Here is a 57,068-nt window from a genome sequence, read left to right as displayed (position 1 = left end):
TGGGGTTGGGCATGATCTACACCGCGATGCCGGTCACCAACGCCGTGCCCGCGGTGGTCGCCGCGGCCCCGGGGATCGCCACCCTCAAGGATCTGCCGCCGGTCACCGGCCGCTTCGCCGGCTGATCACTCGGCCAGACTGACGCACGCCCCCACCGCACCGGCGCCGACGTGCACGGCGAGCACCGCCCCCATGTCGCGGACCGTCAGCGACTCCAACTGAGGCAGTCGGTCGGTCAGGGCTGCACCCAATTCCGCTGCGGCGTCGTGATTGTCGACGTGATGCACGGTCACCGAGGCGGACCGCTCCCCGACCAGGTCGACGATCGAGTCCAGCATGGCGGCGTGTGCTTTGGATGTGGTGCGCACGCGCTGAGCCAGCACCAGCCGGCCGTCGAGGTCCAAGCGCAACAACGGCTTCAGCGACAACGCGGTACCCAGCCAGGACGCCGCGGTCCCGATCCGCCCGCTGCGGCGCAGGTTGTCCAGCCGGTGCACGACGATGAACACATGTCCGCGGGGCACCGCCGCGCGGGCCGCGGCCTCGACCGCGTCGAGTTCGGCGCCGGTTTCGGCGGCGCGCGCGGCGGCCAGTGCGACGCACCCGACACCCATCGCGGCCGACCGCGAGTTCACGACACGTACCGCCGAACCGAATTCCCGGGCGGCCGCCGCGGCGGAGGAGAACGTGCTGGACAATGCGGCCGAAAGGTGCACCGCGACAACGCCGTCCCCGTCGCTGGCGGCCAGTGCCTCCCGGTAGGTCCGGGCGAGGTCACCCGGCGAGGCTCCTGAGGTGGTCACCTGACTGCGATCGAAGATGTCCTTCGGGATCTCGTCGATTCCGTCGCGCAGGTCCGTGTCCTCGAACAGGACGTGCAGCGGCACCTGGCGGATCGACCACCGCCCGAGCTCGTCGGCATCCAACCGTGCCGACGAGTCCGTCACCACCTGAACGGTCATGACCGTTCAGATGTGTCCGGTTGGTACGCACCAGCTTCGGCGAGACCCTTGAGCATCAGATCGGCGACCGCCGCGTGTGCCTCGAAATTCCAGTGGATTCCGTCCGGGTTGCCCTGCCCGCTCATCACGTACTCGCCGACAGCCGCCTTGAGGTCCACCACCGGAACCTGGTGCTCATCGGCCCAGCCGGTGATCGCCTTGACGATGGGGTCGCGCCAGCGATGCGACTTGCCGTAGGTCTCGGCGATATGAACGGACGGGACGGTGGCCACCACCGGAATGCCGGGCCGGTTGAAGTCCAGTGCCGCCCTGGTCATTTCCAGATACTCGACGGTCAGGTGCGGAGGCAGCGCCGGCCGGGCCACCCGGGACAGCCGTGGCTGCAGCCAGCCGTAACCGTCGCGCACCCAGCGCCGCAGAAACGGCGGGCGGACGTAGCGGATCAGCTCCCGCAGCGCGGTCGGCAGGGGCGAGGGCAGCGAATCCATACCGCAGGTCGCGAAGATCACCGCGCCCGCGCGCGGCAGAGCCGCCCAGGATCGCGGGTCCTGGGTCGCGGCCCACCACACATCCCGGCACGTCCAGCCGATCCGGCCGATCAGCTCGACATCCCAACCCAGTTGTTCGGCAACGATATTGGGCCAGATCCGGGGGTCGTCGGCGGGCAGTCCGCCGGTCGGCCCGTAGTAGGACAGCGAGTCGCAGAAGACCAGCAAGGTCTGCCTCGCGGGGCTAGAGGACATCGTTGGCCACCTGCGCAGAAGCGTTCCACACGTCCAGGCGCCACTTGACGGCGTCGCCGACGTCGTGCCCGGACAGTTGCGCCCAGCTCGCGTTGCCCATCCCGCCGAGCGTCGGCCAGTTGTCCACCGGCAGCCCCAGCAGGGCGGCCGCCAGGGCCGCGATCAACCCGCCGTGCGCCACCAGCACGACCGGACGGTCCGGCGCGTCGACACCCCAACCAGCCTGCGAGGCAAGCAATTCGGTGACCAAGGGCACGGCGCGCTCGGCGACGTCGACCCGGCTCTCCCCGCCGTGCGGTGCCCACCGGGCGTCGTCGCGCCAGGCCAGCCGGGCACCGGGGGCGATGTCATCGACCTCGATGTGGGTCAAGCCCTGCCAATCCCCCAGATGGGTCTCGCGCAGCCGCTGATCGACCGACACCTGCACGCCCGAGCGCTCACCGAGCGCGGTGGCGGTGTCCAGGGCCCGGCGCAGGTCCGAGGACACAATGGCCAGTGGCTGCCGCTTGGCCAGCACCTCGGCCGCGGCCTTGGCCTGCTCCCGGCCCAGGTCGGTCAGATCGGTGTCGAGCTGTCCCTGCATGCGACTGCCGGCATTCCACTCGGTCTGCCCGTGCCGCAGCAGCACCAGTCGGCGCACACTCACCGCTGGTCCTGCGTGTCGGTGTCCAGGTTGTCCAGGTCGACGGGGATGACCGGGCAGTCCCGCCACAGCCGCTCCAGCGCGTAGAACTCGCGTTCTTCGGTGTGCTGGACGTGCACCACGATGTCGACGTAGTCGAGCAGGGTCCAGCGTCCCTCCCGGGTGCCTTCCCGCCGGGCCGGCTTGTGCCCGGCCGCGCGCATCTTGTCCTCGATCTCGTCGACGATGGCGTTGACCTGACGTTCGTTGGACGCCGAGGCGATCACGAAGCAGTCGGTGATGACCAGTTGCTCGGATACGTCGATGACCAGGACGTCGTTGCCGAGCTTGGCCGCGGCCGCGCGGGCCGCGACGGTCGCCATCTCGACCGCTTCCGGTGCGGCAGTCATGAACGGGCCTCCGATGTGTACAGGTTGCGTTTGGACACGTACTGGACGACGCCGTCGGGCACCAGGTACCAGATGGGTCGGGACTGCTGGGCACGCTGCCGGCAGTCACTCGACGAGATCGCCAATGCGGGTACCTCCACCAGGGTAAGGGCGTCTTCGGGCAGTTCTTCCATGGCCGCGGCGATGTGTTCACCGTCGAGTTCGTAGCCGGGCCTGCTCACCCCGATGAAGCGGGCGAGAGAGAACAGTTCCTCCCAGTTCTGCCAGGACAGGATCGAGGCCAGCGCGTCGGCGCCGGTGATGAAGTACAGGTCGGTGTCCGGGTTCTGCGCGGCCAGGTCACGCAGGGTGTCCTTGGTGTAGGTGGCCCCGCCGCGGTCGATGTCGACCCGGCTCACCGAGAACCGGGGATTGGCCGCGGTCGCGATGACCGTCATCAGATAGCGGTCCTCGGCGGCGGTGACCTGGCGTTCCCGCTTCTGCCAGGGCTGCCCGGTCGGCACGAAGACGACCTCGTCGAGCTGGAACTGATCGGCGACCTCGCTGGCGGCCACCAGGTGGCCGTGGTGGATCGGGTCGAACGTCCCGCCCATCACCCCGAGCCTGCGTCTGGTCACGAAGAGCCAGCTTACGGCAGCGACCGGGTGGGTCTTTACCTGGCGAGCGTGCGCGAACTCCCTCACGAGCACGGCGTGTCGGGCGCAGACACGCACTCTCGCCAGAAAAGGGTCAGACAGGAAGGAGAGCGTCGATCACCGCGGCCAGTTGCTTGGCCGACCGGCACTCGTGCATCGGGATCAGGTCTTTGTAGCGCGGCACCGCCGAGTCTCCACTGCCCCACAGGTGCTTGGGCTCGGGGTTGAGCCAGTGCGCGTGCCGGCTGGCATTCACCATCCGGGTCAGCAGTTCGGTCTCCGGGTTGCGGTAATTGTTGCGGCCGTCGCCGAGGATGAGCAGCGAGGACCGCGGCGAGAGCACGTTGGGGAAGTTCTGGTCGAACGACACGAAGGCGTGCCCGTAGTCGGAGTGCCCGTCGCGGGTGTAGACGCCGGCTTCCCGGGTGATGCGCTGCACCGCCACCGCCAGATCGGCTTCCGGGCCGAACATGTGGGTCACCTCGTCGGTGGTGTCGATGAAGGCGAACACGCGCACCCGGGAGAACTGCTGACGCAGCGCGGACACCAGCATCAGGGTGAAGTGGCTGAAGCCGGCCACCGAGCCGGACACATCGCACAGCACCACCAGTTCGGGCCGGGCCGGGCGCGGCTTCTTGAGCACCACGTCGATCGGCACGCCGCCGGTGGACATCGACTTGCGAAGCGTCTTGCGCATGTCGATCTGGCCGTTCTGGGCGCGGCGCCGCTTGGCCGCCAGCCGGGTGGCCAGCGTGCGGGCCAACGGCTGCACGGTCTTGCGCATCTGGCGCAGCTGCTCGCCGGAGGCCCGCAGGAACTCGACGTTCTCGGACAACTGGGGCACCCCGTACATCTGCACGTGGTCGCGGCCGAGCTGTTCGGCGGTGCGACGCTTGGTCTCCGCCTCCACCATCTGGCGTAGCTGCGAAACACGCTGCGCCGCCATCGCTTTGGCGATCTCTTCTTGGGTGGGGGTGGGCTCTTCGCCGTACGGGGCGAGCAGCCCGGCCAGCAGCCGGCCCTCCAGTTCGTCCAGGGCCATCGCCTTGAGCGCCTGATAGGACGAGTACGACGGACCCCGGCTGGAGTTGTACCTGCCGTAGGCCTCCACGATCCGGGCGATCATGGCCGTCAGACGGTCGTCGAAGTTCTCCAGATCGGCGTCCGGGCCCAGCATGTCGAGCAGGGCCGCGCGCATCGCCTCGATGTCCTCGGGCGGCATCGCCTCCGGGTCGGCCTCCGGATCCGGCTCATCCTCGATGACCGTCCGCGCCCCGTGCGCGGCCGGCCACCACAGGTCGAACATCGCATCGTAGGTGTCGCGGTGATCGGGCCGGCGCAACACCGCACAGGCCAGCCCCTCCCGCAGCGCGCCGCGGTCGCCCAGGCCCAGCACCGTCATCACCCGGCCGGCGTCCACCGTCTCCGACGGGCCCACCGCGATGCCGACACCGCGCAGTGCTTCGACGAATTCCACCAGGTGCCCGGGAATTCCGTGGGGGGCCAGCGGCTGCGGTGGCCGGGTGCGACGGGAGGCCATCAGTTCAACCTCAGCTCCCCGGCGGCCTTGATCTGATCGGACTGGTGCTTGAGCACCACACCGAGCGTCGCGGCGATGGTCACGTCGTCGATGGTGTCCATACCCAGCGCCAGGACGGTGCGACCCCAGTCGATGGTCTCGGCCACCGACGGCACCTTCTTGAGTTGCATCCCGCGCAGCACCCCGATGATCCGCACCAGTTCGGCGGCGATCCGGTCGGGCAGCTCGGGAACCCGCGAGAGCAGGATGCGCCGCTCCAGGTCCGGGTCGGGGAAGCCGATGTGCAGGAACAGGCAGCGCCGTTTGAGCGCCTCGGACAGCTCCCGGGTGGCATTCGAGGTGAGCAGCACGAACGGCGGGCGTTCGGCCTTGATGGTGCCGAGTTCGGGCACCGTCACCGCGAAGTCGGACAGTACCTCCAGCAGCAGCCCCTCGATCTCGATGTCGGCCTTGTCGGTCTCGTCGATGAGCAGCACGGTCGGGTCGGTGCGCCGGATCGCGGTCAGCAGCGGGCGGCTCAGCAGGAACTCCTCGCTGAACACGTCGGTCTTGGTCTGGTCCCAGTCGCCCGTCCCCGCCGTGCCGGCCTGGATCCGCAGGATCTGCTTGGCGTGGTTCCACTCATAGAGGGCACGCGCCTCGTCGACACCCTCGTAGCATTGCAGCCGCACCAGCTCGGACCCGGTGGTCTGGGCGACGGCACGGGCCAACTCGGTCTTGCCGACGCCGGCCGGTCCCTCGACCAGCAGCGGCTTGCCCAGCCGGTCGGCGAGGAAAACCGCTGTGGCGGTGGCCTTGTCGGGCAGGTATCCGGTCTCGGCGAGCCGCTTGGCGACGTCATCGATATCGGTGAACAACGGTGCGGGACGGGCGGGAAGGCTCATGAGTCGGGTGTACTCCTGTCAGGCGGGACGGGTCTGGCCGTCGCCCCACACAATCCATTTTGTCGAGGTCAGTTCGGGCAGGCCCATCGGGCCTCGGGCATGCAACTTCTGGGTGGAGATGCCGATCTCGGCGCCGAAACCGAACTGTTCCCCGTCGGTGAAGGCGGTCGACGCGTTCACCATGACCGCGGCCGCATCCACCTGCTCGGTGAACCGTTGGGCCGCAGCCAGTTCGGTGGTGACGATGGCCTCGGTGTGACCGGTGCCGTACTCGTTGATGTGCGCGATGGCGCCGTCGACACCGTCGACCACCTGTACGGCGATGTCCATCGACAGGAACTCGGCGCGCAGCTCCTCGTCAGTGGGGTCGGTGTGCACCGTCACGCCCGCGTCCTGCAGCGCGTTGAGCAGCCGCGGCAGGGCCGTCTCGGCGGCGGCCGCATCGACCAGCAGCGTCTCGGCCGCATTGCAGACGCTGGGCCGGCGGGTCTTGGCGTTCAACAGGATCCGTTCGGCCACATCGAGATCGGCTGCCGCGTGCACGAAGACGTGACAGTTTCCGACGCCGGTCTCGATGGTCGGGACGGTGGCGTCGCGCACCACCGCGTCGATCAGACCGGCACCGCCGCGCGGGATCACCACGTCGACCAGGCCGCGGGCCTGGATCAGGTGGGTGACGCTGGAACGGTCCGTGCTGGGCAGCAACTGCACGGCGTCGGCGGGCAGCCCCTCGGCGACCAGCGCCTCCCGCAGCGCCCGCACCAACGCGGCGTTCGAGCGGGCCGCCGATGAACTGCCGCGCAGCAGCACCGCGTTACCCGATTTCAGGGTGAGGCCGAAGGCGTCGACGGTGACGTTGGGCCTGCCCTCGTAGACGATGCCGACCACGCCCAGCGGCACCCGCTGCTGGCGCAGTTGCAGACCGTTGGGCAGGGTGCTGCCGCGCAGCACCTCCCCTACCGGGTCGGGCAGGCCGGCGACCTGCCGCAGTCCGGCCGCGATGCCGTCGATGCGCTGCGGGTTGAGTGCCAGCCGGTCGAGCATGGCCTCGGCGGTGCCCGCGGCGCGCGCGGTCTCCAGGTCTTCGGTGTTCGCGGCCAGGATGTCGTGCGCATGGGCCAGCACGGCGTCGGCGGCGGCATGCAGTGCGCGGTTCTTCACGACGGTGCTCAAGCTGACCAGCGCGCGGGATGCAACCCGGGCCGCGGCCGCGGCGTCGTGGACCTGGCTGCGCAGATCTAATTCGACAGAAGCGCTCATCAAGCCAGGGTATCGGGCATCCCCAGGTCAGGCCCGGTGGGGGCTACCGTAAGGCGATGGCGCGGGTATGTGTGGTCGGCAGCGTGAACATGGACCTCGTTTTCACGGTGGACACCCTCCCGCCGCCGGGTGCGACGGTGCTGGCCTCGCAGCTGACCCGCGCCCCCGGCGGCAAGGGTGGCAACCAGGCGGTCGCTGCGGCCCGGGCTGGCGCCGAGGTGGTGGTCGTGGCCGCCGTCGGCGACGACGACACCGGCACGGCGTTGCGGGCCCACCTGCAGGAGAACGGTGTCGACACCGCCGGGCTGGTCGCGCTGCCGGTGCCGAGCGGGACGGCGAGCATCGTGGTGGACGCGCACGCCGAGAACGTCATCGTGGTGGCGCCGGGTGCCAACGCGCACCTGTCGCTGACCTCGGCGCGGCTGCGTGAGCTGGTCGCCGGCGCCGACGTGCTGTTGATGCAGCTGGAGATCCCCACCGAGACCGCGCTGGCCGCGGCCCGCATCGCGCGCGCGGCCGGCGCGGCGGTACTGCTGAACGCCTCCCCGGCGGGCGCCGATGCCGGTGCGCTGGCGCAGCTGGCCGAGGTCACCGATGTGGTGATCGTCAACGAGGACGAGGCCCGGAGCTGGGTGTGGCCGGTTCCGCACCTGGTCACCACGCTCGGCGCGCGCGGCGCCAGCCACCGCACCGAGGCCGGTGAGGTGCAGGTGCCCGCCCCCGAGGTCGAACCCGTGGACACCACTGGCGCCGGGGATGTGTTCGCCGGCGTGCTGGCCGCCGGGTGGCCGTCCGGTCCGGAATACGCGCTGCGCCGGGCCGCCGCGGCGGGCGCGCTGGCCACCCTCGTCCCAGGCGCCGGTGACTGCGCGCCGCACGACGAGGCCATCGAGGACGCGTTGAGCTGACGATCAGGTGCGGCGGTCGACAAGAATGGCGTTGGCCATGAACGTGATTCGCTGCCGATATTGTGCGAGCGTCCATCCGCGGTCGGTGATGAGCTGATCCCACAACGGCACCGACAACACCGCCCACAACATCTCCGCTGCCACCGCAGAATCGAGGCCGTCGGACAGCAGACCGTCCGCCTCGCATCGATGGACGACCTTTCGACACACGTCGAGCAGTTGGTTCATCCGGTCGTCCCAGGCCGCGGCCAGTTCCGGGTCGGAGCGTCGGCCCGCCAGCACGCTGCGCGCGATGCCGATGAACCCGGCCACATAGTCGGTCCACCACCCGACCAGGGCGTCCACCGCGCCGGCGCCATCGGCGGCTTCGAGTATCCGCTCGACGGCCGCCTGCGCACCGGCCCGCTCGTCGATATCAGCGAGCGCCGCCTGCAATACGCCCGCACGGGTGCCGAAATGACGGTAAACAGTTTGCCGCGAGTACCCGGCATGGTCGGCGATTGCGCCGAGGCCGACCTCGGCCGAACCCATCCGTTCGATCAACACGCGGGTGGATTCCAGAATTGCCCGGCGGGCTCCGCCTGCCGATCCAGCCTCCTCAATCATGTTACGCAGTGTAACGTTACAGCTTGTAACATTGCATCGATGAGGAGGCGATATGAATGGCACGCGGCGTCCGGCCGATGTGGCGCGCGCGGCGATGGAGGCCGTGCAGGAAAGTCGACGCGACGACTGGTTGGCCTTGTTCAGCGCTGACGCACGCGTCGAGGATCCGGTGGGTCATCTGGCACCGATCGTCGGGCGGGAGCGGCTCGCCGAGTTCTGGGACCTTGCCATCGACCCGCTGGCATCGACGTGCTTCACCATCACCCGGGTGTGGGAGGCCGGTACCGAAGCCATGGTGCTGGCGACCGTGACCGCCTCGACGCCCGACACGATCAGCGTCGATTATGACGGAACGTTCAACTATCGGGTGGGCGCCGACGGACTGATCGTGGAGATGCGTGCGTTCTGGGATCTGCCTGATGTCGTCGACGCCTTGACTGGTTGAGGATTCGAGCCTGCGTGCCGACCAGTGGTGTACTGCCGGATCAGCCCGCCGGGATGTCCCGCTCGATGGCGTCCAGCCAGATCCGCGCCGACATGTCCGACGGTGCCCGCCAGTCACCGCGCGGCGACAGCGCCCCACCGGCGGAGACCTTGGGCCCGTTGGGCAGTGCGGAGCGTTTGAACTGGGAGAACGAGTAGAACCGCTGCGCGAAGACGGTCAGCCATCCCCGGATCTCCTTGAGCGAGTACTGCGGTCGCTTGTCCAGCGGGTAACCCAGCGGCCAGTGGCCGCGCTCGGCGTCGCGCCAGGCATGCCAGGCCAGGAACGCCACCTTCGCCGGCCCGAATCCGTAGCGCAGCACCTGGAACAGTGAGAAGTCCTGCAGCACATAGGGACCCACCTTGTCCTCGCTGCTCTGGATCTCCTCGTCCTCCCCGGTGGGCACCAACTCCGGGCTGATCTCGGTGTCGAGCACCGACTGCAGGACGTCGTCGACGGACTGGTCGAACTCACCGGAGGAGATGACCCACCGGATCAGGTGCTGGATCAGTGTCTTGGGCACCCCGCCGTTGACGTTGTAGTGCGACATCTGGTCGCCCACACCGTAAGTCGACCAGCCCAGCGCCAACTCGGAGAGATCCCCGGTGCCCAGCACGATCCCGCCGCGCTGGTTGGCCAGCCGGAACAGGTAATCGGTGCGCAGCCCGGCCTGCACGTTCTCGAACGTGACGTCGTAGACCTTCTCGCCACGGCCGAACGGATGGTCCATCTCGGTGAGCATCAGTTTCGCGGTGTCGCGGATGTCGATCTCGGCGAACGTGACGCCGAGCGCCTCACTCAGCGCGATGGCATTGCCCTTGGTGCGGTCACCGGTGGCGAACCCGGGCATGGTGAAGGCCAGGATATCGCTGCGCGGGCGGCCCTCCCGGTCCATCGCGCGCGCGGCGACGATCAGGGCGTGGGTGGAGTCCAGCCCGCCGGACACCCCGATGACGACCTTCGGGTAGTTGAGCGCACGCAGCCGCTGTTCCAGTCCGGAGACCTGGATGTTGTAGGCCTCGTAGCAGTCCTGTTGCAGCCGGGCCGGATCCGACGGCACGAAGGGGAAACGCTCGACCCGGCGCAGCAGACCGATGTCGCCGGCCGGCGGGTCCAGGGTGAACTCGATGCGACGGAACGCGTCCACGGTGTCGCTGTGGTGGCGGGCGTTGTCGTCGAAGGTGCCCATCCGGAGTCGCTCGGCGCGCAGCAGCGACACGTCCACGTCGGCGACGCTGCGCCGCACGCCCTTCGGGAAGCGCTCGGATTCGGCCAGCAGCACCCCGTTTTCGTAGATCATGGTCTGCCCGTCCCAGGCCAGGTCGGTGGTCGACTCCCCCTCCCCGGCGGCGGCGTACACGTAGGCGGCCAGGCAGCGCGAGGACGCCGACTTGGCCATCAGCTTGCGATCATCGGCCCGACCGATGGTGATAGGGCTGCCGGACAGGTTGGCCAATACCGTCGCGCCGGCCAGGGCGGCCGGCGCGCTCGGGGGCACCGGGACCCACATGTCCTCACAGATCTCGACGTGCAGTACGAAGTCCGGGAGGTCGGCCGCGGCGAACAGCAGGTCGGCACCGAACGGCACCTCCTGGTCCCCGAGCCGGATGCTGCCGGTGACGCCGTTGCCGGGGGCGAGCTGGCGGCGTTCGTAGAACTCGCGGTAGGTGGGCAGGAAGGATTTGGGCACCACCCCGAGCACCGCGCCGCGGTGGATCACCACGGCGGTGTTGTAGACCCGGTTGCGGTGCCGCAGCGGGGCGCCGATCACCAGGACCGGCAGCAGGTCCTTGGATCCTGCGACCATCGCCGCCACCGCGTCTTCGACCGCGTCGAGCAGGGTGTCCTGCAGCAGGATGTCCTCGATCGAGTATCCGCACAGCGTCAGCTCGGGGAAGACCGCCAGCCCGACGCCGTCGTCGTGGCACTCCCGGGCCATCCGCAACGCCGATTCGGCATTGGCCGCCGGATCGGCGAGGGTGGTGTGGTGGGTACAGGCGGCCACCCGCACGAAGCCGTGGCGGTAGGCGGAGTAGAAGTCCACCCGGCCATTCTGGCATTGACGGCAAACAGCCGGCCGCCACCAGCCCGAGGGCTTCGTTATTCGGCGCTCGCGCCCGCTCGCCAGCTGTCGATGACCTGCGCGAGCCCCTCGGCCAGTACCGGAAGTTGCGGCACCAGCGTGACGCAACTGATGAACTGCAGCGTGCGCGCGGTGTCCATGAGTCGTTGCACGCTCGGGTCGGTGCGCCGCAGACCGTACCGCTGCGCGGCCTCGTCGTACTCGGCGACCGCCTCCGGCCCGAGCATCGCCAGATCCCATTCCACCGGCCCCAGCGACACGTCCTCGAAGTCGGAGAATCGGATCCCGCCGGTGGTGCGGATGACGTTGTGCGACGGGCCATCTCCCTGCACCGCCTGCAGCCCGACGCCCGGGTGCCGCGCGGCGAACACACCTGGGTCGGCCAGCACACTGCGCAGGGCCGCGTACTCGTCGCGGGCCCGTTCGACCTCGGCGGCGCCGAGCAGGTCACCGGGTTCGAGGCCGGCGAACATGCCGGGGGCCGCCTCGTTGAACGGGGCCAGGAACGGCAACGGGCCCAGATACCCGGCCAGACCGGCGTGCAGTCGGGCGCTCTCGGCGATCGCCACCGGCGAATAGGGCTCGTGGTCGGGCGCGACGTCGGCCAGTTCCCAGAACGTGATCGGGAATCCGGCGCGGCGCACCGGGGTGCGCGGCACCAGTGGGCTGGGCGGCACGACGGGGACCCCGTGGCCGTCCAGCCAGGCCGCGACGTCGAGTTCACGCTGTTGGCGGGCGTGCTGGAGCTGCGGTGTGTAACCCGGCGGCAGCACCACCGGGATGCGGGCCACCACGGGGGTCGGTTCCAGGTGCACGACCACGGAGAACACGTCGTGCAGGACGGTGGCCCGGTCGGCGTCCAGTCCGGCGGCGCGACCGGCCTGCAGCGCGGCCGACGCGGCCCGCTCCCGGCGATCGGCCAGCTGATCGGGTGAGTGCCACACCATGGGCCCACCATGCCATGAGACCCGCCTATCCTCGATGAGGTGGATGCTCCCGAACTGGTCGAGGCGCTGGCCGGGCGCCGGCTGGCGGTGCTCACCGGCGCCGGGATGTCGACCGATTCGGGGATCCCGGACTACCGCGGGCCGGACTCCCGGCCCAGCAACCCGATGACGATCGGCCAGTTCCGCTCCGATCCGGTGTTCCGGCAGCGTTATTGGGCCCGCAATCATCTCGGCTGGCGGCACATGGACCAGACCGCACCCAATGCCGGGCACCGGGCGTTGGCCCATCTGGAGGACGCGGGCGTGGTGGGCGGGTTGATCACCCAGAACGTCGACCTGCTGCATACCAAGGCCGGCAGCAGGCAGGTGGTCGATCTGCACGGCACCTACGCCCAGGTGATCTGCCTGTCCTGCGGGTACACCATGAGCCGGCAAGCGCTCGCCGACGAGTTGGAGGCCCTCAATCCCGGATTCGCCGAGCGCGCCGAGCAGGTCGGCGGGATCGCGGTCGCCCCCGACGCGGACGCCGTCGTCGAGGACACCAGCAGCTTCCGCTACCTGGACTGTCCGCGCTGCGCGGGCATGCTCAAGCCCGACATCGTGTACTTCGGGGAGAGTGTGCCCAAGGAGCGTGTGCAGCAAGCCTTTTCGATCGTCGACGGCGCGGACGCGTTATTGGTGGCGGGTTCGTCGTTGACGGTGTTCTCCGGCTATCGGTTCGTCCGGCACGCGGCGGCGGCGGGCAAACCGGTCGCCATCATCAACCGGGGCCCGACCCGCGGTGACGCCTTGGCAGACGTCAAGGTCGAGGCCGGGTGCTCGGAGATGCTGACCCTGCTGGCCGGCGAACTGCCCACCGCGGTGCCGGCGCGCTAGAAGGTGCACGGCATCGCGCGGATGCCGTGGATGAAGTTGCCCGGCACCAGGGACGGTTCACCGGCCTGGATCTGCGGGATCTGGCCCAGTAGTTCTGCGAGGATCGCCCGCAACTGCGCCCGCGCGACGTGCGCACCGAGGCAGAAATGCCGTCCACCCCCACCGAATCCGACGTGCGGGTTGGGATCGCGGCCGAGGTCGAGGCGCTGCGGGCCGTCGAACACGGTGTCGTCCCGGTTGGCCGACGAGTAGAACATCACCACCTTCTCCCCCGCGCTGATCTGCGCCCCGCCCAGTTCGTAGTCGGTGGCCGCGGTGCGTCGGAACGTCATCACCGGGGTGGCCCAGCGGATGAATTCCTCCACCGCGGTGCCGATCCGGTTGTCGAAATCGTCCTGCAGCCACGCGCGTTGGTCGGGGTTGTCGGTCAGCGCCTTGAGCGCGTGGCTGGTGGTCTGGCGGGTGGTGTCGTTGCCCGCGACCGCGAGCAGGACGAAGAACGCCGCCACCTCCGGGTCGGTCAGGCGGGCCCCCTCGACCTCGGCATGTACCAGGGCGCTGAACAGATCATCACCCGGATTCTCCCGCCGGTCGGCGGCCAGCGCCAACGCGACCTGGTGCAGGTACATCTGGTTGGCGACCAGTACCTCCAACGGATTTCGTCCGTTCAGATACACCGCGTCACCCCAGGACACCAACGCGTCCGCGGCCTCTGCCACCTGATGGCGTTCGGACTCCGGGATCCCGACCATGTCCGAGAGCGTGCGGATGGGCAATTCCTTGGCACACAGGTCGACGAAGTCGGCACCGCTTCCCGCGGCACGCAGTTCGGAGACGATGCCGGCGGCATTGGCCTTGATCGAATCTTCGATCCGGCGGACCTGGCGCGGGGTGAACGCCGAGTGCACCACCTTCCGGATGGTGGTGTGCCGGGGCGGATCCATGGCCAGGAACGACTGGGACGCCTCCAGCAATTCGGCCGGGATGTTCTCGAACAGCACCCCTTGGCCGGACAGGAACACCTCGCTGTTGCGGCTGACCTCGACCACATCGGCGTGCCGGGTCACCGCCCAATAGCCGCGGTCGGCCGGGTCGGGCATCAACGAGTCCTCGACCGGCGGATGCCAGCTGACCGGGCGCTCGGCCCGCAGTTCGGCGAACGCGGCCTCACGGTCCTCGGCCGTGGTCGCCCAGAAGGCCCGCGACGACAGGTCGATCGGATCGTAGGCGCGCTCGGCAGGTGTGATCGCAGACACAGTCATGCCGGTGACAATAAGCCTAGACACTATGTCTAAGCAAGATGCCCAGATAACCGATAGGCTCGCCTCATGGGATCGGTGACACGGGCGACCCGCAGGTCACCGACAAACCGCCAGGAACGCCGTGAACAGATCGAACGCGCGCTGCTGGACGCAACCGACCGACTGATGGCCGACGGCACCAGCTTCACCGAGCTCAGCGTCGACCGGTTGGCCACCGAGGCCGGGATCTCCCGCGCCAGCTTCTACATATATTTCGAGGACAAGGGCGACCTGCTGCGCCGGCTGGCCGGTCAGGTCTTCGGAGATCTGACCGCGGACGCCGCCACCTGGTGGGCGGTGGCCGGGCGCCGTGATCCCGCCGACGTGCTGGCCGCGATGACCGCGATCGTGGCCAGCTACCGCCGTCATCAGCCGGTCCTGCTGGCGCTCAACGAGATGGCCGGCTACGACGCGCACGTCGGCGAAACCTACCGGGAACTATTGACCGGAATTTCCGAGCAGTTCACCCGCGTCATCGAAGCCGGCCAGGCCGACGGCTCGATCCGTCCCGGGCTACCCGCCGCCACCACCGCCAGCAGCCTGGTCTGGATGGTGGAGCGGTCCTGTCAGCAGAATCTGCCCACCCGGCCGAGCTCCTATGACGCCGAACTTGCCACGACCCTAACCCAGATCATCAGGGGCGCACTGTATCTGGCAGAGGACTGAGACCCCGGGTCAGAACCGCTCCGGGTACCAGTACACGTCCTCCGGCGCGCCGGACAGCGCATTGTCCACCGCCTGACGGCCCTGGACATAGCCGTAGTCCTGGTTCGAGGATTCGTAGCGCCAGCCACCGAACCGGCCCCGGCTGTAGATACCGTGCGCACGCAGCCGCTCATCCGCCTCGCGCAGTAGCCGGTCCCGGCCCAGGGTCGGCACCGGGTAGCCGAAGTCGAGGGTGTCGGAGAAGCGGCTGACGACCTGCGCCGGGTCGGCACCGAGCCGCTGCAGGGAGCGCTGCACACCGTCGACGGCATCCGCCGCCGATATCGGGTTCTCGGCGAAGACCGGCACCTCGCACAGGATGTTCCAGCGCCCGGGCCCGGCGTTGGCGGCGTCGTAGTTGCTGAGCATCGTCGCGCGGTACCACGGCACCGATTCAGCCGGGCAGTACAGCCAGGTCTTGTCCGCCAGGGCCGGCGGCGGTTCACCCCGGTAGCCGAGGCCGACCGCGTGCAACCTGCTGGCCCGCAAGGTGTTCGCGCGCTCGGACCAGCCGATCCAGCCCAGCGCGGTGGTCACCGGGGCGGTGCTGATGCAGTACCGGTAGGGCACCGCACTGCCGTCGTCGAGGTGGGCCACCCGCGCGGCTGGGTCGATGTCGAGCACCCGGGTGCGCAGCCGCACCGAGTCCGGCGTCATCAGTTTGTCGTGCACCGCTTGCCACAGCGCGCCGGTTCCGCCGACCGGGTACGGGAAGGTCGACGCCGGTGCCGGTGCTCCCCCGGCCAGCCCCAGCACCGGCACGTTGCGCGCGGCGCTCCCGCTACGCAGCGACGTCCACTCGTGATCGATGTCGTGCAGCGGCAGCGTCCACATCTTGCGGTTGTAGGGCTCGAAGAACTCGTCGTAGAGATCACGGCCGAAGTTGTTGCGGTAGTAGTCGGCCAGATGCTGCACCGGTGCGTCCGGGTACAGGTCGGTGGGCAGCTCGGTGAGCTGCTGTTGGATCGGGGTGGGCAGTAGGCTCTGCGGCCCGTCGCCGCGCAGCCACACCCAGCCGTTGCGGGCGACATGGTTGAGCCGGATACCGCTGGCCTCGACCGCGCGGTCGAATTCCTCGAAATGACTGTGCAGCACGTGGCCGCCCAGATCCCAGGTGAAGCCCGCCCGGTCAGTGACCGAGGCGGACATGCCGCCCAACCGGTCGCCGGCATCCACGACGAGATGATCGATACCCAGTTCGGTGAGACGGACGGCCGCGCCGATGCCGGTGGTGCCGGCGCCCACCACGAGAAATGTTGGCACAGCTCAGAAATCGACGACCTGGCGGACGGGTTCGAAGCCCTCGGCGAACGGCCGCCGGCACAGGAAACCGTAGTGCTCGGCAGCGCTGCGCACCCACGAGGCGCTGACCTTCTCACTGGCCTCGGCCTGCGATACGTGGCACATCAGCGCCTCGATCTTCTTGTCCAGGGAGTCCGAGATGTCGATGAACGAGGTCGGGTTGAAGCTCATCGCGGACGGGCCGCCGTAGGCCATGATCGTCGACACCCAGCGCGCGGCACCCATCGTGCACCGGGACACCACCCGGTGGTCCTGGTGGCTGTCATTGGCCACATGGGTGTAGACGACGGTCGCCGCGACCTTCTCGATCGCATCCTCGATCAGGTGCACGAGTTCGAACTCCTGCAGGGACACCCGGCAGTCCAGAAAGCCCTCGCCCCACAGCAAGGTGTCCACCCCGAGCACCTCGACGGCGCGCAGCTGCTCAGAAACGCGTTGCGCGGAGCGGCCGGGGCCCTCCTCACCACGCGTCACGACCAGCATCGCCACCTTGTCACCGGCCGCCACGTGCTTAGCCAGGGCTCCCCCGCAGCCAAGCTCGATGTCGTCGGGATGCGCACCGACCGCGAGCACCGAACGTCGTGTCATGCCCTGCTTCCCCTTTGCTGACACCAGATCAGATCGGAGCATACCTGGAGAATCAGTGGTCCGTGAGCATTAGCTCGTGACCGCGGCACGCTGGCACGTTGCCACCACCGCCACTTTCCGGGCCCCTCGAACCGAAATCGGCAGGCAACGCCCGGTATCCATGATGGAATTTGCCACTCGCGGTCGTTGAGAATTTCTCAGCGGGCCACGGAATCCGTTGCCGACGGCCCGCTTCAGGTGGCGACGAGGTCGTCGGCGTGTACCGCGGGCCGGCGCAACTCGGGGGGCAGATCCCGGGTGGACCGCCCCAGCATCGCCGTCAGTTCGACCGCGTCGTAGGCGACGACACCGCGCGCCACCGACGCGCCGTCGGGCCCGCGCAGTTCGACCACGTCGTCGCCGTGGAAGTTGCCCGACACCGCAGTGATGCCGGCCGGAAGCAGCGAGCGCCGGCCCTGGACCACGGCGCGCACGGCACCCTCGTCGAGGGTCAGCACGCCGTTGGTCTCGGCCGCGTAGCGCACCCAGAAGCGGCGGGCGGTCATCCGCTCCGGGCGGGCGGCGAACACCGTGCCCACCGAGGCATCGTCGAGTGCGGCGGCGGCGTCGGCCGCGGCGGCCAGCAGCACCGGCACCCCCGCGTCGGCGGCCAGCAGGGCCGAGGACAGTTTCGAGGCCATCCCGCCGGTACCCAGGCTGCTGCCGCGCCCGGCGATCACGCCGTCGAGGTCACCGTCGGCGGCCACTTCCGGGATGAACCGGGCGGGCTTGTCCGGGGTGGCCTTGCGGGGGTCCCCGTCGTAGAGACCGTCGATGTCGGACAACAGCACCAGCGCATCGGCACCGACCAGATGGGCGACCAGCGCCGAAAGCCGGTCGTTGTCACCGAACCGGATCTCGTTGGTGGCCACCGTGTCGTTCTCGTTGACGATCGCCACCGCGTGCAGCGCCCGCAACCGGTCCAGCGTGCGCTGCGCATTGTTGTGCTGTGCGCGCATCGCGATGTCATGGGCGGTCAGCAGCACCTGGCCCACGGTGCGCTGATAGTGGCCGAATGCCGCGCTCCAGGCGTTGACCAGCGCGACCTGCCCGACGCTCGCGGCAGCCTGCTTGGTGGCCAGGTCGGTGGGGCGTCTGCTCAACCCCAGCGGTTCGATGCCGGCCGCGATGGCGCCGGAGGAGACGATGACGACGTCCGAACCGGCCTTCATCCGGCCCTCGATGGCCTCGACGAGGCTGGCCAGCCGGCCCGCGTCGAAGACACCGGTGGGCGTGGTCAGTGCCGTGGTACCGATCTTGACGACGACGCTGCGGGCGGTCCGGATGGCTTCCCGATGCACCGAGGGCACTGCGGGCGCGGTCATTCGCCGCGCTCCCGGCGAGCCTTCCTCGCGGCCTTACGTTCGTCGGCCGACACCCGGTCGGTCTGCTCCAGCCGCATATCGGTTCCGCGACCGGACATCTGGGCGTCCACCCCGGCGAGTGTCTGCGGCTCCCAGTCGAAGGTCACATCACCGATGGTGACGGCGCAGCCGGGAGTGGCGCCGAGCTTGAGCAGTTTGTCCTCGACGCCGAGTCGGGCCAGTCGGTCGCCGAGGTATCCGACGGCTTCGTCGTTGTCGAACGCGGTCTGGGCGATCCAGCGTTCCGGCCGGGTGCCGCGCACCACGAATCCGCCCTGGCCGTCGGGGGTGACGGTGAACCCGGTCTCGTCCACCGGGATCGGGCGGATGACGGGCCGGCGCGGGGCCACTTCGGGCTGCGCGGCGCGATAGGCCGCGACCATCTCCCAGAGCGCGAAAATCAACGGCCGCAATCCATCACGGGTCACCGTCGAGATCTCCAGAACCGGCCACCCGTACTTCTCGGCGACCTCCTCACGGACGAACTCGGCGAGTTCGCGGGCATCGGGGACGTCGATCTTGTTGAGCACCACCGCGCGGGGCCGGTCCGCGAGATCCCCCAGGGTCGAATCACCTTGCAGGGTGGGCTGATACGCGGCCAGCTCCGCTTCGAGCGCGTCGATGTCCGAGATCGGGTCGCGGCCGGGTTCCATCGTCGCGCAGTCCACGACGTGCACCAGGACGGCACAGCGTTCGATGTGGCGCAGGAACTCCAACCCCAGCCCGCGGCCCTCGGACGCGCCGGGAATCAGACCGGGCACGTCGGCGACGGTATAGGTGTGATCCCCCGCCGAGACCACGCCCAGGTTGGGCGCCAGCGTGGTGAAGGGGTAATCGGCGATCTTGGGCTTGGCGGCCGAGATGGTGGATACCAGCGAGGACTTGCCCGCCGACGGGAAACCGACCAGGCCGACGTCGGCGACGGTCTTGAGTTCCAGGGTCAGATCGCGGACCTGGCCCTTCTCACCGAGCAGCGCGAAACCGGGGGCCTTGCGGGCCCGCGACGCCAGTGCGGCGTTCCCCAGCCCGCCGCGACCGCCCGCGGCGGCCTCGAAACGGGTGCCCGCACCGACCAGGTCGGCGATCAGGTTGCCGTGTTCATCGAGCACCACGGTGCCGTCGGGCACCTTGACCTCGAGGTCAGCGCCGATCGCGCCGTCCCGGTTGCTGCCGGCGCCGGGCTTGCCGGACGGGGCGACGACGTGCGGGTGAAAGTGAAAGTCCAGCAGCGTGTGCACCTGCGGGTCCACCACAAGTACGACGGACCCGCCGCGGCCACCGTTGCCGCCATCGGGCCCGCCGAGCGGCTTGAACTTCTCGCGGTGCACCGAGGCGCATCCGTTGCCGCCGTTGCCCGCCTGCGCGTGGATGACGACGCGGTCGACGAAACGGGGCATATCAGGTCCTTCCCACAGGCCTTCCAAAAAACGGAAGCTGCTGCGAGTCTTCTCTAGAGAACTCGCAGCAGCTTCGCGTTCGCAGAAAGTCCTCGGGTTATCAGGCTTCCGAGCGCACGAGACGGACGATGTTGACCGTCCGACGGCCGCGCTTGGCGCCGAACTCCACCACGCCGGGTGCCGTGGCGAACAGGGTGTCGTCGCCACCACGGCCGACGTTCACACCCGGATGGAAGTGGGTTCCGCGCTGGCGGACCAGGATCTCGCCGGCCTTGACGACCTGACCGCCGAACCGCTTGACGCCGAGCCGCTGGGCAGCTGAATCGCGACCGTTGCGCGAGCTGGAAGCGCCCTTCTTATGTGCCATGTCTGTCGCTCCCGTTCTTTACTTGATGCCGGTGACCTTGAGCACCGTCAGCTGCTGACGGTGACCCTGGCGCTTGTGATAGCCGGTCTTGTTCTTGAACTTGTGGATACGGATCTTGGGGCCCTTGGTGTGCTCCAGAACCTCGCCGGTGACGGCGACCTTGGCCAGATCGTCGGCCGAGGTGGTCACCTTGGCGCCGTTGACGACCAGAGCGACGGGCAGCGAGACGGAAGCCCCGGGCTCGGACTCCAGCTTCTCAACCTTGACAATGTCCCCGACGGCGACCTTGTACTGCTTGCCGCCAGTCTTGACGATTGCGTACGTGGCGTTCTCGGCTGCCATCGTGGATCTACCTCTGCTTCGTTCGTCTGGGCGCGCGCAATATGGAACATGCACGTGCGGGTCTTGGGTGCGGGCCGAGCCAGCAGTTGCGGCTGCAAGCCCCGCGACAACTGGTCAAGGGTACGTGACCAGCGCCTAGAGGGTCAAACCGCCTGTTCCGGTCCTCGTCAGGTGGTCGGCGGGCCCGCCGGGCGGGCCGCGGCCCGCCTGCGAACCCGGCCTCTGGGTGCCGTCACCGGCGGCGGGGAAACGGCGACCTCGTCGTCGGCGTCGTCCTCGTCCGAGTCGTCCTCGTCGGGGTCGGAGTCGTCGGCGTCGTCGTCTTCCTCGTCGTCGGAGTCGTCCTCGTCCGACTCGTCGTCATCCTCGTCGGAGTCGTCGTCTTCGGAGTCGTCGTCTTCGGAGTCGTCGTCCAGGACCTCGATGTCATCGTCGTCGGCCTCGTCGTCGTCATCATCGATGTCGACGAGTTCGTCCTCGTCCGAATCGTCATCCGAGTCGTCCTCGTCCGAATCGTCCTCGTCCGAGTCGTCCAGGGTGTCGGGCTCCTCGTAGTCCTCGGCGACCGCGGTCTCGGCCGGCGCGGCCGCGGTGGTTTCGTCCTCGGTCTCCTCTGCGTCCTCGGCGTCACCGTTGCCGTGCAGGCCCGCTGCCATCGCCTTGAACATCGGGTGTTCACCGGCGGCGTGCGCCGGCACCTTCGCGACCTGCACGCTGTCCTGCGCGTCATCGGTCTTGGCGGCCTTCTTGCCCCGCTTGCTGCGCCGGCTCCCGCCGCCACCCGACTCGGACTTGCGGTTGTTGCCACCCGACGGCGCGGCGGTGTCCACCGGATCCGCGTGCAGGTGGATCCCCCGGCCCGCACAGTGCGTGCAGGTGGTGGAGAACGCCTCGATCAGTCCGGTACCCAGCTTCTTACGGGTCAGCTGAACCAACCCGAGCGAGGTCACCTCCGAGACCTGATGGCGCGTCCGGTCCCGGGCCAGCGCCTCGGTCAGCCGGCGCAGCACCAGGTCGCGATTGGACTCCAGCACCATGTCGATGAAGTCGATGACGATGATGCCGCCGATATCGCGCAGCCGGAGCTGACGGACGGTCTCCTCGGCGGCTTCGAGGTTGTTCTTGGTCACCGTCTGCTCGAGGTTGCCGCCCGAACCGGTGAACTTGCCGGTGTTGACGTCGACGACGGTCATCGCCTCGGTCCGGTCGATGACCAAGGTGCCACCCGACGGCAGCCACACCTTACGGTCCATCGCCTTGGCCAGTTGCTCGTCGATACGGTGCACGGCGAACACGTCCGGCCCGTCCGGGGTTGCGGGTTCGTACTTGGTCATCCGCGGAACCAGCTCCGGCGCAACGGACGTGACGTAGTCGTTGATCGTCTTCCAGGCATCCTCGCCGGAGACGATGAGGTTGGAGAAGTCCTCGTTGAACAGATCGCGGATGACCTTCACGAGCACGTCGGGCTCTTCGTACAGCGCGATGGCCGCACCGGCCTTCTTCGCGGTGACCTCGGCGGCGTTCGCCTCGATCTGCGTCCAGCGTTCCTGCAGCCGGTTCACGTCGGCGCGGATGTCGTCTTCCTTGACGCCTTCGGACGCGGTCCGGATGATCACCCCGGCACCGGCCGGGACGACCTCGCGCAGGATCTCCTTGAGCCGCTGGCGCTCGGTGTCGGGCAGCTTGCGGCTGATACCGGTCGAGGAGGCACCCGGCACGTAGACCAGGTACCGGCCGGCCAGCGACACCTGGGTGGTGAGCCGGGCGCCCTTGTGGCCGACGGGGTCCTTGCTGACCTGGACGACGACGTAGTCACCGGGCTTGAGGGCCTGCTCGATCTTGCGCTGAGCCCCTCCGAGACCGGCGGCCTCCCAGTTCACCTCGCCGGCGTACAGCACACCGTTGCGGCCGCGGCCGATGTCGACGAACGCCGCTTCCATCGAAGGCAGCACGTTCTGCACGATGCCCAGGTAGATGTTGCCGACCAGGGATGCCGAGGCGGCTGAAGTGACAAAGTGTTCGACCACGACGCCGTCTTCGAGGACGGCGATCTGGGTGTAGCGCGCGCCCTCGTGCGGGGGTTCGGTGCGGATCTTGTCACGCACGATCATGGTGCGCTCGACGGCCTCCCGACGGGCCAGGAACTCGGCCTCGCTCAGGATGGGCGGGCGCCGGCGACCGGCATCGCGGCCGTCGCGGCGGCGCTGGCGCTTGGCCTCCAGCCGGGTGGATCCGGAGATGCCCTGGATCTCGTCTGGGTCTTTTCCGTCGCGCCCCGAGCTCGACTTGGCCCGGGGCGCACGCTCGTGCACGACCGTGTTGGGCGGATCATCCGGCGACCCGGAGTCGTCGGAATCACCCGATCCGGACTTGCGGCGGCGGCGGCGACGCCGGCGGCGGCTGCCGGCCTCGGCGCCCGCGCCCTCGTCACCGGCGTCCTCGTCCGTGTCGGAGTCCTCGTCGGCGTCGGTGTCGGTGTCCTCGGAGTCGTCGGCGCCGGCCGAGTCGGTGGTCTCGGCGTCGGCGTCCTCGTCCTCGCTGCCGTCCTCGGCGCTCTGCTCCCCGCGTCCACGTCCCCGGCCGCGGCGCCCGCGGCGGCGGCGCCGGGCGGCGGGCCGCTCGGACTGGTCGTCGTCGCCGGTGTCGTCACCGTCGGCGACGTCCTCGGCCTCGGTGTCCTCGGCGTCGTCACCGTGGTCGTCGTCGGCGGGTGCCGGGCGCGGCGCGTACTGGACGGGTTGCGGGGCCACGAACAGCGGCAGGTACGGCGCGGGCTCGTGCACCTCGGGTGTCGCTGGCGTCTCGGTGACCGGGGGTGCCTCCAGCAGCAGCCGGGATTCCGGCTCCTCGATGACGGGAACAGCGGCCTCGGCCTCGGCGGCCGCTGCCTCGGGCGCCTCGGCGGGCGCTTCGGGCGCGACGTCCTGGGCAGGTTCGGCGGCAGCCTCCGGAGCTTGCGGGGCGACTTCCGGCGGGGTGTCTTCGGTGACGGCTGCTGCGGCGGGGACCTCGACCGCGGATGCGGCGGCCTCGGCATTGAGCACCTCGCGGACCTGCTCGGCCTGCTCACGGGCCACCGTCGAGTGCGGGCTGCGGGCCCGGCCGTCCAGCTCGGCGAGCGCATCCACGATGCGCCTGCTGGTGGTGCCCAGCACACGCGCCAGCGAGTGAACTCTCAGCTTCGCCGGCAGTTCCTCGCTGTGCTGGCTGTTTTCGACTTGGTCTTGGGTAGGGGCATCTTCGGCCACAAATTCTCCTCAAGCCCCCGGGCGCGTCATGACGACGCGGCCACGCGAGGGCTTCCGCTATGGGTCCGGGGAGCTTCTCCCGAACTTGTTATGGTCTCGCCCCGAGCAGCTCGCATTGAACCCACTCGGCGCCTGGCTGAATGATGGCTAGACGCTTTGGCGCCGCACCGCTGACGCGATGGTCGCACTCGTCGAAGTCTTCATCCGGGTGACCGGCCCCACTGTGGTGCCGGTCTCCCAGGGTAAGTATCCCATACCGCGCGCCAGAATCTGACGAAGCGGTTGAAGGCGAAGGTTAAGCGCTGGTCAGTTCGGGGAACCAGAGCGCGATTTCCCGGGCAGCGGACTCGGGCGAGTCGGACCCGTGCACCAGGTTCTCCTGGGTCACGAGCGCGAAGTCACCACGGATGGTGCCGGGCGTCGCCTTCTCCACCGGATCGGTGCCGCCGGCGATCTGGCGGAACGCGGCGATGGCGCGTTCGCCCTCGACGACCGCCGCCACGACGGGTCCGGAGGTGATGAATTCCAGCAGCGAACCGAAGAACGGCTTGCCGTCGTGCTCGGCGTAATGCTGGCGGGCCAGATCCTCGCTCACGGTCTTGAGCTCCAGCGCAGCGAAGGTCAACCCCTTGCGCTCGATCCGGCCGAGAACCTCGCCGATCAGGTTCCGCTGCACGCCGTCGGGCTTGATCAACACGAGAGTCCGCTCAGTCACGGCGCACAGCGTACCGGTCAGTAATGAGCGGCCCGCGCACTAGCCCCCTTGCGGCGGCGGACCGGGCTGCTGGTAGGGCAGCTGTCCCCGGGCCTGACGCCGTTTGACCTCGGCCCGCAGGTAGATCATCAACACCCAGACGCCCGCGAAGATCACACCGATGAACCCGATCCCGCCGTGGATCAGGGCGCCCGCGATGAACACGGCCTGGATGCCGAGGTTCACCCAGATGATGCCCGGCCGGCCCTGCATGCCGGACAGCAGGATCAGCACGACCGCCATGCCGATCAGGAAACTGCCGGCGGCCACGGTCAGGCCGTCCTCTCCCGCCGAGACGACGGGCAGGGCCAGCAGCACGACGATGGCCTCCAGGATGTGGATGCCGGCCATGATGCCCCGGAAGCTGCGCCACGGGTCGCCGGTGGGGGCTGCGCCGCTCACTGCGGGTCCCGCCCGAACAGCGTGCGCGCTGCGCCCGCGGTGACAACCGAACCAGTGATGACCATGCCGCTCCCCGAGTATCCCTCGCCGTCATTGCCCGACTCTTCGACGAGCGCCGTCGCCGTCTCGATCGCGTCCGGGAGCGTGGCCGCGACCGCGACCCGCTCCGGACCGAACCGCTCTTCGGCGCGCGCCGCCAACGCCTCGACGTCCATCGCCCGTGGCGACCCGTTGTGGGTGACCACGATCATGTCGAAGGCCGGCTCCAGCGCCTCCAGGATGCCGTCGACATCCTTGTCGGCCATCACCGAGAGCACACCCACCAGATGGCGGAAATCGAACTCGTCGGCCAGTGCCTGCGTCAGCGCCGCCGCGCCCGCCGGATTGTGCGCGGCGTCGATGAACACCGTCGGGGCACTGCGCACCCGCTCCAACCGGCCCGGGCTGGTGGCCGCGGCGAAACCGGCCCGCACGGCGTCGATGTCGAGTTGGCGTTCCGACCCGGCGCCGAAGAACGCCTCCACCGCGGCCAGCGCGAGGAGAGCGTTGTGCGCCTGATGCTCGCCGTGCAGCGGCAGGAAGATCTCCGGATACACCCCGCCCAGGCCCTGCAGGGTCAGCAGCTGACCGCCGATGGCGACCTGACGGTCCAGGATCGTGAACTCCGAATCCTCACGGGCCACCGCGGCATCGGCGCGCACCGTCTCAGCCAGCAGCACCTCCATCGCCTCGGGCGCCTGACGGCCGATGATCGCGACCGTGTCGGTGGGCACCAGGTCGGACTCCTGCCGGGTGATGATGCCGGCCTTCTCCCCCGCGATCTCGGCGAGCGTGTCACCCAGATAATCGGTGTGGTCCATCCCGATCGGGGTGATCACCGCGACCGGGGCATTGATCACATTGGTGGCGTCCCAGCGGCCACCCAGACCGGTCTCCACCACCGCGACGTCGACCGGTGCATCCGCGAACGCCGCGAACGCCATCGCGGTGAGCACCTCGAACTTGCTCATCCGGGGGCCTCCCGCGGCCTCGGACTGCTGGTCCACCAGTTCGATGAACGGTTCGAGCTCGCGGTAGGTCTCGACGTACTGCGCCGGGCTGATGGGCTTGCCGTCGATGGAGATGCGTTCGACGGCGGATTGCAGATGCGGGCTGATGGTCCGCCCGGTGCGCCGGTGCAGCGCGGTGAGCAGGGCGTCGATCAGCCGGGCGACCGACGTCTTGCCGTTGGTCCCGGCGATATGGATCGACGGGTAACTCCGCTGCGGCGACCCGAGCAGCTCCAGCAGGGCGGAGATGCGCGCGGTGCTGGGCTCGATCTTGGTCTCCGGCCACCGCTGGTCGAGCAGATGCTCGACCTGCAGCAGCGCCGCGATCTCGTCCGGCATGGGTTGATTCATGCGCAGGCGCTCATTGCAGATCCCCGAGACGGGCGGTGATCCGCTCGACCTCTTCGGCCGCCAACTGCCGGCGGGCCTTGATCTTCTCCACGACGGCTTCCGGCGCCTTGGCCAGGAACGCGTCGTTGCCGAGTTTGCCTGTGGTCTGGGCGAGTTCCTTCTGCGCGGCCGCCAGATCCTTCTCCAGCCGTTTGCGTTCGGCGGCGACGTCCACGGTGCCCGAGGTGTCGAGTTCGACGACGACGGTGCCGCCGGTCAGACGCACCTCGACGGCCGCGGACGGGGTGAATCCGTCGGCGGGTTCGGTCAGCCAGGCCAGCGAGGTGATCGCGGGCAGCTGGGCCGCCAGATCGGCCTCACCGATACCGACCAGCTTGGCCGGGACCCGCTGCCGGTCGTTGAGCCCCTGATCGCTGCGGAACCTGCGCACCTCGGTGATCAGTTTCTGCATGTCCGCGATGCGCTGGGTGGCAACGGAATCCAGGTCGATGCCGGATGCGGCCGGCCAGTCGGCGATCACCAGGGACTCACCGCCGGTCAACGTCTTCCACAGCGTCTCGGTGACGAACGGCATCACCGGGTGCAGCAGTTTGAGCAGGCTGTCCAGCACTGTGGCCAGCACCGCCGGCGTGTGGACCGCATGCTCGGGCCGGCCGAGCTGCACCTTGGCGAGCTCGACGTACCAGTCACAGAACTCGTCCCAGGCGAAGTGGTAGATCGACTCGCAGGCGCGGCTGAACTCGTAGCTCTCCATCGCCGAATCCGCTTCGGCGCGAACCTCTTCCAGCCGACCCAGGATCCACCGGTCGGCGTCGGTGAGCTCGCCGAGGTCGGGCAGCGGCGCGAGCGCGGCACCGTTCATCAGCGCGAACTTGGTGGCGTTGAAGATCTTGGTGGCGAAGTTGCGTGAGGCGCGGGCATGGTCCTCACCGATGGACAGGTCACCGCCCGGGCTGGCGCCGCGGGCCAGGGTGAAGCGCAGCGCGTCGGCGCCGAACTTCTCCACCCAGTCCAGCGGATCGATGCCGTTGCCCTTGGACTTGCTCATCTTGCGGCCGAACTCGTCACGGATCAGCCCATGCAGGAAGACATTCCGGAACGGGACGGCACCCTCGCCGATCGCGTCGTCGCCGGCCACGAAGGTGCCGAACATCATCATCCGGGCCACCCAGAAGAACAGGATGTCGTAGCCGGTGACGAGAACGCTTGTCGGATAGAACTTCTCCATCTCGGGGGTGCGGTCCGGCCAGCCCATGGTGGAGAACGGCCACAGCGCCGAGGAGAACCAGGTGTCCAGCACGTCGGGGTCCTGCTCCCAGCCCTCGGGCGGGGTCTCGTCCGGGCCCAGGCACACCTGCTGGCCGTCGGGACCGTGCCAGATCGGGATCCGGTGCCCCCACCACAGCTGGCGCGAGATGCACCAGTCGTGCATGTTGTCCACCCAGCCGAACCAGCGCGGTTCCAGGCTGGCCGGGTGGATCACGGTGTCGCCGTTGCGCACCGCGTCGCCGGCGGCCTTGGCCATCGATTCGACATTGACCCACCACTGCAGACTCAGCCGCGGTTCGATCGGCTCGCCACTGCGCTCGGAGTGCCCGACGCTGTGCAGGTAGGGACGCTTCTCGGCGACGATGCGGCCCTCGGCCGCCAGCGCTTCGCGCACCGCCACCCGGGCCGCGAAGCGGTCCATCCCGTCGAACTTGGTTCCGGTACCGGTGATGGCGCCGGTGGTGTCCAGGATCGACGGCATCGGCAGGCTGTGCCGCAGCCCGATCTCGAAGTCGTTGGGGTCGTGCGCCGGGGTGACCTTGACTGCGCCGGTACCGAATTCGGGGTCGACGTGGGTGTCGGCCACCACGATGATCTGCCGATCCAGGAAGGGGTGCGGCAGCGTCTGGCCGACCAGCGCGCGGTAGCGGTCGTCGTCGGGGTGCACCGCGATGGCGGTGTCGCCGAGCATCGTCTCCAACCGGGTGGTGGCGACCACCAGGTGCGGTTCATCGTCGTTCATCGAGCCGTACCGGAACGACACCAGCTCACCCTCGACGTCCTCGTACTTGACCTCGAGATCGCTGATGGCGGTCTGCAGCACCGGGGACCAGTTGACCAGGCGCTCGGCCTGGTAGATCAGCCCGGCATCGTAGAGCCGCTTGAAGATGGTGCGGACCGCGCGCGACAGCCCTTCGTCCATGGTGAACCGGTCGCGCCTCCAGTCGACACCGTCGCCGAGCCGGCGCATCTGCCCGCCGATGGTGCCGCCGGATTCACGCTTCCAGTCCCACACCTTCTCGACGAACGCCTCGCGGCCGAGGTCCTCCTTGGTCTTGCCGTCGGCGGTGAGCTGCTTTTCCACCACGGACTGGGTGGCGATGCCGGCGTGGTCCATGCCGGGCAGCCACAGCACCTCGTAGCCCTGCATCCGCCGACGCCGGGTCAGCGCATCCATCAGGGTGTGGTCCAGCGCATGGCCCATGTGCAGGCTGCCGGTCACATTCGGCGGCGGCAGCACGATCGAGTAGGCCGGCTTGTCGCTGCTCGGGTCGGCGGTGAAGTATCCGGCGTCCACCCAGCCCTGATACAGGTCGCTTTCTACCACACTGGGCTCCCAGGACTTGGGAAGGGCGTCGGCACGGTCACGGGGGCTGGCGGTCACCCATCGATTCTAGGGAAACCGCTCTGCGTAACTTGCCGCCACCCGGGCGGGCTACTTCTCCATGCCCGGCGGGCCGCCTACTTCTTCCCGCCCAGCAGCCCGCCCAGGATGTCGCCGATCACATTTCCCTGGTTGCCGCCCTGGCCACCCGAGCCACCGCCGAGCACGCTGCCCAGGATGCTGCCGAGCGGATTGTTACCCCCGCCGCCGGCGCCGCCGAGAATGCTGCCCAGCACATCGCCGAGACCGCCGCCCGATGGTGCGGACTGCGGCTGCGCGGCCGCGCCTCCGCCGAACTGCTTGCCGATGTAGGCCAGCACGATCGGCGCCAGGATCGGCAACAGCTGCTTGATCAGATCGCCACTGCCGGCACCGGTGCCGGCCAGCGCGGAGGCCACCGAATTGCTGTCGTTGCCGCCGAAGATGGTGGCAACGATCTTGTCGCCCTGGCCGGGGTCGACATCGTCGACCTTGACCCCTCCGTCGAGCAGTCCGCTGGCCGCCTGCGAGCCGACCTCGGCCTCCAGATCGGTCGAGTCGATGTCGTCGGCCTGCACGTTGGCCTGCAGCCCACCCACCAGGGCGGGAACCAACGTCCGGACGGCGTTGTTCACCTCGCCCTCGTCCGCCCCCAGCTTGGTCGCGATCTCCTGAACAGGAATCTGCGCGAAAAGTTCATCCAGCCCGGCCATTTCTCACCCATTTCCGTTGATGTGAGGTCCCCCCGAGGTGGACCCTAGCCGAGTCCGATCATGGTCCACAGGGGTTCGGCGCGGGCCGAATCAATCGAGCCGGGCGGTCTCCAGCGTGACTCCCGCGGCGGGCAGCCGGGTCAGCAGCGCATCACCCATGGCCGCGGCCGGGGTGAGCACGCCGCGCAGGTCGGAGAGCCGGTCGCGGTCGAGTGCGAGCGCCAGACCGCACTCCGCGAGCAGCACGGCGGTGGCCTTGTATCCGGGGTCGCCCTGCTGGGCCATGGTGGCCCGGTAGCGGGCTCCGGTCGTCGTCGTGGTGTACGTCTCGGCGCGGTAGTAGCCCTTTTCCCGGGTGCGTTCGCTCGGTCCGGTGCCCGGCTTGGGGAGCACCCGGTCGAGCAGGCCCCGGGGCACCTTGTTGATGTAACGGGTGCCCAGACCGAACGTCGCGACGCTGGCCGCGGTCTCCAGTGCCGCGGCCACCGGCGCGACGACCGAGGAGCCCACGCTCATCTGCTCGGCGTACCGGAACGTCCGGCCGTACGACCAGTCCAGCAGGGCGTTGCTGCGGCGCACGATGCGCGAGTTGGGTGCGGCCATGGCGAATGCGCCGGTCCAGATGCCGTCGAGTTCGGGCGCGATCTCACGCCCGCGCCGCCACGGGTTGTCCGATTGCGGCCCCAACTCGGGCTCGGCACCCCGGTCGGTGCTCAGCGTGTACGGGTCCTGCAGGTCGTCGCGCGACTGCGGGTTCTCCGCGGCGGTCCGCATGAACTCGATCATCGAGGCCACGGTGCCGCCGGAAACGCCGCCGGCGAAGGAGCGCAGCACGAAATTGGTTTCGCCGAGCTCCCCGGTGCCGTCCGTCCGGGCCCGGTCGTACAGCGCGTAGACGGTGATATCCGATGGCACGGAGTCGAATCCGCACGAATGCACGATCCGCGATCCGGTGTCGGCGGCCTGCTTGTGGAACTGTTCGGCGCTGTCCCGGATGAACAGCGTCTCGCCGGTGAGATCGGCGTAGTCGGTGCCCGCAGCCACGCAGGCTCCGACCAGCGGCATGCCGTAGTGCGTGTAGGGCCCGACAGTGGTGACGACGACCCGGGTGCGGGCCGCCATGTCGGCCAACGTGGACGGCTTGGACGTGTCCGCTTCGATCAGCGGCCAGGACTGCGCCTCGGGACCCAGCGAGTCCCGCACGGCGCGGACCTTGACGAGCGACCGGCCGGCCAGGGCGACGCGGGCACCGCTACCTGACCGGGCGAGGTACTGAGCGGTGAGTTTCCCGGCGAACCCGGTCGCGCCATAAAGGACGATGTCGAATTCCCGGTCCGAATCCTGCTGCGCGGAGGTCATGAGACCCGAAGCTACCCGAGGAGTTCCGGTAGGCACACGTCGCGACCGAACAGATTCCGGGCCAGGAACGCAGTGACCACCTGGTACCAGAGTTTGGCGTGCTGCGGCGCCCCCACCCAGTGCCCCTCGGAGGGGTAATACAGGAACTGGTGCACGCTGGTCCCGTCATCGGCCGCGGGCAGTCGGGACTGGCTGAGCAGCTCGTACCACAACCGCAGCGCCTCCCCGATGGGGACCCGATAGTCCTTGTCGCCGTGGATGACCAGCATCGGGGTGCGGATGTTGCCGACGTGATGGTGCGGGGAGTTGCGCTGGGTCATCTGCTCGGTCATCTCGCGCACCCACCAGTACGCGCCGTCGGTGGTGTGCCCGAACTGGTCCAGCGCCCACAGGCTGGCGTGGGTGACGATGGCGTCGAAACGGTCGGTGTGCCCGGCGATCCAGTTGGCCATGTATCCGCCGAAGGAGCCACCCATCGCCGCGGTGCGTGATGCGTCGACGAGTGGGTGCGCGCATGCCGCGTCGGTGGCGGCCATCAGATCGGTGTAGGGCGCCGCACCCCAAGCCCCCCACCCGCGCTGGATGAAGTCCTGCCCGTATCCGGTGGACAGCGCCGGGTCCGGGAGCAGCACCGCGAACCCCTGGGCGGCCAGCACCCATGGGTTCCACCGCCAGTGCCAGGCATTCCAGCTGGCCAGTGGCCCTCCGTGAATCCACAGCAGCAGCGGTGCCGGTGCGGCGTCGCGCTCCGGCAGGATCAGCCAGGACCGCACCGCCGTACCGTCGTCGGTGGTGGCGGTGAGTTCCTCCAGAGATCCTGGCAATTCCGGCAATTCGGCGCACGGCAGGACCGTGACCGTGCCGTCGGCGGTATCGATGCGCACCGGGTGCGGCGGGGTGTGGTAGGAACTGCGCAGGGCGTAGATCAGCCCGCCGGGCGCGGTCCGCACATCGGTGTAGGAGAAGTCGTCGTGGGTCAGCCGGGTCACCGCGGATGTCTGCGGGTCCACCGCGAACACCGGACCGCGGCCACCGTCGTCGGCGGTGACGATCAGGGCGGTGGCGTCGGTCGACCAGGTCACCGAGGTGGGCCAGCGGTCCCAGTCACCGAGCTCCACCCGCTCGCCACCGAAGGTTTGCCAGCACAACGTGATCCGCGGCGCCCGATCCGGTGTGGAGATCGTCTCGCGCAGGAAGGCCAGGCGGGTGCCGTCCGGGGATATCGCGGGCCGGCCCAGGTCGGCCGTGGGATCGTCGGCGACGACGGTGTGTTGGCCGGTGCCGATGTCGATGCGCACGATCCGGGACCGCAATGCCACCCCGGGTGCGGCCGCCTGCCATCCGGTGACCAGGAAGCTGCCGTCGGTGCTGACATCCTGCCCGGCCTCGCGCAGTGCGCCGCCGGGTGCGGGCGTGAGGTCGCGCAGACCGTCACCGTCAAAAAGGTGTGGGTGACCGGGACCCAGATCGTGATCCCAGTACCGCACCGGGTAGCCGGTGTGCAGGATCGCCGACACCTTGTTGTCCTTGCGCAGCTTCCGCAGCCGTCGGTCATCGTCGAGGTCGGTCGCGGCGGGCAGCACCGGCGCCGTGATCACGGTGGTCGCGGCGTGCCGCGCGGTGTGCACCGCCGCCACTCCGCCCGGCAGCGACAACTCCTCGATTGCCTCCCCGCCGTGCCGGGGCAACCGCCATAGTGCTGCCGGCGGCTCGTCGTCACCGGGCTTGGGCCGGGTCGCCACGAACAACAGATCGCCGTCGGAGGTGAACACCGGCGCGGACTCCCCGCTGAGGCCCTGGGTCAGCCGCCGGGCCGGCCGCACCCCGTCGGGATCCAACTCCCATATCGCCGTGACGTATTCGGTGCGGTCGGGGTTGAGCTCGCTGACCGTGGTGACGACTCGGGCACCGTCCGAGGACACGGCCAGGCCGGCCGTCCTCGGCAGCGCGAAGTAGGTGTCCAGATCGTGGAACGGCGTCATGCCCTCACCGTAGCGCCGGGGTGGGACAGCTCTTCACGCGGAATTTACTCGCAGTGACCGTCGGGACACATTCCCGCAGTTAGTTTCAATCCGGTACACCGTCAGTACCTCAAGGCCACTGCGGTTAAACGCAGGGCTTTTCCACCCCATCCCCCGAACAGAGCGGCGGAGGTTTCCCTTGACCCCTGAAGTCGAGGACGCCATTGCGTCCATGACCGCAGTGAACAACGAGTTCTTCTACTGGATGTCCATTGCGTTGATGATGCTGATCCACGCGGGCTTCCTGGCCTACGAGATCGGCGCCTCCCGGTCCAAGAACGTGCTGGCGACCGCGATGAAGAATCTGCTCGCGCTGGCGACGATCATCGCGTCGTTCTTCTTCGTGGGCTGGTTCCTCTACAACGCGATGCCGAGCGGGTTCATCGAAATGACCGATGCGGCCAAGGCTGCGCTGCCGTGGGGCGACAACATGGGTCCGAACGTCTCGGACCCCGCCAGCGGCATCTTCTGGGGTGCGTTCGCGTTGTTCGCCGCCACCACCGGCTCGATCATGTCCGGCGCTGTGCTGGAACGGATCCGGACCAGCGGATTCCTGGTGTTGACGGTCTTCGTCGGCTCGGTGACCTGGATCATCGGTGCGGCCTGGGGCTGGCACGGTGCCGGGTGGATGCTGGTCAAGCTCGGCTTCCACGACGTCGGCGCGGCCGGGTGCGTGCACATGATCGCCGGTTTCGGGGCGCTCGGCATCCTGATCAACCTGGGACCGCGGATCGGACGGTTCCTCCCGGACGGCACGGCGGTCACCATCCGCCCGCACAACCTGCCGCTGACCATGCTGGGCCTGATGCTGATCTTCACCGGCTTCTTCGGCTTCTTGATGGGCTGTGTCATCTACGGCGCCAACGGCTTTTCGACCATCTATGCCAGCCCGACCACCCTGTCGGCGTTCGCGTTCAACACCCTGATGGGCCTGGCCGGTGGCATCATCGGCGCCTACATGACCTCGCGTGGTGAACCGTTCTGGACCATCTCCGGCGGACTGGCCGGCATCATCGGGGTGGCATCGGGCATGGACCTCTATCACCCGGCGCTCGGGTTCATCATCGCTCTCGGCGCCGGTGCGCTCATCCCCTACATCGGAAAGCTACTGGAGCGCTTCAAGATCGATGACGTGGTGGGCGCGGTGGCCGTGCACGGCGGCATCGGGCTGTACTCGGTGTTGATGGTGGGCATCTTCCTGGCCGGCTACCCCAATACCGGTGGCAATCCTTCGATCTCGCTGTGGGGCCAGGTGACGGGCATCGTGGTGTTCGCCGCGCTGGGCTTCATCCCCACCTATCTGCTGTCCTTGGGGCTCAAGAAGGTCGGGCTGTTGCGGATTCCGGAAGCCGTGGAGCTTCAGGGCCTCGACCTGAGCGAGGTGCCTGCCACCCCGTACCCGGAGGGCCAACCGATCACGGTGATGGCAACGACCAACGGCAAGGTACTCGTCGTCGAGGAGGCGAAGTAGATGTTCAGTCCTATCGACAGCTATGAGGATGCCGGTGTGGTCTTCACCTTCGGCGGCTACTCCGTCGGTGTGTGGATCGTGTTCCTGCTCGCCGTCGCCCTGTTCATCGGCTTCTTCGTCAAGATGATCCAGCACGAGAACAGCGCCTACAAGTCGATCATCGAACACAAGCCGGTGGAGCCCGGCCCGGCGGCCGAAGGAGAGCCGACGGCCTACTGACCGCAGAACACCGAAATCGCCCGAATCCAGCAGGGTTCGGGCGATTTCCGTGTCATCCACAACCCGCCGAGGGTCAGCCGGCAGCCTGCAGCCACTGCACCGCACGGTCGCGGTAGCCGATGATGCCCTTGTAGTCGGCGATGTCCTCGGGCAGCCCGGCCAGCACCGCGGCGGTCCGCGCACGCCAGGCGTCGACGGCGGCGATATCGGCCAGCGGCAGCAGATAGCTGCGGATGAGGAAACAGATCGAGCCGGACTCGGGCAGCCGGATCAGGTGTTGTACCTCGACGCGAAGGTGCACCGCGCGCCCGAACTCCTCGTCCGAGACCTGGTGGATGGCCGTTCGATCTGGCCCCCACTCGTGGTACAGCTCGGTGGAGACGTCGAGGCGCCGGCCGATGGTCAGCGTCCAGTTGGTGCGCCGGTAGGTTTCACCGGGTTGCAGTCGCATCAGAAATTCCCTGGCGCGGGTGATGACCCCGGTCTCCCGGAGCCGCGGCACCGGGCCGTGGATCTCCAGGAAGGTCATCCCGACATCGAAGCCGAACGACCAGTCGGCGGCGAAGGTCACCACTCCGGCATCGCCGAAGAGATCACCTTCGCGCTGGTCGAGCAGCACGATGTCCTCCTGCACCTGGCCGGCGATGTAGGCCAGTGGCTCGGCCGGCAGCGTGGACTCGTCGCCGACCACAAAGACCTGATCGATCCCCAATCTGTCATTGCGCCAACGCCAGCCGTCACCCTCCCGACGCAGCGACATGCTGTCCGGGTAACCGGCGGCAAGTTCACGCATCAATGTCAGCAGGGTGTCCCAGCACGCCGGACGCATGTGTGGCAGCACCGCGCTACGGGTGGGATCGGCGGTGAGAATGGCCGCCCGCTGGGCCAGTTCGTGTTCGTACTCACTGTCGACGTCGACGATCCGATCGCCCCACCGCCCCACCGGGGTCTGCACCGCGGAGCCGGCGGGTTCGACATTGGTGCTGTACCGGTAGATGTCGGCGACAAACGGGAAGGGAAAGGTGCGGATCAGGTCGGGGGTACTGATCACAGTGCTACCTCCAGGGTTTCGGGACCGCCGCGGGACACACAGGCCATCAGTACCTCGCCGGCCTGTTTCTCGGCGTCACTCAGATACAGGTCGCGATGGGTGATCGCGCCGGCCGAAACCGGCACCCGACACTCACCACACACTCCGCGGCGGCACAGGTTCGGCACCTGCACCCCGCGGCGTTCCAACGCCTCCAGCAGTGACACGCCGGCGTCGACCATGAACGTCTCACCGGTGGAGGCGATCCGGGCGGGGAACGGTTCGCCCGGGTCTAGCGCATCGGCGCCGAAGTGTTCGAAATGGATCCGGCTCGGGGGCCAGCCCAGTCTGCTCGCCGTGCTCGTCACATCGTCGATGAACGCGGCCGGCCCGCAGACATAGAGGTGCGTTCCGAAGGGTTGATCGCCCAGCGCCGCAATCAGGTTCGCGGTGAATGCGGCGCGGTCGGTGTGGATCGAGATATGTTCGCCCAGCTGGGACACCGTGTCGACGTAGGCGCCGCGGCCGGCCCGGTGCACGTAGATCAGCCGGGCGTCCCGTCCCCACCGGCGGGCGCCGCGCAGGTGCGATACCATCGGTGTGATGCCGATTCCGGCGGCGACCAACAGATGGCGTCGGGCCCGCAGCACCGGCGCGAACGCGCTGCGCGGCGGGGTGGCGGCCACGGTGTCGCCGAGCGCGAGTTCGTCGTGGAATAATCGGGATCCGCCCGTCCCCCCTTCGGTCGGGTCCCGACGCAGCACCGAGATGACGTAGGTCTCGGGCGCGGTCCCCTCGCCGGTCAGGGAGTAGGCGTTGACCCGCCCGGCGCACTCCAACACGATGTGACTGCCCGGGGTGAACGACGGCAGCGGCGCGCCGTCCGGGTCGCGCAGGGTGAGGGTACGGATGCCGTCGACCGTGTCGTCGATGGCGACGACGGCCAGCTTGAGGGTGTTCACGCCGGCCGCTCCGCATCGACCATGTACCCGAGGTGGGTGCCCGCGCGACGCGAGACATGGTAGTGGACAAGAAGTTTCCGGCCACATGACCGGCATTGCAGTGTTTCTTCCAGGTTCACCCGGGCCCTGGTGACGGCGCCGCAGTGCACGCAGTGCACCGCGCGTGAGTTCACCGCCGTGGAGGCCACCGTCATCTCGTCGTCGGCGACCCCCAGCGCCACCGCCGTTCCACGCAGTGCCAGGCACGCGTCGGCGGGTCCGGCCATCATCAACCGCCAGCCGACGCGGGCCGAATCCACATCGGCCCGCAACACCGCGGCCGCCCGCTCCGCCGGTTCACCGTCGGCAAACCGGTGCAGCCGCACGGCGGATTCACCTCCCGCCTGGTCGATCTGGGCAAGCCAACGCATCGCGATGTCGGTGCCGCGGGATCCGAACGCCATGACGGTCCACCACCGCCCCGACAGGTCGGCATTCGGTGTGACGGGGGTCAGGGACCAGCCGGGCACGCTGGTCAATTCGAGGTCAGGTCGCATGAGCCCTTTCCCTGGACACCGAGAGTTGACTAGGTTCCTCTTCAGGAAACCAAGGGTGCGTTTCGGTGATGTGACCTGACTGTCTCGTCTGGTTGACACCTGGCCAGCTAGCGTCGGCGTCATGACCGAACGCATCATGGTGGTCGGCGCCGGTATCGCCGGTCTGGCCACCGCGGTGGCACTGTGCCGCGCCGGGTATGACGTGTCCGTCGTCGAGCAACGCCCGACCGCCGACGATGTGGGCGCCGGGATCAGCATCTGGCCCAACGCGCTGGCCGCCCTCGACACCATGGGCCTCGGGGATCAGGTCCGAGGGGCCGGCGGACGGGTCAGCGCGGGCGCCGTGCGCTGGCGCGATGGGCGTTGGCTACGCCGCCCGGACACCGACCGGATCGTGCGCGCACTGGGCGAACCGCTTGTCGTCATCCATCGCGCGCGACTCACCGAGATCCTGGCCGGCGCGCTACCACCGGGCACCGTGACCCATGGCCGCACCGCCACCGCGTTCGACGTCTCGCGGACGGGCGCCCGAATCACCTTCTCGGACGGCGCCGTCGCCGAGGTCGACGCCGTGGTGGGCGCCGACGGTGTGGATTCGATGCTCGCGCGCCACCTGAACGGGGATCTCCCCCGCCGGTACGTCGGCTACCCGGCGTGGCGCGGTATCGCCTCGTACGCAATGGATCCCGATCTGGCCGGGGAGACCCTGGGACCGGGCATGGAGGTCGGACACGTGCCGATGGGTCGGGATCACACCTACTGGTTCGCCACCCAGCGGGCACCGCAGGGGCGCACCGCGCGCAACGGTGAACACGCTCACCTGAGCGCCATTTTCGGTGCGTGGCCGGAACCGATCCCCGAGCTGCTGGCGGCCACCGACCCGGCGGCGGTGCTGCGCAACGATCTCTACGACCGGGCGCCGGCCGATTGTTGGGCGCGCGACCGTGCGGTGCTCGTCGGGGACGCGGCGCACCCGATGCGGCCGCATCTGGGTCAGGGTGGATGCCAGGGCGTGGAGGACGCGGCGATCCTGGCCGCGCTGACGGCGTGTGAGCCGGATCTGTCCGCCGCGTTCGCCCGGTTCGAGAAGTTCCGGCAACGGCGGGTGCGCGGCCTGGTTGCCGAGTCCCGGACCATCGGCCGGATCGTCAACCTGCGTCCGGCCGTACTCAGCGCCGCGGCGAGCAGGGCGTCCGCGCTGGTTCCGGAGACCGTGCTGGCCCGGCACCTGGCGTCGGTGGCCGGCCGCTCGGCGTTCGTGTTGCCGAGGTCGTGATGGTCAGCGCGGCTGGAACGCCGTGACCGCGGTCTGCACGGCCTGGCACATCTTGCGGAAGTCGAACACCCCGAGCACCGCGCCGCCGCGGATGGCCTGGCACCCGACCGCGGCGGGGGCCGGAGCGGTCGGCACACCGGGGGTGCTGAAGACCGCCGGTGACGCGCCGCGCGGGCCGCACTTGGGCCACGCGCCCAGGCCCTGGGTGCGCAGCACGTTCTCGGCGACGCGGATCTGCTCCGCGCGCGAGGCCCGGGCCGGCGAGCCGACGCCGCCGTGGGCGGTCCAGGTGGCCTGCTTGAACTGCAACCCGCCGTAGTGGCCGTTGCCGGTGTTGATGCCCCAGTTGCCACCCGACTCGCACTGGGCGATGGCGTCCCAGTTGACACTGTCGGCGGCCGCGGTGGCCGACATGGCCATCGGGGCGACCGAGAGCGCGCCGGTGGCGGCGGCGACCCAGAGGCTCTTCGTCAGCAGATTCTTCGCGCTGTACTTCGTCATTGTGCGGTCCTTCCCCGACCGGTGACACGAGGGCCGCGAGGCGAAGGCGTTCTTGCGACGCGGTTATCCGGTGTGTCGGGTGACGGAGATCACCCGTTACGGGGGAGGCTGGAGTTTTATTAGTTTCTTATGTGGCTGGTGCTGTTAGCGGGGTTTATGAGAAAACAATGGCGCCGGGCGTAAAGCCCGGCGCCATTGCGAAACGTTTGATATCGCGGAAACTAGCCACGCCCGCCACAGGTCGGCCAGGCGCCGATGCCCTGGCTGCGCAGAACGTTCTCCGCAACGCGGATCTGCTCTTCCCGGCTGGCCGCGTGCGGCGAACCCGAACCACCGTTGGAGTGCCACGTGCCCATGGAGAACTGCAGGCCACCGTAGTAGCCGTTACCGGTGTTGATCGCCCAGTTGCCGCCCGACTCGCACGCCGCAACGGCATCCCAGTTCACGCTGTCCGCATGCGCGGTAGCGGCCGACCCGAAAGCGACTGCCATCGGAGTCACTGCCATCGCCCCGGCGATAGCTGCCATACCGAACGTTTTGCGGATGTTCTTCAAAATCGATCCTCTCATCGAGCGCGCACCAACGAACGTCCGCGTAAACGCGGACGCGAAGACCTGATCCGTCAGGCGGGAGATTTGGGTCGTGCCGTCTCGGTCGGGCACGACAGTGGGAGACGAGGAATGGTGTCTCGCCGGGTGCTCACACCCGGATGCCCAGCAGACTCATCGGTCCGCCGCAGGCCCACTTACACGCGATGTTGAATGTGAAATTGTTTGCTCCATTTCGGAGTTGCAAGCAACGTACAAAATCCTCGGAACGAAGTCATCTCAATGAAGAACGTGTCGCGGACAGATCACGGGATGATCACGACCGGCTCATCAATGAACCGTGCAGGTCAGCGCGGACATCCCCGGTGAACCCTGAATTCCAGGTCGAGACCGAATTGGTGAGGCAGATCACGATCATTTTGTGAGCTGCACCACTTGCCGAGCGTGTTTCCACGACCGTTGCGCCAGGAATGCCCCCCGCCGCCCGGCCGTCAAACACGGTTCCCCGGCTCAGGCACCGGAATGTGTTCGCTGACGGTCACCGGATCCAGGGCAGCCCTGGATTTTCATCGAATGCGTTGCTACACAACAGCATCAAGCAAGAATATTGATGAATGCCCAACACGGGTCACAGCCAAGGACACTCGGGGACCCCATTCCGGAGATGTACCGAATAGCATTGTCTCACAGTTGATTTCGTATCCTATTTTTCGCCTGGATGCGTGTCCACACTCCCCGGGGTGACCCCGATCACCCGGACCCACCACCGCCGCCGGGTCCTACCCACCGGACCGCTCGCCTGTGCCCGGATTCTGCCGGGCCCGTAGACCTGTTCGGCACGGCGGCAACATAATTCGATCCAAAGTCCGGCATCCGCGCACCCGCGAGATCCACTACGCCCGAACGGTTTTCACCGATGCGCCGGTCCCACTCAGGCCCGCCGCCTGGCATTTATGCTCGGAATAAACAAATTCTGCGCATGTTATACAACCGATATAATCGGCGATAAACGCTTGGTCAGATAAATTCAGGCATTTTGGCGACATAATTCGTTATTTGCTGACCGGGTGGCCGGCCGCCCGGCCGCTTCAGCGCAGATCGGCCGGGCTGTTGACGTTGGCCAGCTCCCGCCGCTCGGGCAGCACGATGCGTTGGGTATCGCAGGCCTGAACCAGGGCCCGCATGCTGCGCTCCCCCGCCGCGACCAGCGCATCCGCGCGGCCGGCGAGCGAGGTCCGGTAGATACCGGCCAGATAGTGATCGCGCCCGTCCCAGGGCAACACCACCTCGGCGGTCAGTCCCAGGGTCGGACCCAGCAGGTCATCGATGAGGTCGGCGGTGAGGCACGGCATGTCCACCGCGCAGACGAAGGCGCGGTCCGCGCCCGCCGCCGCGGCCGCCCGCAGACCGCGCGCCGTCGCCAGTAGTGGGCCGACGCCCCGGATCTCGTCGCGCAGGATCTCCGCGGATACATGCGGCAGCGCCTGCCCGGGAGCCGCGACGACAAAGACCGGTGCACAGCGGGCGGCCACGGTCGTCACGGTCCGCTCGACCAGCGTCCGACCGTCGACCACGAGGGAGGCCTTGTCGCGTCCCATCCGGCGCGACGCACCGCCGGCCAGGATGACTGCGGCGAGCGTCGAGGGGGCGGTCACCCCCGCGACGTTAGTCGACCGACCAGGTGTCCTTGCCGCGAAGCAGCGATTGCAGCGCGGCCGTGTCGTGCGCCTTGGCCTCGCGGGCCGCGGCGATCTGGTGGCGTGCGGCGTCGTCGTAGGTCGGCTTGTTCACCTGACGGAAGATGCCCATCACCATGTGATCGAGGTTCTGCTCGCTCAGCCGCGACAACGCGAACGCGTACGCCGGGTCGTCGATGGTGGCGTCGTGCACCACGATCTGGTCGGCCGGCACGTCCGCGGTCTTGGCGATCTCCAGACCGAACCCGGACTTGACCACGGCGTACTCACCGTCGGCGCCGAACGTGATCGGCTCCCCGTGGGTGATGTTGATCAGCCGGTCCTCGGCACCTTCCTTACGCAGCGCGTCGAAGGAGCCGTCGTTGAAGATCGGGCAGTCCTGCATGATCTCGACCAGGGCGGCACCGCGGTGTTGTGCGGCGCCGCGCAGCACCTCGGTCAGGCCCTTGCGGTCGGAGTCCAGCGCGCGGCCGACGAAGGTGGCCTCGGCGCCCAACGCCAGCGACACCGGGTTGAACGGATAGTCCAGCGAGCCCATCGGGGTCGACTTGGTGACCTTGCCGACCTCGGACGTCGGCGAGTACTGCCCCTTGGTCAGGCCGTAGATCCGGTTGTTGAACAACAGGATGGTGATGTTGATGTTGCGGCGCAGCGCATGGATCAGGTGGTTGCCGCCGATCGACAGTGAATCGCCGTCGCCGGTGACGACCCACACCGAAAGATCCTCGCGGGCCAATGCCAGACCGGTGGCGATGGTCGGCGCGCGGCCGTGGATCGAGTGGAAACCGTAGGTCTCCAGGTAGTACGGGAACCGGCTGGAGCATCCGATCCCGCTGACGAACGCGATGTTCTCGCGACGCAGGCCGAGTTCGGGCAGGAAGTTGCGGATCGTGTTGAGGATGACGTAGTCACCGCAGCCCGGGCACCAACGCACCTCCTGGTCGCTGGTGAAGTCCTTGCCCTTCTGCGGCTGGTCGGTGGTCGGCACCAGCGCAGTCTTGCTCAGGGTTTCGGTCAGGCCCAGGTCAGAGCCGATGAGGTCGGTCATGCGTTCGCTCCCACAGATTCCACGGTGGCGGCGGCCAGCCGTGCAAACTTCGCCTTGTCTGTTTCCTTCTCGCGCAACGTTCCGTCGAGCGCCGCGTCGATGATGCCCTCGACCTCGTCGGCCAGGAACGCCATGCCCTCGACCTTGGTGACCGACTGCACGTCGACCAGGTACTTGCCGCGCAGCAGCAGGGCGAGCTGGCCGAGGTTCATCTCCGGCACGACGACCTTGGGGTACTTGCGCAGTACCTCCTCGAGGTTGGCCGGGAACGGGTTCAGGTGACGCAGCTGTGCGTGCGCGACCTTGATGCCGTTACGCCGGGCGCGCCGGCAGGCCTCGCCGATGGGACCGTAGGAGCTGCCCCAGCCCAGCATGAGCAGTTCGGCGTCGCCGGTCGGGTCGTCGACCTCCAGGTCGGGCACCGTGATGCCGTCGACCTTGAGCTGACGCAGCCGCACCATCAGATCGTGGTTCTTGGGCTCGTAGGAGATGTTGCCCGAGCCGTTGGCCGCCTCCAGACCGCCGATGCGGTGCTCCAGGCCCGGGGTGCCCGGGATGGCGAATTGGCGGGCCAGGGTCTCCGGGTCACGGGCGTAGGGCTCGAACGGTTCGCCGGACTTGGCGAAGGTGTGCTCGATGGCCGGGTAGGTGCTGATGTCCGGGATGCGCCACGGCTCCGAACCGTTGGCGATCGCGCCGTCGGACAGGATGATCACCGGGGTGTGGTAGCCGATCGCGATCCGCACGGCCTCCACGGCGATGTCGAAGCAGTCCGAGGGCGAGCACGGCGCCAGCACCGCGACCGGCGACTCGCCGTTGCGGCCGTAGAGCGCCTGCAGCAGGTCGGCCTGCTCGGTCTTGGTGGGCAGACCGGTCGACGGACCGCCGCGCTGCACATCGATGACCAACAGCGGGAGTTCGGTCATCACCGCGAGGCCGATCGCCTCGGACTTCAGCGAGACGCCGGGACCCGAGGTGCTGGTGACGCCGAGCGCGCCGCCGTAGGAGGCCCCGATGGCGGCGCCGATGCCGGCGATCTCGTCCTCGGCCTGGAAGGTCATGACATTGAAGTGCTTGTACTTGGACAGCTCGTGCAGGATGTCGCTGGCCGGGGTGATCGGATAGGTGCCCAGCACCACCTGGATCCCGGAGAGCTGTCCGGCCGCCACGACGCCGTAGGCCAGGGCGGTGTTACCGGAGATCTGGCGGTACTCGCCGGACTTGAGCTTGGCCGGGGCCACCTCGTAGGTGGTGGCGAAGGCCTCGGTGGTCTCGCCGTAGTTCCAGCCCGCCTTCAGGGCGAGCACGTTGGCCTCGGCGATCTCGGGCTTGCGGGCGAACTTCTCCCGGATGAAGGCCTCACTCGCCTCGAGTTCGCGGCCATACATCCACGACAACAGACCGAGCGCGAACATGTTCTTGGCGCGCTGACCGTCCTTCTTGGTGGCGCCGATGGCTTCGACGGCCCCCAGCGTCAAGGTGGTCATCGCGACCGACTGCACGACGTAGTCGGACAGCTCGTCGTTCTCCAGCGGGTTGGCGTCGTAACCGACCTTGGCCAGGTTGCGCTTGGTGAACTCGTCGGAGTTGGCGATGATCAGGCCGCCACGCGGGAGGTCACCGACGTTGGCCTTCAGCGCGGCCGGGTTCATCGCGACGAGGACGTCGGGACGGTCGCCGGCGGTGAGGATGTCGTAGTCCGCGATCTGGATCTGGAAGGACGACACACCGGGCAGGGTGCCCTGTGGTGCGCGGATCTCGGCGGGGTAATTCGGCTGTGTCGCAAGGTCGTTGCCGAACAGCGCGGCCTCGGACGTGAATCGGTCGCCGGTGAGCTGCATGCCGTCGCCGGAGTCGCCTGCGAAGCGGATGACCACCTTTTCCAGCTTCTGCCGCGGAGCCCCCGCGTTGTCGTTCTGACCCACGACTTCCTGCCTTTCACACCCGCGCGAGTAGTGCGTCAATCGCGAGGGGGTTTACGTCCGAAACTTTTGGTGTCACTGCCGGTAACCAGTATGGCACTTCTCTTAGGGTGACCATGGCCAGGCGACGCGGGGACACGCGGGTTTCGCCGAGAAAAACTCCCTGTTCAGAGACGTGAAGCAGAACGAGTTCCCGCCTACCTGTGGTCTTCATCACTTTTGGAGAATGTCATTCTCTAAGGATCTGATTACCGTGCAGTAGCACTCAATCAGCCGAACTTGACGGGTGTCAAGTATTGCCGGGCCAACCTGGGCTTACGCCGGTGAGAGGCCGAGGTGAACGCGCTTCTGTAATTCGCGAGCGACCAGTTCACTGGCGATCTGCACGGCGCGTCGCGAATCCGCGCCGGCTGCCCGGTGCGCGACGAACGAGGCGGTGAACATGTCCCCGGCGCCGGTGGTCTGGACGTCCATCACCCGCCACGCGGCCGGGACGCGCTGCACGGTCCCGTCCTTGTAGATGTCGCAGCCTTCGGAGCCGTAGGTCACCAGGATCTCGGGGACCCCGAGCCGTTCGGCGGCCGCCAGGTCGAACGGGCCGTCCGCGACGATGACGGCCTCGTCCTCGGCCAGCTTCAACACGTCGAGGTGGCGCACCAACTCCGGCGCGAAGTGCCGGTCCAGCTGCAGCGGGCCGACCCGGTCCGCCCGCACCAGGCCCTGCCCGTCATAGGCGATCCGGTGACCGCGGGCCGCGAGATGGGCCAGCGTCTCGGCGGGGAAGTCGGTGCGCAGCAGCGGAGCCAGGTGAATCCAGGTGGTGCGGGGGTCGTCGGCCTCGATGTCGGCCGGCGTCCACACCGGACCGATGGCCTCGACACCCATGTGGCGGTGATCGGTGTCGTCATAGTCCAGCCGGAACGCGCTGGTGCGGTCCGACGGCAGCAGCCGCACCATCGAGCCGAACCGGTCCAGCACCGGGTCGAACAGTTCGTGGTCCCGCTGGGCGCCCATCGCCGCGATGTGCGCGGTGCCGGGGGCACTCTCCAGGGCCACGCCCGCGAACGAGGCGCAGCCCCCGGGACTGGGCGACGCACCGTTGATGATGTCGATGGCCAGGTTCCCCAGCACGGTCACGCCCGGGACGAGCTCTGGCGACATCTTTGATTCCCCTGCTTGACGTTTGTCCTGTCGTCGGTACATGTCGACGTGGCTGTCGGGCGAAATGGTAGTCGGCGTCTGCCGCATTCAGCGATTCCGCAGCGTCACGCCGCACCCTGCCGGGCCGGGCCGGCGGCTATCCGGGCAGGTTGTAGGGGGTGACGACCTGAATCGGGGTGGGGCGCACCGGTTCGGAGGGAAGCGCGCCGTGCTGGGCGAGCAGCACCCGGATGGCCAACCGGGCGTCGGCGCGCAGATCGTTGTGCAACACCACCGACAGCCTGCCTTCCCGCAGCAGCCTGCGGTTGTCGACGTCGAGATCATGGGCGACAAAGACTCTGCACGCCCGGCCAAGCCTCTCGAACGCGGCGACGGTCGCGGTGTTCCCGCCGCCCGGCGAGTACACGGCCTCGATGCCGGGATGGCGTTTCAGCGCGTCGAGCACCAGCCGCTCGTTGGTGGCATCGATACCGTCGCTGTCACTGACCTCGACGATGTCGTGCCCGGACGCTCGCAAGCCGGCCCGGAACCCCACCTCGCGCTCACCCTCACCACGAAACACCGTGCGGCTCAGGGTGATCAGCACGCCCGACGGGGCGGCGCCGAGCCATTGGTTGACCAGGAACGCCGCGGTCAACCCGGCGCCGTGGTTGTCGATACCGACATAGGCGCAGCGGTCGCTGTTGGCCACATCGGTGGTGTAGGTCACCACCGGCACTCCCCCGGCGACCAGGCGGTCGACCGCCTCGGCCACCTCGGGTTCGTCCTGGGCCTTCAGGATGACGCCGTGGCTGCCCTTGATACGACCCAGCTCGGCGGCCATGTCGGCAGCCGACCCGGACTCCCACAGGTGAAATCGGGCCCGCGGCACGGCCGGTGCGAAGGCGGGCAGTTCGGCCTCGATGGCCGCCCGGAACGCATCGGAGAACCGTTGCGGGGTCTGCATCACCACATCGAACAGATAACGACGGCCGTTGAGCCGCAACTGCGCTCGCTGCTTGTCCAGATCCTCGATGGCTTGACGCACCTCGGCGCGGGTGTTCTCCCGCACCCCCGGCCTGTCGTTGAGGACGCGGTCGACCGTCGCCTCGCTCAGCCCGGCCTGCTGCGCGATCTCGCGGACCTTGTAGCGATGCATCTGCCGGCCTCCCCGGACGCCGATCGTGAGGGTTTTTTGATGGTTTTTTGCTGTTGATTGCGGTCGGTGTCACAGCAAGACTAACCTCATGTCCGCTTCACTCACCGCTTCCGGCCCCAGCTGGATCGCCGAGTCCCATTGCGATCTCGGCGAGTTCGGGAGCCAGGTTCTGCGCGGCACCGATCTGGCCGATTACCCGCACGCCACCGATGTGCGCAGCAACATCCTGGTGTACTCGGCCGCCGACATCGCCGGGGTCGATCGCCGGGCCCTGCAAGCCGAGCTGATCGGGGCGCTCACCGACGGGCCGGGGGTGGTGCTGTTCGAGGGCGCCTTCGCCCACGATGTGGTGGACCACGCATCTGCCGCGTTCACCGACATCATCGCCGCCCAGCGCGCCGCGGGCGGCGCTGCCGGCGATCACTTCGGCAAGGCCGGCGCCAACGACCGGGTCTGGAACGCCGCACAGAAACTGGCGCTGCACTCCCCCGAGGTCTTTGCGCGCTACTACGCCGCGGACGCCCTGGCACTGGTGTGCCAGGCCTGGCTGGGCCCGCGCTATCAGGTCACCTCGCAGGTCAATGTCGTCAATCCCGGTGGAGCCGCCCAGGTTCCGCATCGCGACTACCATCTCGGGTTCGCCGACCCCGAGCAGCTGGCGCACTACCCGGCGCATATGCACCGGATGTCGGCGGCGTTGACATTGCAGGGTGCGGTCGCGCACTGCGATATGCCGATCGAGAGCGGTCCGACGATGCTGCTGCCGTACTCGCAACGATTCGCGGCCGGCTACATCGCGTTCTACCGACCGGAGTTCATCGAGTTCTTCGCCGAACACCATGTTCAGATCCCGCTGCGCAAGGGCGATGCGGTCTTCTTCAACCCGGCGCTGTATCACGGAGCGGGAGCGAACACGTCGACCGCGATCAACCGGATGGCCAATCTGTTACAGGTCTCCTCACCGTTCGGCCGGGCGATGGAAGCGCTGGACCGCACCGCGATGGTGAAGGCCGTCTATCCGGTGCTGTTGGAGATGCAGCGCACCGGCCGCCCGGAGGGCGAGCTGGCCAACATCGTCAACGCCACCGCCGAGGGCTACGCCTTCCCGACCAACCTCGACCACGATCAGCCCCTCGGCAGCCTGGCGCCGCCGAGTCAGGTGGACACCGTGCTGGCCGCACTGGCCGACGGGCTCAGCGCAGCCGAACTCGACCTCATCCTCGATGCACAGAACGAACGGAGAATCCCATGACCACCATCGGCGTGATCGGACTGGGCCGCATCGGCGCATTCCACACCGAAACCCTGTCCGGCCTCGCCGGGATCGACGAACTGGTGATCACCGACGAGCGTGCCGACGTGACGGCCGCGGTGGCGGCCAAGCACGGGGCCAGGGCAGTCGACTCGGTGCAGGCGCTGCTGGCCGCGGGGGTCGACGGTGTGGTGGTGGCCGCGGCCACCCCGGCGCACGCCGAGCTGACCCTGGCCGCGGTGCAGCGCGGTATCCCGACATTCTGCGAGAAGCCCATCGCCTCCACCGCCGCCGAGAGCGCGCGGATCGCCGAGATCATCACCGGCTCAGGGGTTCCGGTCCAGGTCGGGTATCAGCGTCGCTTCGATGCGGCGTTCGCGGCGGCCAAGAGCGCCGTCGACAGCGGTGCGCTGGGCACCCTGCACACGGTGCGCAGCACCACGATGGACCCCGCGCCCCCGCCGATGGACTACATCAGGGGCTCCGGCGGGATCTTCCGGGACTGCGCCGTCCATGATTTCGACATCCTGCGCTGGATCACCGGGCAGAACGCCGTCGAGGTCTACGCCACCGGCACCGTGCAGGGCGACCCGCTGTTCACCGAATACGGCGATGTGGACACCGCCGCGGTGGTGGTGCGGTTCGACGGCGGTGCCCTCGGTGTCGTCTCCAATGCCCGCTACAACGCCCGCGGCTACGACTGCCGCCTGGAGGTGCACGGGTTCGACGACAGTGTCGCGGCCGGCTGGGATCAGGGTGTGCCGTTGAAGAACGTGGACCCGCGCTTCGCAGACCCATCAGGCTTTCCGACGGGACCGGCGCACAACTTCTTCATGGACCGCTTCACCGAGGCGTTCCGCACCGAACTGGCCGGTTTCGTCGAGGTGGCCCAGGGCGGGCCGGTGCGCGGCGCAACGGTCGCCGACGCCGTCGAGGTGGCCTGGTTGGCCGAGGCCGCCACCGAGTCCCTGCGCCGGGGCGCCCCGGTAGCACTTGAGTCGGTTAAAGGGAAGGTAAGCAACGCATGAGCACCACCACCGCAATCAAGATCGCGGGAGCACCGATTTCCTGGGGTGTCTGCGAGGTACCGGGCTGGGGTCACCAGCTCGCGCCCGAACAGGTCCTCGGCGAGATGCGCGCGGTCGGTCTGACCGCCACCGAACTCGGCCCGGACGGATTCCTGCCCGCCGACCCCGACGAGCTGAAGGCCGTCCTGGCCCGGCACGAGCTGTCCTGCGTCGGAGGATTCGTGCCGGTGGTGCTGCACCAGGCCGATCATGATCCGGCCGAAGACCTTGCCGGACCACTCAATTCACTGGTCGCCGCGGGTGCGGGAGTGGTGGTGTTGGCCGCGGCGACCGGCGCCGACGGCTACGACTCGCGCCCGGAGCTGGACGAGTCGCAGTGGTCGACGCTGCTGGCGAATCTGGACCGGCTGGCCGGGATCGTCGCCGAGCGGGGGCTGCTCGCGGTACTGCATCCGCACGTGGGCACCATCGTGGAGACCCGCGCCGAGGTCGACCGGGTACTGGCGGGCTGTTCGATCCCACTGTGCCTGGATACCGGCCACCTGCTGATCGGCGGCACCGATCCGGTGGACCTGGCGAAGTCGGTGCCCCAGCGCATCGCCCACACTCACCTCAAGGATGTCGATGCCGCGCTGGCGGCGAAGGTACAGTCCGGCGAACTGAGCTACACCGACGCGGTCAAGGCCGGCATGTACACACCCCTGGGGACCGGGGACGTCGACATCACGGCCATCGTCAACACCCTGCGCGACAACGGGTTCGACGGCTGGTTTGTGATGGAACAGGACACCATCCTGGCCGGCGCACCCGACGGTGAGGGCCCGCTCGCCGATGTGCGGACCGGCGTGAGCTATCTGAACAGCATCACGTGACCCGTGCCGACGGACTGCGCATCGGCGTGCTCGGCGCCTCCCGTATCGCCGAGTCCGCCGTCGTCGGCCCCGCCGCCGAGCTGGGTCACCGTCTGGTGGCGGTGGCGGCCCGGGACCGCGACCGTGCCGACGTTTTCGCCGAGAAGTACGGTGTGGAACAGGTTCTCGGCTCGTATCAGGACGTCATCGACGATCCGCAGGTCGATGTCGTCTACAACCCGTTGGCCAATGCCCTACACGCACCCTGGAATCTGGCGGCCATCGCGGCCGGCAAACCGGTGCTCAGCGAGAAGCCCTTTGCCCGGGACCATTCCGAGGCGGTCCGGGTGGCGCAGGCCGCCACGGCAGCGGGTGTCACCGTGCTGGAGGGATTCCACTACTTCTTCCATCCGGTGACCCAGCGCGCCTTCGCCCTTGCCGTCGACGGAACACTCGGCGACGTCCGCCGGGTGCAGGTCGCCATGGCGATGCCCGAACCGGTCGATACCGACCCGCGCTGGTCGCTGGAACTGGCCGGCGGGGCGTTGATGGACCTGGGCTGCTACGGACTGCACGTGATGCGCACCCTGGCCCGGCTCGGCGTCCCCGGTCTGGGCGGCGCCCCGTCGATCAGCCGGGCACATGCGGTGCTGCGTTCACCGGGGGTCGATGCCGGCTGCGACGTCGAGCTCGCCTTCCCCGCCGGGGCGACCGGACTGTCCACCAACTCCATGGTGGCCCCGGACTATTCGTTCACGCTGCAGATTTCCGGCACCCGGGGCGAGGTGCTGGTGCACGACTTCATCCGTCCCGACCGGGACGACCGGCTCACGCTGGTCACCGGCGCCGGAACACAGGTCGAGCGTCTCGGGACACGGGCGTCCTACACGTATCAGCTCGAAGCGTTCGCCGCCCATGTCCGTGATGGCGCGGCGCTCCCGTTCGGCATCGAGGATGCGGTGGCCAACATGGCCCTGGTCGACGCCGCCTACCGGGCGGCCGGCCTGCACCCGCGCTAGTTCGTGTAGTACCGGTCGGCCAGCGCGGTGAGCGTGGACTCGATGCCCTCGGCGTTCTTTTTCTGCATGCCCAGGAACTCGATGAGGAACGGCGACTTCGCGGTGGAGTAGTCGAAGGTCTCGGTCACCTTGGTGGTGCCCGGACTGACCTCGGCCAGTTCCCAGCGCCAGCGGTGCCCGAGCGGGTGCTGCCATTCGACGAGCCGGTTCTCCTCGACGGCGGTGGCTGTCGAGGTGATCTTGTACGGCAGTCCCATCTGCTTCATGCCGACGGTGAACTTGTCTCCCGCGCTCAGGTGGTGCGGTCCCTTGACCTCGACGTCGCGGACCGTGCCCGATCCGTCGATGTCGTGATGGCGGTGGGGGTCGACGATCAATTCGAAGATCGTGGCCACCGGTGCGGAGACCTGCACGCTACGGCTGACGGCCCTGGGTCCTGCGTCTTCTGTCTTCAGCGTTGACGGGGTCATGGCGGGCCATATACCCGCAGGCCTGCGGTGCTACACCGGGTCCGCGAACTGTGTGCTGAGCAACACCTTGATGATGTCGGTCGCGGCCCGTAGGTCGGTGAATGCCTTCGGTCCGGCTCCGACGGGTGCGATCCTGCTGATCAGCGGGTCGATGTCCACCACGCCGCGAGCCAGCAGGTCGATGGCCATGCCGAATTCTTCCTGGTAGATGAAGCTGCCGCGGATCGTGATCTCCTTGAACACCAGATCGGGCGCCCGGTAGAACGCCGGCTCGGGCGCGACGCCGGTGACGGTCAGGACCCCTCGGGGCCGCAGCGCCCGCAGCGAGGACTGGATCGCCGCCGGCACCCCGGAGGCTTCGAACCCGAAGGGCGGTGCGGTGCTCGGGTCACCGAAGACGGTTGCCGGGTCGGTACTCAGCGGGTCGATCACCTCGTCGGCGCCCATCGTGCGGGCCGTGGCGGCACGCGCTGCGGACGGCTCGAACACGGTGAGCCGGCCGACGCCCGTCGCCCGCAGCAGCGCGATGACCAGCAGGCCGATCGGGCCGGCCCCGGAGACGAACGCGTCGTCCCCCATCCCGATACCGGATCGCCGCACACCCCGCAGCGCGGTCGCCAGCGGTTCGACCCAGGCCCCCTGCATGGTGGAGACGCTCTCGGGCAGCCGGTGCAGCACCTTCGCGGGAACCGCGGTGAAGGGCGCCATCCCGCCGTGGCGGGCCACGCCGACGGCGGTGCGGAACAATTCGGTACACAGGTTGACCTGCCCGGCCCGGCAGAAGCCGCACCGACCGCACCAGTCGCCGTTGGGGTTGACGGTCACCCGGTCGCCGATCGCGAAACCGGTGACCTCACGGCCGACTTCCTCGACCACACCGGCGAACTCGTGCCCGAGCGCCACGCCGGCCGAGAAGCCCTGTGACCGGGCGTGCAGGTCGCTACCGCAGATGCCGCAGTAGTCGACGCGCACAACCACCTCGTCGGGAGCCGGAGCGGGGTCGGGGATGTCGCCGAGCTGCTCTACACCGTCGGCGCCCAACAGGATTGCTTGCATCAGTTGTTCTCCGGTAGTCCGCTCGGCCAGGATTCGGCGTGCACGGCGGCGGTGGCGGCCAGCACCTCGGCGAGCAGGTCCTCGTCGATGGGTGTGGTCGCGGCCCGTACGGCCGAATCGAGGTGGTGTGCCTTGGTGGTGCCGATCAGCGTGGTCGCGCAGCCGCTGCGCTGAATCGCGAACTGATTGGCCAGGAACGAAATGTCCGCGCCGCGACGCAGGCAAATCTCACGTGCCCGGTCGGCGGCGGCACGCACGGCGTCGCCGGCCGGCACATCGGCTTTGAGCCCACCCGGTGTGAGCAACCCGAGCGCCACCGCGGCCGCGTTGATGACAGCGGTGCCGTTCTCCTCGGCCGCCGGCAGCAACCCGTCGGTCAGCTCGGTGTTCAGCAGGGTGAAGTGCGCATAGTTCAGCACCACGTCCAGGTCGGTTTCGCGGACCGCCCGCCGCAGGGTGTGCAGCGGATAACCGGTCATCCCGATGAAGCGGCATTTGCCCTCGTCCTTGAGCCGCACCAGTTCGGCGTACGCGTCCTCGAAAACACCTCCCAGAGAGACGAATTCGATATCGTGCAGCTGGAGGATGTCGACGTGGTCGCGCTGCAGCAGTCGCAGGCTGTGGTGGAACCCCTCGCGAATCCTCGTCGGCGAGAAGTCGAACTCGTCGAAGCCGTAGCGGCCGGCTTTGGTGGCCACCAGGACCGGATCGGGGACATCCTTGAGCGCCGACCCGAGTCGCTCCTCGGCCAGGCCCCCGCCGTAGTACGGCGATGAGTCGAACAAGTTGATACCCGCGTCGATGGCATCGTGGACGGCGGCGATGGCCGAGCCGGCGTCGGCGGCGCCGAACATGTCCCCCAGCGGCGCGGTGCCGAACGACACCGCCGACACCTCCAGGCCCGTCTCGCCCAGGACCGCGTACTTCACCGTGCGGCCGCCAGCGAATCCTGCAGGGCCGCATCAGCCGCCTTGAGCACCGTGGCCGCCACTTCGATGCCCTCGATGCGGCCGAGTTCGACGTCCTCGTGTTCGATGTTGACCATCATGTCGGGGTCCACCTCGTGCAGGGCCCGCAGGAACTCGGTCCAGTACGCGGTGTCGTGGCCCTTGCCCAGTGCGACGAAATCCCACGCCGCGGCCTTGGGCCATTCGTTGGCCCACTCGTCGCCGCCCAGGTTGGTGCGCGGCTCGTCGGGGGCCAGCCGGCGGAAGCTGTTGTCCAGCACGCCGTTGAGCGCGGCGTGCTCCGGGTTGATCCGCACATCCTTGGCCGCCGCGTGGAACACCAGCTCACCCAGGTGTCGCACCACCGTCACCGGGTCCATCTGCTGCCAGAACAGATGGGACGCATCCAGTTCCACCCCGACGTTGGTCGCGCCGGTGAGGTCGATCAGATGGTGCACCGAGGCACAGTTGAACACGGCGTTCTGCGGGTGCAGTTCCAGTGCCACCTTGACGTCATGATCGCGGGCCAGCCGGTCGGTCTCCCGCCAGAAGTCCGCGACGATGCGCCACTGGTGGTCCAGTACGTCGAGAGCGGCCGAATTCCAGGCGTTCACCACCCAATTGGTCCGGGTGGCGCCCGGTTCACCGCCGGGAAGGCCGGACATGGTCACCACGCGGTGCTGTCCCAACCGCTGCGCCAGCCGGATGGACCGCCGGACGTCCTCGGCGTGTTCGGCGCCGATCTCGGGATTGGGATGCAGCGGGTTGCCGTTGCAGTTCAACCCGGCGATACCGACACCTGTGCCCTCGAACTGGCCCAGGAAGTCATCCCGGGCGGTATCGCTGACCAGGATGTCGTCGAGCGTCGGCAGGTGCACGGGCGGCAGGAATCCACCGGTGTTGAGTTCGATACCGGTCAGACCGAGATCGGCGATCACCGCGATCGCCTCCGGCAGCGACCGGTCGTGCAGGATGGCGTTGTACAGGCCGAGTTTCATGGCATCTTCCTATTGAGCGACTTTGACGGTGGCGCCGCCGGACTGGGCGGACTCGGTGACGGCGGCGACTACGCGCATACCATGCAGGCCGGCATCGAATCCGGGCAGCGGGCCCAGATCCGAGTCACCCGCGATCTGGTCCAGGAACGCGCGGGTTTGGTAGACGAACAGGTCCGCCACGCCATGCCCGACGCCGCCGGCGTCCATCGGCAGGCCGCCGCGGATGTAGGGGTGCTCGGGTCCGATGAGGACACGACGGGCACCGCCGATATCGCTGCGCACGTCATCGGCGGAGAGCTGGAATTCCGCGGCGCGGTGCAGATCCCAGGACGCAGATCCCTTGGCAGCGAACAGTTCGAAGGCCAGTCCGTCGGGCAGGTTGTGTGCCACCCGCGACGCCGAGAAGGTGCCGACCGCACCGTTGGCGAAGGTGGCGGTGAAGGTGGCGACATCCTCGTTCTGCACAGGTGCCAGCTCATCGCTGACCGCACCTTTGGTGTGCCCGTAGGTGACGCCGAGTGGGACGGGACGTTCCCGGATGACGGTGGCGAACGCACCCCCGGAAACTTCGGTGATGGGTCCGCAGACGAACTCACCGAGGTCGATCAGGTGGCTGCCCACGTCGGCCAGCGCACCGGTGCCGGGACCGCCCTGATAGCGCCAGGTGATCGGCGAGGTGGGGTCGAGCGCGTAGTCACACCAGTAGTGGCCGTTGAAGTGCACCAGTTCGCCGATGGTGCCCGCGGCGAGTTCGCGGCGGATCTGCTCGACGGCCGGTGAGCGCCGGTAGGTGTATCCGACGGCGGTCACGCGGTCGGAGTTCTCGGCGGCGGCGACCATGGCCTCGGCGTCGGCGAGCGAGCCGGCCAGCGGCTTCTCACAGAGCACATGCTTACCCGCGGCCAACAGTCCCTCGACGATCTCCCGGTGCAGGTGGTTGGCGACCACCACACTGACCGCATCGATGTCGGGGGCCGCGGCGATGGCCCGCCAGTCGTACTCGGCCCGCTGGTAGCCGTACCGCCTCGCGGTGTCATCGGCGACCGCGGCGTTGGTGTCGGCGATCGCCACCAATCGGACGTCGGGCCTGCCCGTCCCGAACACCGTTGTCGCGGAGCGATATCCGGCGGCGTGTGCACGGCCCGCCATGCCACCGCCGATGACGGCGACTCCGATCGTGCTGGTCATCAGCGGACACCTTCCGTTGCGTAGGCCGAGATCTGTTCCACATTGGTTTCGTCGATGAACGACGGGCCGGTCAGGATGGGCTGACCGCCCCCGAGGATGCTGCGGTTGTTGAGGTAGTTGGCCAGCGTGTCGACGGCCTGGTACCCCTGCAGCCAGGGTTGCTGGTCGACGGCGAAGGCGACCTTGCCGTCGGTGATCGCCGTCATGAGTTCGGGGTTGGTGTCGAACGTGGCGATGGTGATGTCCCGGCCGGTGGCCTCGACCACCGGCAGCGCGGTCATCGCATAGGACGCGTTGAGAGTGATGATCGCGTCGATGGTGGGGTCCTGAGCGAGCTTCGCCTCGACGGTGGACCGTGCGGCGGACATGTCGAAACCGGACAGGTAGACCCGGTCGGTGGTGCCGCCGAAGCCGGTTTCGACACCGTTGCACCGCTTGTCGAGCGCCGGCACGCCCTGCTCGTGCACCACGCAGAGCACCTTGCGCACACCGGCCTGCTTGAGCCGCTCGCCTGCTGCAGTTCCGGCGATGACCTCGTCCTGGCCGATGTACATCAGTGCGTCGGCGCGCTTCCAATCGTCGTAGCCGGAGTTGAAGGCGACGACCGGGATTCCCGCGGCGACGGCCTTCTTGGAGACCTCGATCAGCGCCTCCGGGTTGGCGAGGTCCAGTGCGATCGCGTCGACCTTGGAGTCGATGGCGTTCTGCACCAGGGTGGCCTGTTTGTCGGGCTGGGGGTCCGAGGAATAGCGCAACTCGATGTTGTTGGTCTCGGCGCCCTGCGCGGCACCCTTGCGGAGGATGTCGACGAAGGCGTCGCTGGGGTTCCAGTGCCCGACCATGGCGACGGTGTGTCGCGGCAGGTTCACGTTGACAGCGCCGCCCTCACCGCCCTGCCCGTCGGGCTTGCCGCCGGCGCTGCTGCAGGCGGCCAGGGCCAGGGCGATCGCGGTGGTCGCCGCCGCCGTCCGGATCAATCGGTTCACGGCTTCCTACCTTCGTCGGCGAGCTTTTAGTCCGGTCTATTTGACCGGTCTAATTCGAATGCGTCCACTATGAGGCCCGTCACAGGCGACTGTCAAGAGTGGGATCGGCCGGGTTCGGCAGATCTGGCCAAAGTGCCCTTGCTACAAGGGATTCAGGCCTGCCGGCGGCCAGACACGGGCGCGGTGGTCGCCCGCGGGACCAATAGCGGTTGCGATACCCACGAGTCCGGTTCGACACGGCCGCCGTCCAGCCGGGACACCACCGCCCGTACCGCCCGGTCGGCCTGCTCCCCGGGTTGCTGATTGACCGTCGTCAGGTCGATGTGACCGAGCCGGGCCAGCGCGCTGTCGTCATAGCCGGCGACCGACACGTCCTCGGGCACCCGCACCCCGGCGCGGCGCAAGGTGTCGATGACGCCCACCGCGATGCGGTCGTTGGCACACACCACCGCCGTCGCCGTCGACCCTCGGGCCAGCAGCTCCGATGCCGCCGCCATCCCGGAATCCTCGGTGAAATCACCTTCGATGATCGCGGCCTCATCCTGCAGACCGTGCCTGCGCATCGCGCGCAGATAGCCACTGCGACGGTCCGCGGCGATGACGCCCTGTCCGGCGGCGATGTGCACGATCCGCCGGTGCCCCAGTTCGACAAGATGGTCGACGACAGCACCGATCCCGCGCCCGTCCGCGGTGCGTACGACATCGAGGGAATCCACCGATATCCGCCGGCCGATGACCACGGTCGGCAGCCGGGTGCCGAGTTCGGCCAGCGTCTGCGTCGGCAGCTCCGGCCCGATCAGCAACAACCCCTCGGAGCGGAAGTCCAACAGTGTCTCGATCACCTTCGACTCACCGTGCGTGGGGGTGACC

The 57,068-nt window shown here is 68.4% G+C and carries 53 protein-coding genes and 2 pseudogenes (2 of these 55 cut by a window edge); 12 read left to right on the top strand and 43 right to left on the bottom strand.

Going from position 1 to position 57,068, the window contains the following annotated elements:
• A protein-coding gene (locus V4U86_RS09080) for an NAD(P)H-dependent amine dehydrogenase family protein (RefSeq protein WP_395310920.1) crosses the window boundary here: on the top strand, nt 1-125 show its end. The gene continues 925 nt to the left of window position 1, outside the view; only the last 125 of its 1,050 coding nucleotides appear in the window; its start codon lies off the left edge, out of view; its stop codon occupies nt 123-125.
• On the opposite strand, the gene V4U86_RS09075 is transcribed toward V4U86_RS09080, so the two are convergent.
• The 8 genes from V4U86_RS09075 to V4U86_RS09040 form a co-directional block, all read right to left on the bottom strand.
• Entirely contained in the window at nt 126-962 is an 837-nt protein-coding gene (locus V4U86_RS09075) for a DegV family protein (RefSeq protein WP_395310919.1), read from the bottom strand.
• Entirely contained in the window at nt 959-1,705 is a 747-nt protein-coding gene (octT, locus tag V4U86_RS09070) for a diglucosylglycerate octanoyltransferase (RefSeq protein WP_395310918.1), read from the bottom strand. The genes V4U86_RS09075 and octT overlap by 4 nt, the downstream gene beginning before the upstream one ends.
• Complete coding sequence (gpgP, locus tag V4U86_RS09065) at nt 1,695-2,351, bottom strand: glucosyl-3-phosphoglycerate phosphatase (RefSeq protein ID WP_395310917.1); 657 nt, start codon at nt 2,349-2,351, stop codon at nt 1,695-1,697. Before gpgP ends, octT begins: the two co-directional genes overlap by 11 nt.
• Nucleotides 2,348-2,737 carry a ribosome silencing factor gene (gene rsfS, locus V4U86_RS09060; protein WP_395310916.1) on the bottom strand — a complete coding sequence of 130 codons (390 nt, stop codon included), beginning with the start codon at nt 2,735-2,737 and terminating at the stop codon, nt 2,348-2,350. The genes gpgP and rsfS overlap by 4 nt, the downstream gene beginning before the upstream one ends.
• Nucleotides 2,734-3,330, bottom strand: a complete 597-nt coding sequence (gene nadD / locus V4U86_RS09055; RefSeq protein ID WP_395311970.1) for a nicotinate-nucleotide adenylyltransferase — start codon at nt 3,328-3,330, stop codon at nt 2,734-2,736. Before nadD ends, rsfS begins: the two co-directional genes overlap by 4 nt.
• 136 nt (nt 3,331-3,466) lie before the next feature.
• Entirely contained in the window at nt 3,467-4,912 is a 1,446-nt protein-coding gene (locus tag V4U86_RS09050) for a vWA domain-containing protein (protein ID WP_395310915.1), read from the bottom strand.
• The gene (locus V4U86_RS09045; protein WP_395310914.1) at nt 4,912-5,796 is read right to left on the bottom strand and encodes an AAA family ATPase; all 885 of its coding nucleotides are present in this window, start codon (nt 5,794-5,796) and stop codon (nt 4,912-4,914) included. Before V4U86_RS09045 ends, V4U86_RS09050 begins: the two co-directional genes overlap by 1 nt.
• 18 nt (nt 5,797-5,814) lie before the next feature.
• Complete coding sequence (locus V4U86_RS09040; protein WP_395310913.1) at nt 5,815-7,056, bottom strand: glutamate-5-semialdehyde dehydrogenase; 1,242 nt, start codon at nt 7,054-7,056, stop codon at nt 5,815-5,817.
• 56 nt (nt 7,057-7,112) lie between these two features.
• Between V4U86_RS09040 and V4U86_RS09035 the strand changes: the two genes are divergently transcribed.
• Nucleotides 7,113-7,964 (top strand): PfkB family carbohydrate kinase, encoded by an 852-nt coding sequence (locus tag V4U86_RS09035; protein ID WP_395310912.1) that lies wholly within the window; start codon nt 7,113-7,115, stop codon nt 7,962-7,964.
• A gap of 3 nt (nt 7,965-7,967) precedes the next feature.
• Here V4U86_RS09035 and V4U86_RS09030 read toward each other — a convergent pair whose 3' ends face one another.
• The gene (locus tag V4U86_RS09030; RefSeq protein WP_395310911.1) at nt 7,968-8,570 is read right to left on the bottom strand and encodes a TetR/AcrR family transcriptional regulator; all 603 of its coding nucleotides are present in this window, start codon (nt 8,568-8,570) and stop codon (nt 7,968-7,970) included.
• 52 nt (nt 8,571-8,622) lie between these two features.
• On the opposite strand from V4U86_RS09030, the gene V4U86_RS09025 reads away from it, so the two are divergent.
• Complete coding sequence (locus V4U86_RS09025; protein ID WP_395310910.1) at nt 8,623-9,015, top strand: nuclear transport factor 2 family protein; 393 nt, start codon at nt 8,623-8,625, stop codon at nt 9,013-9,015.
• 40 nt (nt 9,016-9,055) lie between these two features.
• Here V4U86_RS09025 and V4U86_RS09020 read toward each other — a convergent pair whose 3' ends face one another.
• Both V4U86_RS09020 and V4U86_RS09015 read right to left on the bottom strand, forming a co-directional pair.
• Nucleotides 9,056-11,098, bottom strand: a complete 2,043-nt coding sequence (locus V4U86_RS09020) for an NAD(+) synthase (RefSeq protein WP_395310909.1) — start codon at nt 11,096-11,098, stop codon at nt 9,056-9,058.
• Nucleotides 11,099-11,154: 56 nt separating this feature from the next.
• Nucleotides 11,155-12,084, bottom strand: coding sequence for a phosphotransferase family protein (locus V4U86_RS09015; protein ID WP_395310908.1), 930 nt, complete (start codon nt 12,082-12,084; stop codon nt 11,155-11,157).
• A 39-nt stretch (nt 12,085-12,123) separates the two neighbouring features.
• Here V4U86_RS09015 and V4U86_RS09010 point away from each other — a divergent pair, with 39 nt between their 5' ends.
• On the top strand, nt 12,124-12,960 hold the full coding sequence (locus V4U86_RS09010; protein ID WP_395310907.1) for an NAD-dependent protein deacetylase: 837 nt from the start codon (nt 12,124-12,126) through the stop codon (nt 12,958-12,960).
• Here the strand turns inward: V4U86_RS09010 and V4U86_RS09005 are convergent.
• On the bottom strand, nt 12,957-14,222 hold the full coding sequence (locus V4U86_RS09005; RefSeq protein WP_395310906.1) for a cytochrome P450: 1,266 nt from the start codon (nt 14,220-14,222) through the stop codon (nt 12,957-12,959). The genes V4U86_RS09010 and V4U86_RS09005 overlap by 4 nt on opposite strands.
• 66 nt (nt 14,223-14,288) lie before the next feature.
• On the opposite strand from V4U86_RS09005, the gene V4U86_RS09000 reads away from it, so the two are divergent.
• A complete protein-coding gene (locus V4U86_RS09000) occupies nt 14,289-14,927 on the top strand; it encodes a TetR/AcrR family transcriptional regulator (protein ID WP_395310905.1) in 639 nt (212 codons plus the stop codon).
• 9 nt (nt 14,928-14,936) lie between these two features.
• Here V4U86_RS09000 and V4U86_RS08995 read toward each other — a convergent pair whose 3' ends face one another.
• From V4U86_RS08995 to V4U86_RS08930, 14 genes are all read right to left on the bottom strand, one after another.
• Nucleotides 14,937-16,229 carry a protoporphyrinogen/coproporphyrinogen oxidase gene (locus V4U86_RS08995; RefSeq protein WP_395310904.1) on the bottom strand — a complete coding sequence of 431 codons (1,293 nt, stop codon included), beginning with the start codon at nt 16,227-16,229 and terminating at the stop codon, nt 14,937-14,939.
• Between the two features lie 3 nt (nt 16,230-16,232).
• On the bottom strand, nt 16,233-16,856 hold the full coding sequence (locus V4U86_RS08990) for a PIG-L deacetylase family protein (protein ID WP_395310903.1): 624 nt from the start codon (nt 16,854-16,856) through the stop codon (nt 16,233-16,235).
• 233 nt (nt 16,857-17,089) lie between these two features.
• Entirely contained in the window at nt 17,090-18,205 is a 1,116-nt protein-coding gene (proB, locus tag V4U86_RS08985) for a glutamate 5-kinase (RefSeq protein ID WP_395311969.1), read from the bottom strand.
• Nucleotides 18,206-18,216: 11 nt separating this feature from the next.
• A complete protein-coding gene (gene obgE, locus V4U86_RS08980; RefSeq protein WP_395310902.1) occupies nt 18,217-19,656 on the bottom strand; it encodes a GTPase ObgE in 1,440 nt (479 codons plus the stop codon).
• Between the two features lie 100 nt (nt 19,657-19,756).
• Nucleotides 19,757-20,023, bottom strand: coding sequence for a 50S ribosomal protein L27 (gene rpmA / locus V4U86_RS08975; RefSeq protein WP_019513236.1), 267 nt, complete (start codon nt 20,021-20,023; stop codon nt 19,757-19,759).
• 18 nt (nt 20,024-20,041) lie between these two features.
• Entirely contained in the window at nt 20,042-20,365 is a 324-nt protein-coding gene (gene rplU, locus V4U86_RS08970; protein WP_395310901.1) for a 50S ribosomal protein L21, read from the bottom strand.
• A 167-nt stretch (nt 20,366-20,532) separates the two neighbouring features.
• Nucleotides 20,533-23,613 (bottom strand): Rne/Rng family ribonuclease, encoded by a 3,081-nt coding sequence (locus V4U86_RS08965; protein WP_395310900.1) that lies wholly within the window; start codon nt 23,611-23,613, stop codon nt 20,533-20,535.
• A 295-nt stretch (nt 23,614-23,908) separates the two neighbouring features.
• Nucleotides 23,909-24,328 carry a nucleoside-diphosphate kinase gene (gene ndk, locus V4U86_RS08960; protein ID WP_395310899.1) on the bottom strand — a complete coding sequence of 140 codons (420 nt, stop codon included), beginning with the start codon at nt 24,326-24,328 and terminating at the stop codon, nt 23,909-23,911.
• Between the two features lie 39 nt (nt 24,329-24,367).
• Nucleotides 24,368-24,718, bottom strand: coding sequence for a DUF4233 domain-containing protein (locus V4U86_RS08955; protein ID WP_395311968.1), 351 nt, complete (start codon nt 24,716-24,718; stop codon nt 24,368-24,370).
• Nucleotides 24,719-24,765: 47 nt separating this feature from the next.
• Nucleotides 24,766-26,169: a bifunctional tetrahydrofolate synthase/dihydrofolate synthase gene (gene folC, locus V4U86_RS08950; RefSeq protein ID WP_395310898.1), complete on the bottom strand. Its 1,404-nt coding sequence runs from the start codon at nt 26,167-26,169 to the stop codon at nt 24,766-24,768.
• A gap of 10 nt (nt 26,170-26,179) precedes the next feature.
• A complete protein-coding gene (locus tag V4U86_RS08945) occupies nt 26,180-28,822 on the bottom strand; it encodes a valine--tRNA ligase (RefSeq protein WP_395310897.1) in 2,643 nt (880 codons plus the stop codon).
• A gap of 77 nt (nt 28,823-28,899) precedes the next feature.
• Nucleotides 28,900-29,514 (bottom strand): DUF937 domain-containing protein, encoded by a 615-nt coding sequence (locus tag V4U86_RS08940; protein WP_395310896.1) that lies wholly within the window; start codon nt 29,512-29,514, stop codon nt 28,900-28,902.
• A 90-nt stretch (nt 29,515-29,604) separates the two neighbouring features.
• Complete coding sequence (locus V4U86_RS08935) at nt 29,605-30,873, bottom strand: saccharopine dehydrogenase family protein (RefSeq protein WP_395310895.1); 1,269 nt, start codon at nt 30,871-30,873, stop codon at nt 29,605-29,607.
• Nucleotides 30,874-30,884: 11 nt separating this feature from the next.
• The gene (locus V4U86_RS08930; protein WP_395310894.1) at nt 30,885-32,855 is read right to left on the bottom strand and encodes a S9 family peptidase; all 1,971 of its coding nucleotides are present in this window, start codon (nt 32,853-32,855) and stop codon (nt 30,885-30,887) included.
• A gap of 178 nt (nt 32,856-33,033) precedes the next feature.
• Here V4U86_RS08930 and V4U86_RS08925 point away from each other — a divergent pair, with 178 nt between their 5' ends.
• The gene (locus tag V4U86_RS08925) at nt 33,034-34,365 is read left to right on the top strand and encodes an ammonium transporter (RefSeq protein ID WP_395310893.1); all 1,332 of its coding nucleotides are present in this window, start codon (nt 33,034-33,036) and stop codon (nt 34,363-34,365) included.
• Nucleotides 34,366-34,584, top strand: coding sequence for a hypothetical protein (locus tag V4U86_RS08920; protein WP_395310892.1), 219 nt, complete (start codon nt 34,366-34,368; stop codon nt 34,582-34,584). It begins immediately after the preceding gene.
• Between the two features lie 73 nt (nt 34,585-34,657).
• Here the strand turns inward: V4U86_RS08920 and V4U86_RS08915 are convergent, their stop codons facing one another.
• Genes V4U86_RS08915 through V4U86_RS08905 form a run of 3 tightly spaced genes read right to left on the bottom strand, consistent with a single transcriptional unit; the run spans nt 34,658 to nt 37,112 of the window.
• Nucleotides 34,658-35,635, bottom strand: coding sequence for a heme-dependent oxidative N-demethylase family protein (locus V4U86_RS08915; RefSeq protein WP_395310891.1), 978 nt, complete (start codon nt 35,633-35,635; stop codon nt 34,658-34,660).
• A complete protein-coding gene (locus V4U86_RS08910; RefSeq protein ID WP_395310890.1) occupies nt 35,632-36,576 on the bottom strand; it encodes a PDR/VanB family oxidoreductase in 945 nt (314 codons plus the stop codon). Before V4U86_RS08910 ends, V4U86_RS08915 begins: the two co-directional genes overlap by 4 nt.
• Complete coding sequence (locus V4U86_RS08905; RefSeq protein WP_395310889.1) at nt 36,573-37,112, bottom strand: dimethylamine monooxygenase subunit DmmA family protein; 540 nt, start codon at nt 37,110-37,112, stop codon at nt 36,573-36,575. The genes V4U86_RS08910 and V4U86_RS08905 overlap by 4 nt, the downstream gene beginning before the upstream one ends.
• Before the next feature lie 121 nt (nt 37,113-37,233).
• Between V4U86_RS08905 and V4U86_RS08900 the strand changes: the two genes are divergently transcribed.
• A complete protein-coding gene (locus V4U86_RS08900) occupies nt 37,234-38,388 on the top strand; it encodes an FAD-dependent monooxygenase (protein ID WP_395310888.1) in 1,155 nt (384 codons plus the stop codon).
• A gap of 165 nt (nt 38,389-38,553) precedes the next feature.
• Here V4U86_RS08900 and V4U86_RS08895 read toward each other — a convergent pair.
• The 7 genes and pseudogenes from V4U86_RS08895 to V4U86_RS08865 form a co-directional block, all read right to left on the bottom strand.
• Nucleotides 38,554-38,784: pseudogene (locus V4U86_RS08895) on the bottom strand (transglycosylase family protein); the annotation flags it as partial.
• A 326-nt stretch (nt 38,785-39,110) separates the two neighbouring features.
• A pseudogene (locus V4U86_RS08890) lies at nt 39,111-39,344 on the bottom strand (transglycosylase family protein); the annotation flags it as partial.
• Between the two features lie 1,181 nt (nt 39,345-40,525).
• Entirely contained in the window at nt 40,526-41,092 is a 567-nt protein-coding gene (mobA, locus tag V4U86_RS08885) for a molybdenum cofactor guanylyltransferase (RefSeq protein ID WP_395310887.1), read from the bottom strand.
• A gap of 10 nt (nt 41,093-41,102) precedes the next feature.
• Nucleotides 41,103-42,182 (bottom strand): 2-oxoacid:ferredoxin oxidoreductase subunit beta, encoded by a 1,080-nt coding sequence (locus V4U86_RS08880; RefSeq protein ID WP_395310886.1) that lies wholly within the window; start codon nt 42,180-42,182, stop codon nt 41,103-41,105.
• Nucleotides 42,179-44,107 (bottom strand): 2-oxoacid:acceptor oxidoreductase subunit alpha, encoded by a 1,929-nt coding sequence (locus V4U86_RS08875; protein WP_395310885.1) that lies wholly within the window; start codon nt 44,105-44,107, stop codon nt 42,179-42,181. The genes V4U86_RS08880 and V4U86_RS08875 overlap by 4 nt, the downstream gene beginning before the upstream one ends.
• A gap of 312 nt (nt 44,108-44,419) precedes the next feature.
• On the bottom strand, nt 44,420-45,265 hold the full coding sequence (locus V4U86_RS08870) for a carbohydrate kinase family protein (RefSeq protein WP_395310884.1): 846 nt from the start codon (nt 45,263-45,265) through the stop codon (nt 44,420-44,422).
• 136 nt (nt 45,266-45,401) lie between these two features.
• Nucleotides 45,402-46,403 (bottom strand): LacI family DNA-binding transcriptional regulator, encoded by a 1,002-nt coding sequence (locus tag V4U86_RS08865; RefSeq protein WP_395310883.1) that lies wholly within the window; start codon nt 46,401-46,403, stop codon nt 45,402-45,404.
• Nucleotides 46,404-46,491: 88 nt separating this feature from the next.
• Here V4U86_RS08865 and V4U86_RS08860 point away from each other — a divergent pair, with 88 nt between their 5' ends.
• From V4U86_RS08860 to V4U86_RS08845, 4 genes are read left to right on the top strand one after another with little or no spacing between them, the layout of a single operon-like run.
• Complete coding sequence (locus tag V4U86_RS08860; protein ID WP_395310882.1) at nt 46,492-47,655, top strand: phytanoyl-CoA dioxygenase family protein; 1,164 nt, start codon at nt 46,492-46,494, stop codon at nt 47,653-47,655.
• On the top strand, nt 47,652-48,683 hold the full coding sequence (locus tag V4U86_RS08855; RefSeq protein ID WP_395310881.1) for a Gfo/Idh/MocA family protein: 1,032 nt from the start codon (nt 47,652-47,654) through the stop codon (nt 48,681-48,683). Before V4U86_RS08860 ends, V4U86_RS08855 begins: the two co-directional genes overlap by 4 nt.
• Nucleotides 48,680-49,555, top strand: coding sequence for a sugar phosphate isomerase/epimerase family protein (locus V4U86_RS08850; protein ID WP_395310880.1), 876 nt, complete (start codon nt 48,680-48,682; stop codon nt 49,553-49,555). The genes V4U86_RS08855 and V4U86_RS08850 overlap by 4 nt, the downstream gene beginning before the upstream one ends.
• Nucleotides 49,552-50,553, top strand: coding sequence for a Gfo/Idh/MocA family protein (locus tag V4U86_RS08845; RefSeq protein WP_395310879.1), 1,002 nt, complete (start codon nt 49,552-49,554; stop codon nt 50,551-50,553). Before V4U86_RS08850 ends, V4U86_RS08845 begins: the two co-directional genes overlap by 4 nt.
• Here V4U86_RS08845 and V4U86_RS08840 read toward each other — a convergent pair.
• The 7 genes from V4U86_RS08840 to V4U86_RS08810 all read right to left on the bottom strand — a co-directional run.
• Nucleotides 50,550-51,023, bottom strand: a complete 474-nt coding sequence (locus V4U86_RS08840) for an SRPBCC family protein (protein WP_395310878.1) — start codon at nt 51,021-51,023, stop codon at nt 50,550-50,552. The genes V4U86_RS08845 and V4U86_RS08840 overlap by 4 nt on opposite strands.
• Nucleotides 51,024-51,053: 30 nt before the next feature.
• Nucleotides 51,054-52,079, bottom strand: coding sequence for a zinc-dependent alcohol dehydrogenase (locus tag V4U86_RS08835; RefSeq protein ID WP_395310877.1), 1,026 nt, complete (start codon nt 52,077-52,079; stop codon nt 51,054-51,056).
• Complete coding sequence (locus V4U86_RS08830) at nt 52,079-53,008, bottom strand: aldo/keto reductase (protein ID WP_395310876.1); 930 nt, start codon at nt 53,006-53,008, stop codon at nt 52,079-52,081. The genes V4U86_RS08835 and V4U86_RS08830 overlap by 1 nt, the downstream gene beginning before the upstream one ends.
• The gene (locus V4U86_RS08825) at nt 53,005-54,024 is read right to left on the bottom strand and encodes a sugar phosphate isomerase/epimerase family protein (RefSeq protein ID WP_395310875.1); all 1,020 of its coding nucleotides are present in this window, start codon (nt 54,022-54,024) and stop codon (nt 53,005-53,007) included. The genes V4U86_RS08830 and V4U86_RS08825 overlap by 4 nt, the downstream gene beginning before the upstream one ends.
• A gap of 9 nt (nt 54,025-54,033) precedes the next feature.
• Nucleotides 54,034-55,212: a Gfo/Idh/MocA family protein gene (locus V4U86_RS08820; RefSeq protein WP_395310874.1), complete on the bottom strand. Its 1,179-nt coding sequence runs from the start codon at nt 55,210-55,212 to the stop codon at nt 54,034-54,036.
• Nucleotides 55,212-56,198, bottom strand: coding sequence for a substrate-binding domain-containing protein (locus tag V4U86_RS08815; protein WP_395310873.1), 987 nt, complete (start codon nt 56,196-56,198; stop codon nt 55,212-55,214). Before V4U86_RS08815 ends, V4U86_RS08820 begins: the two co-directional genes overlap by 1 nt.
• Nucleotides 56,199-56,350: 152 nt before the next feature.
• A protein-coding gene (locus tag V4U86_RS08810; RefSeq protein WP_395310872.1) for a LacI family DNA-binding transcriptional regulator crosses the window boundary here: on the bottom strand, nt 56,351-57,068 show its 3' portion. Its footprint extends 302 nt past the window's final position; only the last 718 of its 1,020 coding nucleotides appear in the window; its start codon lies off the right edge, out of view; its stop codon occupies nt 56,351-56,353.

Source organism: Mycobacterium sp. AMU20-3851 (genome assembly GCF_043974665.1).
Classification (GTDB): domain Bacteria; phylum Actinomycetota; class Actinomycetes; order Mycobacteriales; family Mycobacteriaceae; genus Mycobacterium.
This window is presented reverse-complemented; position numbering and strand designations above follow the sequence as displayed.

Excerpts from the sequence above, each read along its gene's own strand:
- V4U86_RS09015 (WP_395310908.1), bottom strand. The coding sequence starts at position 12,084 with ATGGTGTGGCACTCACCCGATCAGCTGGCCGATCGCCGGGAGCGGGCC.
- V4U86_RS08900 (WP_395310888.1), top strand. The coding sequence starts at position 37,234 with ATGACCGAACGCATCATGGTGGTCGGCGCCGGTATCGCCGGTCTGGCC.
- V4U86_RS08870 (WP_395310884.1), bottom strand. The coding sequence starts at position 45,265 with ATGTCGCCAGAGCTCGTCCCGGGCGTGACCGTGCTGGGGAACCTGGCC.
- rplU (WP_395310901.1), bottom strand. The coding sequence starts at position 20,365 with ATGGCAGCCGAGAACGCCACGTACGCAATCGTCAAGACTGGCGGCAAG.
- V4U86_RS08860 (WP_395310882.1), top strand. The coding sequence starts at position 46,492 with ATGTCCGCTTCACTCACCGCTTCCGGCCCCAGCTGGATCGCCGAGTCC.
- V4U86_RS08930 (WP_395310894.1), bottom strand. The coding sequence starts at position 32,855 with ATGACGCCGTTCCACGATCTGGACACCTACTTCGCGCTGCCGAGGACG.
- rsfS (WP_395310916.1), bottom strand. The coding sequence starts at position 2,737 with ATGACTGCCGCACCGGAAGCGGTCGAGATGGCGACCGTCGCGGCCCGC.
- V4U86_RS08820 (WP_395310874.1), bottom strand. The coding sequence starts at position 55,212 with ATGACCAGCACGATCGGAGTCGCCGTCATCGGCGGTGGCATGGCGGGC.
- V4U86_RS08955 (WP_395311968.1), bottom strand. The coding sequence starts at position 24,718 with ATGGCCGGCATCCACATCCTGGAGGCCATCGTCGTGCTGCTGGCCCTG.
- V4U86_RS08940 (WP_395310896.1), bottom strand. The coding sequence starts at position 29,514 with ATGGCCGGGCTGGATGAACTTTTCGCGCAGATTCCTGTTCAGGAGATC.
- V4U86_RS08825 (WP_395310875.1), bottom strand. The coding sequence starts at position 54,024 with ATGAAACTCGGCCTGTACAACGCCATCCTGCACGACCGGTCGCTGCCG.
- V4U86_RS08865 (WP_395310883.1), bottom strand. The coding sequence starts at position 46,403 with ATGCATCGCTACAAGGTCCGCGAGATCGCGCAGCAGGCCGGGCTGAGC.
- folC (WP_395310898.1), bottom strand. The coding sequence starts at position 26,169 with ATGAATCAACCCATGCCGGACGAGATCGCGGCGCTGCTGCAGGTCGAG.
- V4U86_RS09025 (WP_395310910.1), top strand. The coding sequence starts at position 8,623 with ATGAATGGCACGCGGCGTCCGGCCGATGTGGCGCGCGCGGCGATGGAG.
- V4U86_RS08835 (WP_395310877.1), bottom strand. The coding sequence starts at position 52,079 with ATGCAAGCAATCCTGTTGGGCGCCGACGGTGTAGAGCAGCTCGGCGAC.
- V4U86_RS09005 (WP_395310906.1), bottom strand. The coding sequence starts at position 14,222 with ATGACTGTGTCTGCGATCACACCTGCCGAGCGCGCCTACGATCCGATC.
- V4U86_RS08850 (WP_395310880.1), top strand. The coding sequence starts at position 48,680 with ATGAGCACCACCACCGCAATCAAGATCGCGGGAGCACCGATTTCCTGG.
- V4U86_RS09035 (WP_395310912.1), top strand. The coding sequence starts at position 7,113 with ATGGCGCGGGTATGTGTGGTCGGCAGCGTGAACATGGACCTCGTTTTC.
- V4U86_RS09000 (WP_395310905.1), top strand. The coding sequence starts at position 14,289 with ATGGGATCGGTGACACGGGCGACCCGCAGGTCACCGACAAACCGCCAG.
- rpmA (WP_019513236.1), bottom strand. The coding sequence starts at position 20,023 with ATGGCACATAAGAAGGGCGCTTCCAGCTCGCGCAACGGTCGCGATTCA.
- V4U86_RS09040 (WP_395310913.1), bottom strand. The coding sequence starts at position 7,056 with ATGAGCGCTTCTGTCGAATTAGATCTGCGCAGCCAGGTCCACGACGCC.
- V4U86_RS08840 (WP_395310878.1), bottom strand. The coding sequence starts at position 51,023 with ATGACCCCGTCAACGCTGAAGACAGAAGACGCAGGACCCAGGGCCGTC.
- V4U86_RS08935 (WP_395310895.1), bottom strand. The coding sequence starts at position 30,873 with ATGACCTCCGCGCAGCAGGATTCGGACCGGGAATTCGACATCGTCCTT.
- octT (WP_395310918.1), bottom strand. The coding sequence starts at position 1,705 with ATGTCCTCTAGCCCCGCGAGGCAGACCTTGCTGGTCTTCTGCGACTCG.
- V4U86_RS09030 (WP_395310911.1), bottom strand. The coding sequence starts at position 8,570 with ATGATTGAGGAGGCTGGATCGGCAGGCGGAGCCCGCCGGGCAATTCTG.
- obgE (WP_395310902.1), bottom strand. The coding sequence starts at position 19,656 with ATGCCCCGTTTCGTCGACCGCGTCGTCATCCACGCGCAGGCGGGCAAC.
- nadD (WP_395311970.1), bottom strand. The coding sequence starts at position 3,330 with ATGGGCGGGACGTTCGACCCGATCCACCACGGCCACCTGGTGGCCGCC.
- V4U86_RS08920 (WP_395310892.1), top strand. The coding sequence starts at position 34,366 with ATGTTCAGTCCTATCGACAGCTATGAGGATGCCGGTGTGGTCTTCACC.
- V4U86_RS09075 (WP_395310919.1), bottom strand. The coding sequence starts at position 962 with ATGACCGTTCAGGTGGTGACGGACTCGTCGGCACGGTTGGATGCCGAC.
- V4U86_RS08905 (WP_395310889.1), bottom strand. The coding sequence starts at position 37,112 with ATGCGACCTGACCTCGAATTGACCAGCGTGCCCGGCTGGTCCCTGACC.
- V4U86_RS09045 (WP_395310914.1), bottom strand. The coding sequence starts at position 5,796 with ATGAGCCTTCCCGCCCGTCCCGCACCGTTGTTCACCGATATCGATGAC.
- V4U86_RS08855 (WP_395310881.1), top strand. The coding sequence starts at position 47,652 with ATGACCACCATCGGCGTGATCGGACTGGGCCGCATCGGCGCATTCCAC.
- V4U86_RS09050 (WP_395310915.1), bottom strand. The coding sequence starts at position 4,912 with ATGGCCTCCCGTCGCACCCGGCCACCGCAGCCGCTGGCCCCCCACGGA.
- V4U86_RS08880 (WP_395310886.1), bottom strand. The coding sequence starts at position 42,182 with ATGACCGACCTCATCGGCTCTGACCTGGGCCTGACCGAAACCCTGAGC.
- V4U86_RS08990 (WP_395310903.1), bottom strand. The coding sequence starts at position 16,856 with ATGACACGACGTTCGGTGCTCGCGGTCGGTGCGCATCCCGACGACATC.